Annotated in this window: 44 protein-coding genes, 2 tRNA genes and 2 pseudogenes (1 of these 48 running past the window's edge); 10 read left to right on the top strand and 38 right to left on the bottom strand. The window is 63.4% G+C overall.

The features are described 5' to 3' along the window. The 3 genes from BG22_RS00300 to BG22_RS00290 all read right to left on the bottom strand — a co-directional run. Window positions 1–19: the beginning of an ABC transporter permease gene (locus tag BG22_RS00300; protein WP_140491989.1), read on the bottom strand. It extends 2,741 nt beyond the left edge of the window; 19 of the gene's 2,760 nt are visible here — the first part of the coding sequence; its start codon is at window positions 17–19; its stop codon lies beyond the left edge, outside the window. A gap of 17 nt (window positions 20–36) precedes the next feature. Beyond that, complete coding sequence (locus BG22_RS00295) at window positions 37–1,032, bottom strand: ABC transporter ATP-binding protein (RefSeq protein ID WP_181163316.1); 996 nt, start codon at window positions 1,030–1,032, stop codon at window positions 37–39. A gap of 657 nt (window positions 1,033–1,689) precedes the next feature. Beyond that, window positions 1,690–3,006 carry an O-acetylhomoserine aminocarboxypropyltransferase/cysteine synthase family protein gene (locus tag BG22_RS00290; RefSeq protein WP_140491979.1) on the bottom strand — a complete coding sequence of 439 codons (1,317 nt, stop codon included), beginning with the start codon at window positions 3,004–3,006 and terminating at the stop codon, window positions 1,690–1,692. A 418-nt stretch (window positions 3,007–3,424) separates the two neighbouring features. On the opposite strand from BG22_RS00290, the gene BG22_RS00285 reads away from it, so the two are divergent. After that, complete coding sequence (locus BG22_RS00285; RefSeq protein ID WP_094668300.1) at window positions 3,425–4,297, top strand: pyridoxamine kinase; 873 nt, start codon at window positions 3,425–3,427, stop codon at window positions 4,295–4,297. A 98-nt stretch (window positions 4,298–4,395) separates the two neighbouring features. Here BG22_RS00285 and BG22_RS00280 read toward each other — a convergent pair whose 3' ends face one another. From BG22_RS00280 to BG22_RS00260, 5 genes are all read right to left on the bottom strand, one after another. Continuing rightward, window positions 4,396–5,568, bottom strand: coding sequence for a hypothetical protein (locus BG22_RS00280; protein WP_094668299.1), 1,173 nt, complete (start codon window positions 5,566–5,568; stop codon window positions 4,396–4,398). Continuing rightward, window positions 5,549–6,379 carry an ATP-binding cassette domain-containing protein gene (locus BG22_RS00275; protein WP_233428254.1) on the bottom strand — a complete coding sequence of 277 codons (831 nt, stop codon included), beginning with the start codon at window positions 6,377–6,379 and terminating at the stop codon, window positions 5,549–5,551. Before BG22_RS00275 ends, BG22_RS00280 begins: the two co-directional genes overlap by 20 nt. 1 nt (window position 6,380) lies before the next feature. Then, window positions 6,381–7,661 carry a hypothetical protein gene (locus tag BG22_RS00270; protein ID WP_140491976.1) on the bottom strand — a complete coding sequence of 427 codons (1,281 nt, stop codon included), beginning with the start codon at window positions 7,659–7,661 and terminating at the stop codon, window positions 6,381–6,383. A gap of 172 nt (window positions 7,662–7,833) precedes the next feature. Then, a complete protein-coding gene (locus BG22_RS00265) occupies window positions 7,834–8,595 on the bottom strand; it encodes a hypothetical protein (protein WP_140491973.1) in 762 nt (253 codons plus the stop codon). Between the two features lie 237 nt (window positions 8,596–8,832). After that, window positions 8,833–9,588 carry a hypothetical protein gene (locus tag BG22_RS00260; RefSeq protein ID WP_140491970.1) on the bottom strand — a complete coding sequence of 252 codons (756 nt, stop codon included), beginning with the start codon at window positions 9,586–9,588 and terminating at the stop codon, window positions 8,833–8,835. A 608-nt stretch (window positions 9,589–10,196) separates the two neighbouring features. On the opposite strand from BG22_RS00260, the gene BG22_RS00255 reads away from it, so the two are divergent. Continuing rightward, window positions 10,197–10,871, top strand: coding sequence for a hypothetical protein (locus tag BG22_RS00255; protein WP_140491967.1), 675 nt, complete (start codon window positions 10,197–10,199; stop codon window positions 10,869–10,871). 488 nt (window positions 10,872–11,359) lie between these two features. Here BG22_RS00255 and BG22_RS00250 read toward each other — a convergent pair whose 3' ends face one another. The 4 genes from BG22_RS00250 to BG22_RS00235 form a co-directional block, all read right to left on the bottom strand. Further along, the gene (locus BG22_RS00250; RefSeq protein ID WP_140491964.1) at window positions 11,360–11,905 is read right to left on the bottom strand and encodes a hypothetical protein; all 546 of its coding nucleotides are present in this window, start codon (window positions 11,903–11,905) and stop codon (window positions 11,360–11,362) included. A gap of 313 nt (window positions 11,906–12,218) precedes the next feature. Further along, window positions 12,219–12,734: a hypothetical protein gene (locus BG22_RS00245; RefSeq protein ID WP_140491961.1), complete on the bottom strand. Its 516-nt coding sequence runs from the start codon at window positions 12,732–12,734 to the stop codon at window positions 12,219–12,221. Further along, a complete protein-coding gene (locus BG22_RS00240; protein ID WP_140491958.1) occupies window positions 12,731–14,407 on the bottom strand; it encodes a hypothetical protein in 1,677 nt (558 codons plus the stop codon). The genes BG22_RS00245 and BG22_RS00240 overlap by 4 nt, the downstream gene beginning before the upstream one ends. A 176-nt stretch (window positions 14,408–14,583) precedes the next feature. Then, window positions 14,584–15,429 carry a response regulator transcription factor gene (locus BG22_RS00235; RefSeq protein ID WP_140491953.1) on the bottom strand — a complete coding sequence of 282 codons (846 nt, stop codon included), beginning with the start codon at window positions 15,427–15,429 and terminating at the stop codon, window positions 14,584–14,586. A gap of 452 nt (window positions 15,430–15,881) precedes the next feature. On the opposite strand from BG22_RS00235, the gene BG22_RS00230 reads away from it, so the two are divergent. The 7 genes and pseudogenes from BG22_RS00230 (at window position 15,882) to BG22_RS00205 (ending at window position 24,219) form a co-directional block, all read left to right on the top strand. Continuing rightward, window positions 15,882–16,313, top strand: a complete 432-nt coding sequence (locus BG22_RS00230; protein WP_140492104.1) for a YraN family protein — start codon at window positions 15,882–15,884, stop codon at window positions 16,311–16,313. 122 nt (window positions 16,314–16,435) lie between these two features. Then, entirely contained in the window at window positions 16,436–17,971 is a 1,536-nt protein-coding gene (locus BG22_RS00225) for a YifB family Mg chelatase-like AAA ATPase (protein WP_140491950.1), read from the top strand. 233 nt (window positions 17,972–18,204) lie between these two features. After that, window positions 18,205–19,965 (top strand): DNA-processing protein DprA, encoded by a 1,761-nt coding sequence (locus tag BG22_RS11015; RefSeq protein WP_308810451.1) that lies wholly within the window; start codon window positions 18,205–18,207, stop codon window positions 19,963–19,965. 46 nt (window positions 19,966–20,011) lie between these two features. After that, window positions 20,012–21,754, top strand: a pseudogene (locus BG22_RS00215) (FAD-binding protein); the annotation flags it as partial. A 78-nt stretch (window positions 21,755–21,832) separates the two neighbouring features. Further along, complete coding sequence (locus tag BG22_RS11380) at window positions 21,833–22,234, top strand: hypothetical protein (protein ID WP_375137674.1); 402 nt, start codon at window positions 21,833–21,835, stop codon at window positions 22,232–22,234. Window positions 22,235–22,372: 138 nt separating this feature from the next. Beyond that, window positions 22,373–23,419 carry a succinate dehydrogenase/fumarate reductase iron-sulfur subunit gene (locus tag BG22_RS00210; protein ID WP_140492101.1) on the top strand — a complete coding sequence of 349 codons (1,047 nt, stop codon included), beginning with the start codon at window positions 22,373–22,375 and terminating at the stop codon, window positions 23,417–23,419. A gap of 134 nt (window positions 23,420–23,553) precedes the next feature. Then, window positions 23,554–24,219, top strand: coding sequence for an O-methyltransferase (locus tag BG22_RS00205; protein ID WP_140491944.1), 666 nt, complete (start codon window positions 23,554–23,556; stop codon window positions 24,217–24,219). Window positions 24,220–24,386: 167 nt separating this feature from the next. On the opposite strand, the gene BG22_RS00200 is transcribed toward BG22_RS00205, so the two are convergent. The 26 genes and pseudogenes from BG22_RS00200 to BG22_RS00070 form a co-directional block, all read right to left on the bottom strand. Then, complete coding sequence (locus BG22_RS00200) at window positions 24,387–25,307, bottom strand: TIGR00730 family Rossman fold protein (RefSeq protein ID WP_258186138.1); 921 nt, start codon at window positions 25,305–25,307, stop codon at window positions 24,387–24,389. 230 nt (window positions 25,308–25,537) lie between these two features. Continuing rightward, window positions 25,538–26,932, bottom strand: a pseudogene (locus tag BG22_RS00195) (Na+/H+ antiporter NhaA); the annotation flags it as partial. 426 nt (window positions 26,933–27,358) lie between these two features. After that, a complete protein-coding gene (locus BG22_RS00190) occupies window positions 27,359–28,567 on the bottom strand; it encodes a MalY/PatB family protein (RefSeq protein WP_140491938.1) in 1,209 nt (402 codons plus the stop codon). Between the two features lie 378 nt (window positions 28,568–28,945). Further along, window positions 28,946–29,179: a hypothetical protein gene (locus BG22_RS00185; RefSeq protein ID WP_140491935.1), complete on the bottom strand. Its 234-nt coding sequence runs from the start codon at window positions 29,177–29,179 to the stop codon at window positions 28,946–28,948. A 57-nt stretch (window positions 29,180–29,236) separates the two neighbouring features. Then, window positions 29,237–29,623: a type II toxin-antitoxin system YafQ family toxin gene (locus BG22_RS00180; RefSeq protein WP_140491932.1), complete on the bottom strand. Its 387-nt coding sequence runs from the start codon at window positions 29,621–29,623 to the stop codon at window positions 29,237–29,239. 393 nt (window positions 29,624–30,016) lie between these two features. After that, a tRNA-Arg gene (locus BG22_RS00175) sits at window positions 30,017–30,090 on the bottom strand. Window positions 30,091–30,119: 29 nt separating this feature from the next. Continuing rightward, window positions 30,120–30,193: transfer RNA gene (locus tag BG22_RS00170), tRNA-Arg, on the bottom strand. An 86-nt stretch (window positions 30,194–30,279) separates the two neighbouring features. Further along, the gene (clpX, locus tag BG22_RS00165) at window positions 30,280–31,785 is read right to left on the bottom strand and encodes an ATP-dependent Clp protease ATP-binding subunit ClpX (protein WP_258186131.1); all 1,506 of its coding nucleotides are present in this window, start codon (window positions 31,783–31,785) and stop codon (window positions 30,280–30,282) included. A gap of 297 nt (window positions 31,786–32,082) precedes the next feature. Then, window positions 32,083–32,790 carry an ATP-dependent Clp protease proteolytic subunit gene (locus BG22_RS00155; RefSeq protein ID WP_140491930.1) on the bottom strand — a complete coding sequence of 236 codons (708 nt, stop codon included), beginning with the start codon at window positions 32,788–32,790 and terminating at the stop codon, window positions 32,083–32,085. A 5-nt stretch (window positions 32,791–32,795) separates the two neighbouring features. Continuing rightward, window positions 32,796–33,422 (bottom strand): ATP-dependent Clp protease proteolytic subunit, encoded by a 627-nt coding sequence (locus BG22_RS00150; RefSeq protein WP_094668284.1) that lies wholly within the window; start codon window positions 33,420–33,422, stop codon window positions 32,796–32,798. Between the two features lie 223 nt (window positions 33,423–33,645). Beyond that, a complete protein-coding gene (locus tag BG22_RS00145) occupies window positions 33,646–34,029 on the bottom strand; it encodes a transcriptional regulator (RefSeq protein WP_094668283.1) in 384 nt (127 codons plus the stop codon). A 154-nt stretch (window positions 34,030–34,183) separates the two neighbouring features. Then, the gene (gene solA / locus BG22_RS00140) at window positions 34,184–35,305 is read right to left on the bottom strand and encodes an N-methyl-L-tryptophan oxidase (RefSeq protein ID WP_140491927.1); all 1,122 of its coding nucleotides are present in this window, start codon (window positions 35,303–35,305) and stop codon (window positions 34,184–34,186) included. A gap of 241 nt (window positions 35,306–35,546) precedes the next feature. Beyond that, on the bottom strand, window positions 35,547–37,082 hold the full coding sequence (locus BG22_RS00135; protein WP_140491924.1) for a chloride channel protein: 1,536 nt from the start codon (window positions 37,080–37,082) through the stop codon (window positions 35,547–35,549). Window positions 37,083–37,476: 394 nt separating this feature from the next. Continuing rightward, entirely contained in the window at window positions 37,477–38,862 is a 1,386-nt protein-coding gene (gene tig, locus BG22_RS00130) for a trigger factor (RefSeq protein WP_140491921.1), read from the bottom strand. A 53-nt stretch (window positions 38,863–38,915) separates the two neighbouring features. After that, window positions 38,916–40,223 (bottom strand): HRDC domain-containing protein, encoded by a 1,308-nt coding sequence (locus tag BG22_RS00125; protein WP_140491918.1) that lies wholly within the window; start codon window positions 40,221–40,223, stop codon window positions 38,916–38,918. Further along, window positions 40,220–40,981 carry a DUF3000 family protein gene (locus BG22_RS00120; protein WP_140491915.1) on the bottom strand — a complete coding sequence of 254 codons (762 nt, stop codon included), beginning with the start codon at window positions 40,979–40,981 and terminating at the stop codon, window positions 40,220–40,222. Before BG22_RS00120 ends, BG22_RS00125 begins: the two co-directional genes overlap by 4 nt. 364 nt (window positions 40,982–41,345) lie before the next feature. Next, window positions 41,346–42,224 (bottom strand): pyruvate formate-lyase-activating protein, encoded by an 879-nt coding sequence (gene pflA / locus BG22_RS00115; RefSeq protein WP_140491910.1) that lies wholly within the window; start codon window positions 42,222–42,224, stop codon window positions 41,346–41,348. Between the two features lie 126 nt (window positions 42,225–42,350). After that, window positions 42,351–44,726, bottom strand: a complete 2,376-nt coding sequence (gene pflB / locus BG22_RS00110; RefSeq protein ID WP_094668269.1) for a formate C-acetyltransferase — start codon at window positions 44,724–44,726, stop codon at window positions 42,351–42,353. A 1,252-nt stretch (window positions 44,727–45,978) separates the two neighbouring features. Beyond that, entirely contained in the window at window positions 45,979–46,179 is a 201-nt protein-coding gene (locus BG22_RS00105; RefSeq protein WP_140491907.1) for a hypothetical protein, read from the bottom strand. Between the two features lie 207 nt (window positions 46,180–46,386). Continuing rightward, the gene (locus BG22_RS00100) at window positions 46,387–47,721 is read right to left on the bottom strand and encodes a M20 family metallopeptidase (RefSeq protein WP_140491904.1); all 1,335 of its coding nucleotides are present in this window, start codon (window positions 47,719–47,721) and stop codon (window positions 46,387–46,389) included. Window positions 47,722–48,178: 457 nt separating this feature from the next. After that, the gene (locus BG22_RS00095) at window positions 48,179–49,150 is read right to left on the bottom strand and encodes a MetQ/NlpA family ABC transporter substrate-binding protein (protein ID WP_140491901.1); all 972 of its coding nucleotides are present in this window, start codon (window positions 49,148–49,150) and stop codon (window positions 48,179–48,181) included. Between the two features lie 220 nt (window positions 49,151–49,370). Then, a complete protein-coding gene (locus BG22_RS00090) occupies window positions 49,371–51,068 on the bottom strand; it encodes an NAD+ synthase (protein WP_140491898.1) in 1,698 nt (565 codons plus the stop codon). 253 nt (window positions 51,069–51,321) lie between these two features. Continuing rightward, the gene (locus BG22_RS00085; protein WP_140491894.1) at window positions 51,322–52,473 is read right to left on the bottom strand and encodes a M20 family metallopeptidase; all 1,152 of its coding nucleotides are present in this window, start codon (window positions 52,471–52,473) and stop codon (window positions 51,322–51,324) included. 271 nt (window positions 52,474–52,744) lie between these two features. Continuing rightward, on the bottom strand, window positions 52,745–53,431 hold the full coding sequence (locus tag BG22_RS00080; protein WP_140491891.1) for a methionine ABC transporter permease: 687 nt from the start codon (window positions 53,429–53,431) through the stop codon (window positions 52,745–52,747). Next, on the bottom strand, window positions 53,428–54,651 hold the full coding sequence (locus BG22_RS00075; protein ID WP_140491889.1) for a methionine ABC transporter ATP-binding protein: 1,224 nt from the start codon (window positions 54,649–54,651) through the stop codon (window positions 53,428–53,430). The genes BG22_RS00080 and BG22_RS00075 overlap by 4 nt, the downstream gene beginning before the upstream one ends. A 221-nt stretch (window positions 54,652–54,872) precedes the next feature. After that, entirely contained in the window at window positions 54,873–55,844 is a 972-nt protein-coding gene (locus BG22_RS00070) for a MetQ/NlpA family ABC transporter substrate-binding protein (RefSeq protein WP_094667603.1), read from the bottom strand. Between the two features lie 684 nt (window positions 55,845–56,528). Between BG22_RS00070 and BG22_RS00065 the strand changes: the two genes are divergently transcribed. After that, window positions 56,529–57,335, top strand: coding sequence for a Cof-type HAD-IIB family hydrolase (locus tag BG22_RS00065; RefSeq protein WP_140492095.1), 807 nt, complete (start codon window positions 56,529–56,531; stop codon window positions 57,333–57,335). Window positions 57,336–57,671: the final 336 nt, after the last annotated feature.

The raw sequence follows: 57,671 nt of genomic DNA, 5'->3' as shown, positions 1-57,671 counted from the left end.
TCAAGGTGATGTCGAACATGATTCGCGACTCCTCTCTCAAGCGGCGTGACGCGCGGTCGCAGCGGCGCGGCGGTGGCTTGAGTGACGCTTCGTGGAGGGTTCGGCGTCACTGTCGGCGAATACATCCGGCCTCACGAAACGGTCGTGCGTATCGGACGTCAGCACGGCGTCGGTGACGGGCAGCGTCACATCGCCGGCGACCCCGGCCAGACGGGCGAGCTTGTCCGCCGAAGTAGCGGTGACCGCGGCGCGTGTGGCCCGTTCGCGCTCGGCCATGAGCAGGCTGCTCATGACTTCGGCGGTGGGATGCGGCTCGTCGGCCACGATCCGCCCGTCCGCGAACACGATGGCGCGATCCGCGTAGGATGCGGCCACGGCGTCGTGCGTGACCATGACGATGGTCTGGCCGAGCTCGTTTACCGAACGCTTGAGGAAATCGAGCACTTCGGCGCTGGAGACGGAATCGAGGTTGCCGGTAGGCTCGTCGGCGAAGACGAGGCTGGGCTTGGTGATGAGGGCCCTTGCGATGGCCACGCGCTGCTGCTGTCCGCCGGACAGCTCATTGGGGCGGTGGTTCAGTCGCTGCCTAAGCCCCAGGGTCTCCACCAACAGGTCGAACCATTCCCGGTCGGCTTTGGCACCGGCAAGGGTCAACGGCATGAGGATGTTCTGCTCGGCGCTGAACATGGGCAGCAGGTTGAAGCTCTGGAAGATGAACCCGATCTTGTTGCGGCGCAGCATGGTGAGCTGCTTGTCATTCATACGGGTCAGATCCTTGCCCTCGAACAGAATGTGCCCGGAGGTGGCGGAATCGAGGCCCGCCAACGTGTGCATGAGCGTGGATTTTCCGGAGCCGGAAGGCCCCATGATGGCGGTGAACCGGCCTCGTTCGAAGCTCACGTTCACGCCGCGCAGCGCGTGAACGGCGTTGGAGCCGGTGCCATAGTCCTTGACCAGATCGATGGCCTGGATGGCGGTTGCCGCGTCGGATGCGCCGGTCGCGCCCTGGGCCGGGATATTCTGCTGATTCATCATCGTCTCTTCCTGAAAGTCCGGGCCCGATGCCCGGATGATGCTTCCAACTTAGAAAAAGACGACGTTGCCTCCCATCGTGCGTGAGGCTGAATCCTCCGCCTTCCCAGCGAGGCGATCCTCATCCTCAAGGATGACGAAGAAGACAAGGATGACGATGAGCCGATAACGATGCGCCGATGACGGAGGGCTCGGCGCGTACCCGAAAGCCCCGCTGTATAAGGCCTTTATAAGCGGCTTCGTATGGGACAGACTCAGGTACATTCATCGTTTCTTAGGTAAGCCCCAAAGAACAACAGAACAGGACAGCACAACAACGCAGGCATACATGCAAGGCGACGATGAATATGTGCCTAAGCAATGAAAACGCATGGCCCCTACACGCCAAAATCGGAAGAGCCCCTTTGCTTCCCGCATCCCGGCCATTCCTACACATGCACGAAAAACCAGTTGCTCTTGGATACCGCGGGCCTTGCGGTGATGGTTGCGGCGAATCCCCGTGAGGCATGGAAAGCCCGCACTGCATGACGTCAGTGCGGGCTTTCCTATCCCTTGAGTCAAGTAATGGCTGAGAAGGACCCCCTTCGGTTCCGCTCCCCTACGGCGCACCCCATAAACGCCGTTCCCCTTCGGGCCGGAACCGTATCCTTCCCGGTGTTACTTGGCCAGGCCGGAGGCGCGGACGGCCTCGAAGCCGCCCTTGAGGTCGTCGAGGATGTCCTCGATGTTCTCGGTGCCGATGGACAGGCGGATGGTGCCCTGATGGATGCCCTGGTCCTCGAGCTCCTCCAGCGTCTCCTGGGAGTGCGTGGTGGAGGCCGGGTGGATGACGAGGGGCTTCACGTCGGCCACGTTGGCGAGCAGCGAGAACAGGTGCAGGTTGTCGATGAAGACGCGGGCCGCATCCTTACCGCCCTTGATGTCGAAGGTGAAGATGGAGCCGGCGCCGTTCGGGAAGTACTTCTTGTACAGCTCGTGGTCGCGGCGGCCTTCGATGGACGGGTGGGAGACGGACTCGACTTCCGGCACGGTCTGCAGGTACTCGACGACCTTCAGCGCGTTCTGGACGTGACGCTCGACGCGCAGGGACAGGGTCTCGGTGCCCTGCAGCAGCAGGAAGGCGGCGAACGGGGACAGGGTGGCGCCGGTGTCGCGCAGCAGGATGGCGCGGATGCGGGTCACGAAGGCGGCGCCGCCCAGAGCCTCGTAGAAGTTGAGGCCGTGGTAGGACGGGTCCGGCTCGGTGAGGGTCGGGAACTTGCCCGGCACCTCGGCCCAGTTGAAGTTGCCGCCCTCGACGACCACGCCGCCCAGCGTGGTGCCGTGGCCGCCGATGAACTTGGTGGCGGATTCGACCACGACGTCGGCGCCGTGCTCGAGCGGACGGAACAGGTACGGGGTGGCGAAGGTGTTGTCCACAATCACCGGCAGATGATGCTTATGGGCGATTGCGGAGATGGCCTCGAAGTCCGGCAGGTCGGCGTTCGGGTTGCCGAAGGTCTCGAAGTAGACGAGCTTGGTGTTCTCCTGGATGGCGTCCTCGAAGTTCTGCGGGACCTCCGGGTCCACGAAGGTGGTGGTGATGCCGTCGCGCGGCAGGGTGTGCTTGAGCAGGTTGAAGGTGCCGCCGTAGATGTTCTTGGAGGAGACGATGTGGTCGCCGGACTGGGTGATGTTGCGCACGGCGTACTCGACGGCGGCCGCGCCGGAGGCGACGGCGATGCCGGCGGTGCCACCCTCGAGGGCGGCGATGCGGTCCTCGAAGACGCCCTGGGTGGAGTTGGTCAGACGGCCGTAGATGTTGCCCGGGTCAGCGAGGCCGAAGCGGGCCTCGGCGTGGTCGAAGTTGTGGAAGACGTAGGAGGTGGTCGCGTAGATCGGCACCGCACGGGAGTCGGTGGCCGGGTCGGCCTGCTCCTGGCCTACGTGCAGCTGCAGGGTTTCAAAACGGTACTTCTTGTTGTTCTCGGCCATGATGTGCTCCTTGTAGTGGTCGCGAGGTTTTTCCTTGCCACCCGCCTGCCGTGTTCGGCGGTTGGCGAGGTGTTGGTTATGAAGGTACGCGCGGCGTGCAGCGCGGCGCAAGCCGGACGTTATCGGGGTTGCCTATAGACCCTTATAAGCCGTTGGAATCATTGGGCTCGCGGGTTCCGTACGACGTTGAATTCATCGTCGGAACCGCCGCGACACGCCGGCGGCGGCGATACGGTTCGGCGTCACGCGGATGCGGCGAGGACGAGGCGCAGGTACGGCGCGGACATGCCATGGACCATGGCCGCACCATGATATGAACACGATTCGCCTCCCGACCCATGGATTGGCTACGCTCTCGAATGTGATGCCGGCGTTTCTGCCGGCCATGGCATCCGTTGCGATTCGATTGGAGCTATTTATGACTGACGTCACCCTATATGACCGTGATCCGCACTACATCCCGCGCGTGGCCGCCGTGCACGACATGTGCGGCTACGGCAAGTGCTCGCTGACCGCCGCGATTCCGATTCTCTCGGCCGCCGGCTGCGATGTGTGCCCGGTGCCGACCGCGCTGTTCTCCGCGCACACCCGCTATGCGGTGTTCACCTTCCACGACACCACCGATATCCTCTCCGGCTATCTCGACGCCTGGCGCAAGGAGAACGTGGACCTCGACGGCGTGTATTCCGGTTTCCTCGGCTCCCCCGATCAGGTGGCCATCATCCAGCGTCTGTACCGCGAGTACCCGAAGGCGCTGCGTCTGGTGGACCCGGTCATGGGCGACGCGGGCAAGATGTACCCCACGTACACGCCGGAGCTGTGCGAGGCGATGGGCGCGCTGGCCGACGGCGCGGACGTGCTCATGCCGAACCTCACCGAGGCGTCGATCCTCACCAAGCGCGACTACCCGGGTCAGGATCTGGATGATGCCGCGGTGACCGACCTGCTCGACGCGCTGCTGAAGCTCGGCGCCAAGAACGTGGTCCTCAAGGGCATCGACCACGGCGACGGCAAGATCGTCAACTACGTCGCCAGCGCCTCCACTGGTGCCGAAGCCAAGGTGGAGCTCGCCCATGACAAGCTGCCTTACATGATTCACGGCACGGGTGACGCCTTCGCCTCCGCACTGTGCGGCGCCGTGCTGGCAGGCCGCGGTCTGGCCGAATCGGCCGAGATCGCCGGCGAGTTCGTGCGCCACGCGATGGAGAGCACCCGCTACCAGCCGAACTTCGAGGAGCGCGGCGTGAGCTTCGAGCTCAACCTCGGAGAGCTTACCGGTCTGGTGAAGTGAATCAGCGCTGAATCGCCCGGCTCCCCTCTCTGAGGGGAGCTGTCAGCGCAGCTGACTGAGGGGAGCCGACGAGCCGATGGGAGCCCACACGGAAAACGCTACCGGTTCTTGAAATACCTGAGCAGGTGGCTTTCGCGGGTCAGCAATACGGCGACCCCCGACCCCACCAGCAAGCCCACGACCGCGGCGACCGGCACCCGAAGCAGCGTGTCGGCGAGCGCCGCGGATTCCGCATCCGCGTTGCCCATCCACACCCATGCGAGCAGCGGACTCGCCAGCAGCACCCCGGACACGGCCCACGCGCCCGTCTCCAGCATGACCTGCGTGATCAGCGCCGTTTTCGGCACACCGCAGTGCAGGGCGGACGCCATCTCCAGCTTGCGGGTCCGGGTGACGATGAATCCCAACGCCAAAGCAGCCACAAGCGCGATCCACGGCACATAGGCGGTCAGCCGCGCGCCGAACAGCGCCGCGCTGTCCCATGTGCTGCCCTTGGACATGTTGAGCTTGGCGATCTGTGGCCTCTCCTGCGTACTCTCCATGCCGGAGCCGACGCCCGCCAGACGCAGCAGCGACTCGATGTCCTTGGTCTCGGGCCATGTACGCACCCAACACTGGCTGAACGTCTCATCGGAGTCCGTGGGCACCGGAGTCAGGGCCGCGTATGAGAAGCCGGATTTGCGCCCGTCGTCGGGCCAGTCAAACACGCCGGCTACCTGCACCTCGCGCCCGTCGCGCAACGTCAGCAGGCTGCCGGCCGACGCCTTGAACGGTTTGGCCGCCTCGGCGGAGAGCATCACGCCTTCCGGATACAAGGTCACGGCATCGGTCTCCCCCATCCCGGCCCGCGTACCGGCGGTGCTCAGCGCGAACACCTCGCGCGCGCCCGGCGTAATCTCCACGACGGGTACGCCGGTGGACGGCAGCGCCGCGAACACCATCTTCCGGTCGGTCTGTCGCACCGCGCCAGCCGCTTCGACACCGTCCAGCGAGGCGAGGCGGTCGCACGCCGCCCCGTCGATGTGATTGTTGTACTCCATCACCCATGTGGAGCCTCCGGCGGCAACGTAGTCGTCGGTCTGCCGCTGGATGCCGGCGATGGTCAGCCAGTCGGCCCCTGCCAGCAGCACGATGAGGCAGGCCAGCCCGACGGCCAGCGCGCAGGCGTGGCTGGTGCCGGTCGCCAGATCGCGCCACGCCTCCCCCAGCATGCCGCCCAATCGCATGCGAGGCGCACCGGAAGACATATCGTCACGCCGTCGCCAGATCATGACGCACCTCCTCGCTTTGCCAGTCGCGCAGGTCGATGAGGTCGGTGCAGGCGTCCCTCGTGCGCGGATCGTGCGTGGCCACGACGACGATCGCGCCGCTCATCGACAGGTTGTGCAGGTGTTCGTTGACCGTGGCCGCCGTATTGAGGTCGAGCTGCGCGGTCGGCTCGTCCACCAGCAGCAGGCCGGCGTGCGAGGCCACGCCGCGCGCGAGCATGAGTCGTTGCGCCTCACCGCCGGACAGATCGCGGAAAGGCTTCAAAGCCAACGTTGTCAACCCGAAGGCGTCCAGCAGTTCCATGGCGTGCGCTTCGGCGTTCCGCCGCCGCTCGCCGCGCGCGATGAACGGCAGTGCCACATGGTCGAGCGCGGTACGACGGGCCACGCCGTGAGGGTTCTGCAGCACCCAGCACACGCGCCCGCAGTCGATGCGCTCCACCGTGCCCGTCACCGGCTCCACCCATCCGGCGATGATGGACAGCAGCGTGGATTTGCCCGATCCGGACGGCCCGGTGAGCGCGTAGACGTGCTTGGGCAGCAGCGTCATGGTCAGATGGCGGAACAGCATGTCCTCGCCGGTGCGGTCGAAGCTGTGGCCCACATCGGTCAGGATCACACGCCGCGTATCCCGGCGTACGTTCTGCTGTGTGTCACGGCGCGCGGCAGAACATCCGTCATGCTGCACGGCACGCCGTCCGTCCCGCTGCACATCCAGCCGCGCATCCTGACGCGCATCCTGACGCACATCCCGCCGCACGTCATCCCGCGCGCCCCTTCGCGGGCCGTCCTCCCTCACCTCATTGCCGCCCATCTCACTGCCCGCCTTGGCCCTGGGCCGCATCAGATGAGGATTGGGCCGTGGTATCGTCCGATGCCCCGCCTGATGACGCCCCGGCAGCAGACGCAGTGGATGCGGATTCGCCCCCGGCCCGGCAGTGCGCGGTGGTGCGCGGCGTCACATCCACATGGTCGAAGGACGTATCGCCACTCGTGGAGACCATCGTCTTGCCCAGCTGCGAGGCGACGATGGAGACGGGCACCGGCTTGGCGTCCACGCTCACGCATCCGAGTCCACCCGAGGCGTCGTAGATTGCGGAAGGCGGCACGGTGAGCGCGGTCAGCGGCTGAGCGAGCCTCCAATCATAAGACACGCTGAGTGTGCCGCCGCCCGTCCCGGACGTTCCCGCCGCACCAGTGCCCGCTCCCCCGGAGCCACCCGCCGTCACACCGCCGGAATCCCCGCTCATCGACGCCAGACGGAAGGCCACGGAGCCGCCGATCGCCGCGAGCAGCGCGGGATCGGTGAGCTCGACGGTTCCTGCCGGCACGGCGAACGTCTGCTCGCCGATGACGAGCGTGCGGTCGCCGGCCACCAGATCGGTGGCGGATGTCGGCAACGTCGCCTTGAGCGGGATCGCGGCCGTGGTGAATAGGTCCGCGCCCGCAGTGATCTGCCGTCCCACGGCGATCGAGGATTGCTTGACCGTCACCGAGTCGGCGGGTAGCCAGACGAACGATTCCGGCCCGATGGACCAGCCTGAGTCGGCGGTGATGCGGGCCGCGCCCTCGCTGTCGGCGAGCGCGTTGTAGGCGGCGATGGTGTCCCACGTCATCCAATCGGAGTCGGGCGCGCCATAGCCGAGGCGACGCAGCGCGGCGTTGAGCCCGGCCGCATCGGGTCCGCGAGTGCCACTGGACAGCGTGCGGTACAACGGCACGTCGGTGTGCAGTGCGAGGACGGGCTTGGCATCCACATCGAACACCGTGCCGCCGGAGTCGATGACGGCGCCCGCGCCGGCGGAGGTGCCGGTGATGGTGCCCGACACCGGCGAGGTGACGGTGGATGATTCGCCGAGGGAGACGGCCAGCGTTACGGACCGCGCGTCGTCGAATTGGGCGGAGGACACCTTCACCGTCGTGGCCTCGGTACTGGAGACCAGGGACGGTGGGATCTTGGAGCGGGTGAGGAGGAACCCGCCGCCAAGACCCACCGCGAACATCACCAAGGCGAGCAGCACCACGATGGAGGCCGCCACCCCATTGCGCGCGGCCCGCAGTTCCTTACGATTCCTTGCTGCGCTTTCCCGCTTCATGTCGGCCTCCTTGCCTTATGCCCCACGCTTTGCGCCTCATGTCTTGCGCCATCTTTCTCCGTCTTTCGCCCGGAAGAGCAAGCCATGTGCATGCCTTGGTTGATTTCAGCGTATTACCGGTTCCGACGGCTTCCCAATACCGTTGTCGTCCGCAAGACGACAGTTCCGACCGCTACTGATGCAGCGGGTCCTGTCCGCACGCCCAGAACTGCCGGCCCTGTGGTGAATTCTGATCGTATTTGTAGTTCGGATCGGGTTGGCCGTCGAAGGTGGTGCTCATGTACTCGATGAAGAACTCGTGCCAACGCCGGAGATTGGCCTCGAACTGGCTTTTGTCGGTCACGTTCGCGGTGTTCATCGTGCTCATGTACTCGTCTTCGCTGATGGGGCTCGGCAGCAGATCGTGCTTGGCATAGCATTGGTAGATCTTGCGTGCCATGGCCTCCTGATCGACGTTGTCAGGGTTCATGTTCATCGTCGCGTACAAGCTGGAGATGTCGCCCGAGCCGGTCTTGGCATGGCACTCGTCCATGACCTTGAACTGCTCGTCGTCGGACATCGACCCACGATACTGGCCGACCCCCTCGCCCCGGTCCAATGTCCAAGTGGCCTGCAGCCCATAGGGTTCGAGGCACTTGTTGTAGTCGTCGTAGACCTCCTGCACCTCGGCTTCGGTGATCTTGCCGTCCTTGAGGATGTTCCTGACCAGATCGGTGGGCGCCTGGTCATATTGCTTCTTGAATTCCGCGGCGTACGGTCCGGAGAAAGTCGGTTCGCCGCCGGTGCCGGATGTGTCGGCCGTCTTGGACGTCCCGTTGACGTCCGCGACCTGTCCGCATCCGGCGAACATCACGCATGCCAGCGTCGCCGCCCCGATCAGCACGATCGCGTGACGCAGCCGTTGACGAATCGTCGTTGCCGCATTTCCCTGCATGATGGCCTCCCTGCCTTATGGATTTGTATATGTTCTCGTATGTGTGCTGTGTGTTACGTGTTGCGCGCTGCGCCGATCTTGCATCGGCCCGTGCATCAGCCGTGTGCCTCACGGCCGCGTACCGGCCGCTTTGCGGCATCGGCCATGTGCCGGCGCCGACAGACTGTGCACCGACGGCGCAACAGCCGGGCATCGTAACGATGGTTCAAGCCCCGAATCGCACGACTGACGCTGTGCCTACTGCTGATTCAGCGCATCGGTTTGGCATTCCCAGAACTGTTTCGCCTTGGCGGCGTCGTAGTCGGGGTTCGGACTGCCGTCATCGTTGCGCTCCATGTAGGCGCGGTAGAACTCGTTCCACTTCCGCGTCTTTTCGACGATCTGCTCCTCGCTCAGACCCTCCGCGCCGGTGACCTCCATATCGAGGAACTCCTGCTCGGTGATGGGCTTGGGCAGCAGGTCGCGCTGCTTGAGACACTGGTATATCGCACGCTGCCGGGCACCGGCGTCAATGTTGTCCGGATTGCTTTGCAGCGCGTCATACATGGACTCGACGTTCCACAGGTCGGTCTCGGCGGCACATTCGGCGTTCTTCTGGTTCATCTCATCCTCGCTCAGACCGCTCACCCGCACCTGGGAGAGCTGCCCTTTGGTGGAAACCAGACCGTACGGCGCAAGGCACTGGTTCTGCGCGTCGAAGACCTCCGTAAGCTCCGCGTCAGTGACCCGGCAGTCCTCGAGGATGCGTTTGCCCAGTTCGGTCTTGGATTGCTCCCAATTGAGCTTGAATTCGGCCGCATACGGGCCTTGGAAATCGGGCGCTTTGCAGACGGTCGCCGCAGCGTTCGACGGTGTCTTGCCGTCAGCGTTCGCCGCGCCGCCACCCTGACCCGAACCGGAACAGGCCGCCATCGCCAAGTACAACGGCACCAGCACGCCGGCCGCGATCATCCGCCGCGCGACGCCGCCATATCCGTTCGTGTTCATCGTCATCCCCACCAATCATCGTGGACTTCCTCGTCATGATTCAGCTTAGGTCCGCTTCCTGCGTGGACCGCAATCGCCGTGTAGTCGGTGAGGTTACAAGCGGTGAGGTTACAAGGATCGGCCATTCAGACCGTTCTGGCTGGTCCGCCAGCGTCTTTTGCCGTGGAAGCTGTTGAAAAGGGACTGTATGTACGCGACATTACGAAACAGACGCGTACATACAGTCCCTCTCGCCATCATGACAGACGGTAAGTACGCGCGATCACGAGATACCCGCGTACATACAGTCCCTTATGCCCACAAAACAGACGGTAAGTACGCGGGACCTTCGTCGAGACGCGTACTTACCGTCTGTTTTCATCATCGGACACCGTCAGATGGAGCCGGAGAAGTCATGGGCATCCGCCCATTCCGAGATCATCCGATGTCTGTCATCCCCCGGCTTACGCGGGTTCTCGCGTGACGGTCCCATCTGTCATACCTTGGATTTACGGACAACGAGGTCACCGAAACACTGCGCGAACGGCTGAACGGCATCCGTGACATTCACCCGCCGCGCCAAAACCAAAGGCCCAAGACCACAGACCCAAGGCCCAGACCAAAGGACGGCACTGATGAAACGCAGTACAACCTACGCAATCCCCCTGTCCATCATGTCTCTCACGCTGATGTTGACGCTGGCCGGCTGCGGAGACGTGCCGGGTACCGATGCCGCGCCTCAAGCCGCCGAACCCACTTTCTCCGGTCCATGGGCCGAGGATTTCCAGCGGAATTACGATGACGCGGGCCGGCAGGGCAACACGTTCGCGCAGGACGTGCTGCGTGATGGGCGGATCACCGAGGCCGAGGCTACCGAGGCGGTCAACCAGTATGCGTCGTGCATGAAGGACGCCGGGTTCGCGCTCGATTACGTCAATCCGGACGGCAGCAGCCAGATGTCGGGCGAAATGACCGACGCCGAGAATGCACGATACGGTGAGGCGGACGGCGCCTGCGATGCATCATCGGGCTCCCGGTGGATCACGGCGCTGTACAACGCGGTCGCCGGCGATCCGAACGGCGATCTGCGCAATCGCAGCGACGAAGAGGCTCGTCAGGATCTGGCCGACTGTCTCAAACGCAAGGGAGTAGTCAGCGATGAGTTCACCGCCGAGGACATTCCCGAAGTCAATGCGAGCGGCGACGAGAATTGGGAGTTCAATCGCCAATTCGTCGAACCGGGTGGCCGGTACTACAGCGAGCGTAGCACCGACATACTCACCCAATGCAACATGGATCCGAGGCAGTAAGGCAACCATTCGTCCCGCCGGCGATGCCACTAGGGTGAAGCAGTCTCCCCGATGCATGGACGCCAGCGTCAACGTCAATGGCGTGGCCCCTTTTCCCGAGCGGCCCCGGACGCATGGACGCCAGGATGGCGTAGTAGATGTGCTGGTCCGCGCCGGCCGGGCGGCCCGGACGCATGACGCCAGGATGCCATGCCGTACTTGCTGACGGATTCGCTGCCCCTTAGACCCATCGGGCCAACCTCCCGACAAGGGACGATATTTGGCGCAGGACGCCAGCCCACCGTGTAGGGATTGGCCCACCGTGTAGGGAACTTCCCACGGTGTAGGGAGCGGATTTTCGGTTTTCCCGGAATTCCGCCATTTCTCATCCCTACACGGTGGGCCAATCCCTACACGGTGGGTAGTTCCCTACACCATGGGAACGTTCCCTACACCATGTGGCCCCCTGCAGGCAGCCAGCGGCCCGGCATGCTCAGGCCACCATTCAGTCACCCGCATGCCTCGACCTTCTGCCGGAAGCCCGCATCGGCGCGCTTGCCGGCATCGAACGGCCCAGCGCCCGCACGACTGTCACGCTCGTAGTCGTCAATCGAATACGATTCGCTCACCAACCCCTGCTTCACATAGCAATCGATGATGATCTGCCTCGCATCCTTGCCGTCATTGTCCGGATTGATCTCGGCAGCGCTGGCCAGCTGCCATATGGTCTGCGCCCCGTCGCGCGTCGAGCAGGTCTTCACATCCTGATTGAACGTGCCACCCCACGCCGCCGACTCCGCCTGGGATGCCCCGCTGGGCGGCCGCGCGCTTATCTCCCCCAGCTCCCCCATCGTGATCGAATCCGTGTCGTGCCCCAGATCGCCCAGACATTGGAGCACGTGATCGTTGAGCTCGGCGAGCTCGGATTGCGTAATCACGCCGTCTTCGAGAATCCCCACCGCGAAGTCGGCGCCATCGTCCTGCAACGTCCGACGGGCTTGCCTCAGCTCAGCGGCATAGTGCGCGTTGAGGTCATATCCGCCAGCCGTCTCCATAGTTCCTTCAGTTCCTTCGGAGTCCGGATTGCCGGACGACGGGCCAGCGCACGCAGTCAGCGTGCATAGCATTACAGCGCCCACGCACGCCGCCGTCAGCCATGCATGCCCCACACCGGAAGCTCCGGGAGTATTGGAAGCGCCCGGAATCCCGAATGAACACGAATCATGCATGTCAGCTCCTTCGCCGTCGGAACGGCATCATCACGCCGTTGCCGCCATGGTATGCAATCGTTCGCGGAACGTCATGCCCATGCGTAATCCCATGGACGACGCGATTTCGCGGTAAGCCGGCGTCACACCGCAACCGGTCTCACAAGCCCGGCATCTCGACGCTGAGCGAGGGATGGCCGCCGTCCTTGGACGCCACGTCGCGCAGCGTCACGTAATCGGATTCGACGCCACATTGACGGATGATCTCGTTCTTCTCCTGACTGCCAATCGAACCCCGAACCGTAACGATCACCTCGCCTTCGCCGCCGTCGACCGGCTGCGCCTGAAGCCCGTACACGGACAGGCATTCGTTATACGCCGTGCGCACCTCCGCAAGTTCGTCGTCGGCCACCACGCCATCCTCGAGCACTTCGCGGCCAAGCCCGGTATGCAGGTTGTTCCATGCGTTGAGCAGGTCGTACTTGTCCGGCCCCGTGAATTCCGGGTGCTCACTTCCGGACGGCGACTGCGCGCCCGTGCCGTTCGTCGCGTTGTATGGCACGTCGCGCCATGGTTCGGGCAGCAGCATGGCCCAGATGATGGCGCCGACCGCAACGATCACCAGCAACGCAGCGGAGACAATCGCGACGGCCCGTCGCCGCATGTCGGCATTCATGATGGGCTCCCATCGTCACGCTCCAACCATGCGGGGATACGCCGATCAGAGTGCAAGGCGCCGTTCCGCTCTGTGGCCGTCCCCGAATCCGAACGACCGGGCGCATCCCCGGCTGGGCGCGTGGGGATACGCGCGTACAGCACCCAATCGCCGTCCTCGGCGCTGTCGTTGAGCACGCCACCGAGTCCGGAGATGATGCGACGGTGCATCATGAGCCCGCTGCCGTGCGCGGGGACGCCGGCGCTGAAATCAACGTTGGCATCGGAAACGGCCATCCCCTCGCGACCATCGGGTTCGCCGCCAATATCGGAGCCCACGCCGGCGACGTCAGTGCTTGCGCGGTTCTCGCCACGCCCCCTCGCCTCGCCGTCATCATGTTCGGCGTCGCGCGGCTGCCGCAACGGGTTGGTCTCCATGATTTCGATGGCCGAGCGGCCCAACGTCACCACGCAGCAGTAGTCGCCGACGGCCGGATCGAGATGACGGCTGATGTTCGCCGCAATCTCGCCGATGAGATTGGCAGCCTCCTGGGCCGATTCGGCGGCGCAATCATCCGGAAGCTCGCCACGTATCTCGAAGGTGCCATGGAATCCGAGGCGGGCCAGACGCTCCCTGCCCGTGTCAACGGCCCGCGCGATCGCCGCGCCGCCCGCAGTATGGCCCGGCATGCCGCCCGACGCATCCGTCGCGTCTCCCGTTATGCTCACTCGCCCACGCGACTGGCGCGCTGATTCCCTGACGACTCTCGGTTGCCGCGGTCCCGGTGATTCCGCTGATTCCGGAACCCGTACCGATGCCATCGACTCAGCCGGCCCCGCCGATGCCGTCATTCCCGACGCCATAGCCGAATCCGTCGTCTCACCCGCACGCACCAACCGCTCCGGTCCTGCGGATTCCGCCGAACCGGTCGTGCCCGTCAACTGCTCGGGCGCCACCTCCTCGAGCAGGTCGATGACGTGATGGATCTCGTCGAGCACATCAAGCGCCTGTGCGTTGACGAATTCCCAGTCCCGCCGCTCAGTGGCGTGGGTGGGGTCGTCGGGCGTCCGCCGCAGCTGTCGTTGCGCGGTCAAGGCGATGTACGACAGTCCGCCGCTGGCTGAATCGTGGATGCGTGACGCCAGCCGCGTGTTGCGCTTGAGCATATCGGCCTGCCATTGACGACGCTCCAACGCCATCGCATGGTCGCGCATCTCGTCGCGCTGTCTGCGCCATCGGAAGGACATGCCGCCCATGGTGGCGAGGGTGAACATGCCGATGTAGTTGACCATGCCCACCCATGTGGCGGACACCGCGTTGAACGTGTTGAGCGCCACCGGCACGCATTCAGCGAGCGACACGGTCAGCAACGCGCCGATCGCCACCGGAATCGCACTGTCATATCCGATGATCGCAAGCGCCAGATATGCGGCCCACAGCGGATTCGGGCCGGACAGGTCGAGCACGAACAGCCGCCCCAGCACCGTGGCGATGATCATCCATCCAGACGTCCGCGGCAGGAACGGCGAGAGGACGATGCCCACCACCGATGCCCCGGAGAACACGAAGTTCAGCGGGTACACCGGTGGGATCGCCGCCCATTCGATAAGCGTGGCCGCAAGGATGAACAGCGCCATGACCACGCGGAACCAGTGCGCGCGCAACCATCGCAACGCGAACGTCGCACCCCTCATGACGCGGCTTCCGTCAGTGCGACGATTGTCGATTCCGTCATGGCCCGCGCCACGGACCGTAGCCCCGGCACGGTCTCCGCCCACTTCCCACGCCCCGGGCATGCCATCGATTCCGTCGCGATTCCCGCCACGGAATCCATCATGATTCCCGTGCGCCGCGTATCCGGACGCGCCGTTCATCGCTCGTCCTCCGCGGCTCCGGTCCACAGCGCCACGGCTTGGCCGCGCGAGGTGACGCCCAGCTTGTGGATGGCGCGGGTGAGATAGGTTTTGGCCGTGGAGACGCTCACCTGCATCTCGCCGGCGATCTGCTCGGTGCCCAGTCCACGCGAGCACAGGTTCATGGCCTCGGCCTCCCGGTCGGAGAGCAGGAACTGCCGGGGTACGCGCCGTCCGCCGAGTCGAGCGTGGGCGGCAGCCGCGGTGTCGAACCCCTCTCCCCATGTGCCGCCCGCAGCCACGGTGCGTATGGCCCGGATGATCGGCGATTCCACGGATTTGGGCACGATGCCCTGGGCTCCGGCCTCCGCCGCCTTGCCGGCGTATACCGCCAGCGAGAAGGATGTGACGGCCAGGATCGCCACGCGCGCGGTCTGGATGCGGATGGTGCGGGCGACCACCAGTCCGGACAGTTCGTCCATCGACATGTCGGTGAGCAGCACGTTGGGGCTTTGGGCCGTATCCAGGCACCGCGCCACCGCGTCCCGTCCGGAGGTGGTCTTCCATATGACGCGCGCCTCGGGCATGAGTTCGCCGATCGACCGTTCCAGAAAGGCGAGCGAAAATTCGTCGTTGTCCAGCAGTCCGATGGTGACGATGGGACGAATCATGCGCGATTGGCCGGCGGTTTCCTGTGCCTTCGGCTGGTTCACGGATTGTTGATTCACGGATTGCTGGTCCACGGATTGCTGGCCTGTAGGCTGTTGGTCCACAGGCCGCTGGCCCGCGTGCCCATCACGTCCGTTCGCGGAGTCGGGCCATTCCGCATCGCGCGATTGCAGTCCATCGTTCCCGGTCATCATACGTCCCCTCCATGCGGCGACTATGCCACTTATCTTTCACCGTAGCATTGCTGCACCACGCCGCGCGAGACATGTTGTCATCCGTCGGACGACAACATGTCAACGTTCCTAACAAACGGTGGATAACCGGGATTCCGTCCACACGTTATCCACAACACGTCAAGCCGCGTCATACTCTCCACATTCGCCGTTCGAGCTTGTGTTCGAACGGCGCCGACCCACACAGTGGAGTCATGACTACTTCAACAGCCGCACACCGCATCGATTCCGCCTCCTCCGTCTCCTCCGCTCCCACCGAATTCATCGCCCCCAGCGCCTTCCCCGGTCCCGTCGAATCCTCCGATTTCATCAAGTCCGCCACCGACATCCATCCGGACATCACCCGCCCGGACTGCATCCACGAACCTGCCGGATACGACGCCGGCGCCGTCCCCGATCTTCCCTTCCAACCCATGCTGGACGCCCCCGACCCGGCGACGATGGCTCCCTTGGACCAACTCGCCGTCGTAATGGGCGACCGGACCCTGACCCCGAAACGATTCGGCCTGTTCGGCGAGCAATACGCCGCCCGTTGGCTGGAATCACAGGGATGGACCGTACTGTCGCGCAATTGGCACACACGGTATGGCGAACTGGACGTCGTGGCGCTCGCGCCGGGCCGCGTCATCGTGTTCGTGGAGGTCAAGGCGCGTCGCAACGCCCGTTACGGGCCACCGCAGGAGGCGGTGACGCCCACCAAGCAACGCAATCTCCGGCGTGCGGCGTGCGACTGGCTGATCGACCGACGCAATCGCATGCCGCACGCGGGCATCCGGTTCGACGTCATCACCATCGTGATGCACGCGGGACGTCCGCAGGTGCTTCACATCCCCAATGCCTTCTGACCTTCCCCGAAGCGGTTTCGACTCGTCTTCCGTCTCTGTCTTCCCCGCCGTTACGACTCATTACGCCAACCCATTCCAAACCCATTCCACTCCGTTTCCAAACGTTCCGAAAGGAGACATCCATGGCCATCGGCAGCACGCTTTCGATTGGTCTGATAGGACTGCGGGCCTTCATCGTGCAGGTGCAGGCCTTCATCAGCCCGGGACTGCCCTACTTCACCATCATCGGCCTGCCCGATGCCAGCCTGTCCGAGGCGAGGGAACGGGTGAAATCCGCCTGTCACGCCTCCGGCTTCGCCTGGCCGCAGACGCGCGTCACCGTGAACATGAGTCCGGCCGCCACGCCCAAACGAGGGTCCTCGCACGATCTGGCCATCGCGGCGAGCGTGCTGTGCGCGGCCGGCGCCATCGGGCACGACTGTCTCGAGGACACCATCATGCTCGGCGAGGTGAACCTCGACGGTTCCGTGCTGCCCATACACGGATTGCTGCCAATCATGCTGCACGCCGAGGAACGCGGCATCCGCAAGATGATCATCCCCTACCGCAACCTCGAGGAGTCGGCCATGGTGGATGGCCTCGACGTAGTGGGCGTACGACATGTGGGCGAGCTCATCGAACTCATGGGCGGCAAGGCCTCATATACCATTCCCGATCTGGTCGTCACCGACAACGAAAGCGCCGACCAGCAGATTCCCGCCGATCCACACACCTGCGGAGACATGAACGAGGTGCTAGGGCAGGAATACGCCAAATGGGCGTTGCAGGTCGCCGCGGCGGGCGGTCACAATCTCATCATGACCGGACCTCCCGGCGCCGGCAAGACCATGCTTGCCTCCCGGCTGCCGGGCATCATGAGCCCGCTGACCGAATCCGAACAGCTGGAGGTGGCCTCGATCCGGTCGCTGTGCGGCACCCTGCCGCAATACGGCATCACGGATGTGCCACCGTTCGAGGCGCCACACCACACCGCCACCACGGCGGCTCTGGTCGGCGGCGGCAGCGGCATCGCCACGCCGGGCGCCATCACCCGTGCGCATCGCGGCATCCTGTTTCTGGACGAGGCGCCGGAGTTCTCCGCAAGGGCGTTGCAGACGTTGCGCGAACCGCTGGAGTCGGGGTATGTGGCGTTGTCGCGGTCCAAGGGAAGCACCTACTATCCGGCACGGTTCCAGCTCATCATGGCCGCGAATCCATGCCCGTGCGGCTACTACTATGGCACCGGCGAGCGCTGCACCTGCCGGGAGAAGGACCGGATGCGGTACTTCTCCCGTCTCGCCGGCCCGGTGCTGGACCGCGTGGACATCCAGCTTGCCGTGCCGCCGGTCTCGCGCATCGCGGCGAGCAACGAACCGTTGGGCGAATCGAGCGCAACGATCCGGGCACGGGTGCTTGAGGCCCGTACTGCGGCACGGCAACGGTTTCGGGAATACGGATGGACCTGCAACGCCCAGGCCTCGGGCAACTGGCTGCACACGCACACCTCGCTCAAGGCGATGGAACTGGTGAACCGGGCCTTGTCCGATCACCGGCTCACACTGCGCGGCGCCGACCGCGCGATGCGATTGGCGTGGACGCTCGCGGACCTGCGAGGCCGCGTCTCCCCCACCGAACAGGATGTCCATCAGGGCATCGAACTGAGAACGAGGATGTCATGACCGGTTCCAACACCAGCAGCAGCGTCACCACCAGCACTACAAGCACCACCAGCAGCACTGGCAATACCAGCAGCATCGACGCACATGCCGATACCAGCACACATGCCGTCACCGGCGCAAATGCCAGCGTTCCCGTCCAACATTCCTCGCCACGCCCCGCCGCGATTCCGGTTCCCACCATCGAGGCGCTCTACCGTGCGGCGCTCACCTTCTGCTTGGATGGCACCGATGTGATGATGTATGCCACGCTCAAGGGCGCGCCCAGCGCGGAAAGCCTGTGGCATGCCTTGGCGCAATCGCATCCAAGCAATCCCGACAACGTCTCCGGCCCCGCCTTGGGCCGTGTCGACCGCATGTTCGTCAACGGCATCACCCGATGGGGCCGTAGCGTTTCGGCGGATATGATGTCGTCCTTCCGCACGTCGCTGGCCTCCTGGCACAACCGTATGCGGGACCTGCCCTCGCAGGACATAATGCAGCTGGCGAACTGGTTCACCGTGGACGGCACGATGTGGCTCATCGGCCCCGACCACCCCTGTTGGCCCCACCAGCTGGCCGATCTGGCCATCCGCTCGGACTGGGCGCCGCCGCTGTGCCTGTGGATACGCGGGGACCCGCGAGCGCTGACCAGCTGTCCCAACCCCATCGGCATCGTCGGCTCGCGGGACGTCAACGAATACGGACGCTACGTCGCACACACCATGGCCGAACAGGCCGCGACGGCCGGGCATCTGGTGGTCTCCGGTGGCGCGATGGGCACGGACGCCGCCGCGCATTGGGGCGCGTTGAACGCGCTGCACGGCCGCAATCCCGCCAATGTGGGCAAGACCGTGGCCGTGTTCGCCGGCGGGCTCAACCATATGGGACCGATGCGCAACCGAACCCTTTTCGAGCGCATTGAGGCGCAGGGCGGCGCGCTCATCAGCGAGCATTGCCCGAACACCATCCCCGAGGCCAGACGTTTCCTGCTGCGCAACCGCATCATCGCCGCACTCTCCTCCACACTGGTGGTGGCGCAGGCCAGACTCCGCTCCGGAGCGCTTAACACCGCCGGCTGGGCATGCGAGCTCATGCGCGAAGTGTATGCGGTGCCGGGAGACATCAACCAGCCCGGCAATGCCGGATGCAACAAGATGATCAGCGACCATCGTGCGATTCTGCTGTGCGCCGCCACATCCACCGAGGACATCTGCCATGAACGTCATCGACCCATCATGACCGCGTACGCCGGTCCGCCGGGAACGCTGTTGAAGGCCGGTTCCGCGAGTCAGCCCATACACGAGACGGCACAATCCGCGGCTTCCAGCGGCGCATCCTTGCCCGCCGAAGAGGAGACCGCAACCGGAACAGCCGCCGAAGGCGCCGCATCCCCGACCTCTCCGACTCGAGCCGCGGACCATCGCCCAAGCCGTTCCGCACCTCCCGGTCGGCCGTCCAATACCCGCGCCATGAAACCGGCGTCCGGCGGCATGCCCTCATCGGCGAGGCAACGCATGCCGGACATGCCGGACATCGCACCGCATGGATCCCGCACCGCCTCCGACGCATCCGAGGCACGTCGCTCCCCGACCGATGGCAACCAACCGACGCTGATGCAGACAACGTTGGTGCAGACGACGCTCCAATCGAATCCGATCAGCCGGTACGATGACGGCCCAGTTGGCGACCATTGCCATCAGGACACCCATGCCGGCGCCTCAACACGACGCATGCCCGACCTGCGCGCTCCATCCGAGTCGCAGGAGGACGCGGAGCCGCGCATCGACCCGAACACGTTGCCGGAACCGCAGCGGGAGATGGTAGGGCTTATCCGCGAATGTCGCAGAAGGCATCTCATCGTCACCCCGGACGCCCTGCTGCGCGTGGCGCGAGAACTGCATAACGACGAGATCCCGAATATCGGCACCGTGCTTGAGCTGCTCGGCGCCCTTGAACTCAAGGGGGTGGTCACACGACAGGCGGACGGCGTGATGCTGAGCGACCGCGTGAGGTGATGGCAGACACGTCGCACTGACCGGCGGGTGTGCGAGAATCAACACCATGAGTCCGAAACGTTTGGAAGATATGTACGATGCGGTGATTGTGGGCGCCGGGGCGGCCGGCTTGTCGGCGGCGGTGGGATTGCTGCGATCCCCTGAAATCGGCGACCTCAGCGAGCAGGGCGTGGACCCGAAGATCCTGGTGGTCTCCAAGCTGCAGCCGCTGCGCTCGCACACCGGCTCCGCGGAGGGCGGCATCGCGGCGAGCCTGGGCAATGTGGAATCCGACGACTGGCATTGGCATTACTACGACACCATCAAGGGCGGCGACTGGCTCGTCGATCAGGATGCGGCCAAGCTGCTCGCCGAATACGCGCCGGAGACCGTGATCAATCTGGAGCGGCAGGGCGTGGCGTTCTCCCGTACCGAGGACGGTCATATCGCCCAACGTCGGTTCGGTGGCCATACCCGTGATTTCGGCGGCGAACCGGTCAAGCGCGCAGCCTATGCGGCCGACCGTATCGGCCATCAGATTCTGCACACCTTATGGCAGCAGTGCGTGGCGCAGGGCGTCGAATTCGCCGAGGAGTGGTACGTGACCGATCTGGTGCTGGCGAACGAGGCCGACTCGGCCGCCGACCCTTACCGATTCGTCGCGAACGGCACTGACAACGCAGGCAACTCGGAAGACGCTGGCAACGGCGCGCCCGCCTCAAATCAAGCTGCGCCGCTTCACGCGGACGGTCGGGGCGGTCGTGTGGCCGGCATCGTGGCGATGGACACCCATACCGGCAAAATCCAGGCCATTCATGCACGCAACGTGCTTATCGCCACTGGCGGCGCGGGCCGGTTGTTCCATACTACGTCCAACTCGTGGGACCTGACCGGTGACGGCATGGCGCTGGCCTTGGCGTCCGGGTTGCAGCTCGAGGACATCGAGTTCGTGCAGTTCCATCCCACCGGTTTGGCCCATACCGGCATCCTGCTCTCCGAAGCGGCCCGTGCCGAGAGCGGCATTCTGAGGAACGCCGACGGTGAGGCGTTCATGGAGCGCTATGCTCCGGAACACCGGGATCTAGCGGCACGAGACGTGGTATCCCGCTCCATCATGGCGGAAATCGATGCGGGCCGCGGCGTCGCCGATCCGAAGGATCCGGAGGGTCCGAAGGACTGCGTCTGGCTTGATATGACCGGCATCGAAACGCAGCATATGCGTGAGACGCTGCCTCAGGTGGTGGAGACCATCGAACAATATGCGAATCTCGACCCGGCCAAGGACTGGGTGCCGATCAAGCCCACCGCGCATTACACGATGGGCGGCATCCCCGTCACCACGGAGGGAGAGGTGTACCGGTGGGCCACGCAGAACGGGCAGAGCCCGACGACAACCGGCCCGGAACACACCAGCCCGGAGCACACCAGCAACGGCGATACCGGTAGCAGCAATACCGACAACAATGGAGCCGACGACGTAATTGCCCCCGCCCAGACCACCGGTCGTCGCGTGATCGTCGAAGGACTGTTCGCCGCCGGCGAATGCTCCTGCGTCTCCGTGCATGGCGCGAACCGTCTCGGTGGCAACTCGCTGCTTGACGCATGCCTGTTCGGCACGCGAGCTGGCCATGCCCTGGCCGCGCGCATCGCGGAGAATCCGGTGGACTCCCCCATGGCCAACGAATCCACCGAGGAAGCCGACGAACCACTGATCGCCGCCGTGGACAGGGCCGCAAGCGACCGTACGTCCGAGCTGAACGCCCTGCTTGCAGGCCCCGATGCGGCCATCGACGACGAGCCGGCCCCGGACGAGGCCGAAACACCGTCGGACGGGAATTCCGGCACCTCGGCAGCGACCGGGGAGGCACTCGATAACCCCTACGCGCTCATGGCCCGACTGGGCACGATCATGGACCGTGCGCTGGCCGTGCGCTGCAGCCGTGACACCATTGAAACGGCGAAGCAGCAGATCGCGGAAGTCATCGCACCGGCTGCGGCGGCCCTGCGCGCGCACGACAAGACCGCCGCGTTCAATCAGGAGGTCACCGCAATCTGGGAGGCACGGCATCTCCTGCTTCTCGCAGAGGCCATGCTCGATGCCAGCAATGCCCGCGAGGAATCCCGCGGCTCCCTGCAGAGGCTGGACCACCCCCGACGCAACGACGAGCGGTTCCTGGCGCACTCCATGACCCGGATCGCCCCATCGAACGGCGCCGATGCGGCATCCGCCAGCCAGACGTGGCAACCGGTGCATATCGCCGATTACCCGCCTCAGAGCCGCGCATACTGAATCCCGCAATCAGGCGATTGCCCGGACCTACGGTGGTCTTTCCGGAGTCTCCCCAATCGAAGACCGACTTATTGTGCCGCACGCCTAGGGCTTGTGGCACAATAAGTTGGCTGAATATCGACGTCATGGAGGCAGATGATGGCTGAGGCGAACTACACGACCGTCACGTTGCAGGTGCATCGTTTCACGCCGCGCGCCGAGCGTGCGGAACGTGCTCGCGGAGGTAGCCCGTTCGCCCGGAAAAGCTCACCATTCGGCGGCGGAGCCGATGCCTCGGCACGTCGTCGTCCGCGCGGCAAGCAGTGGGTGCAGGAGTACATCATTCCCGCCCGCCCCGAAGATACGGTTCTGGATTGTCTGATGACCATCAAGCGCATGGTGGATCCCACGCTGGCGTTCCGTTACTCGTGCGGCCATGGCATGTGCGGCTCCGACGCCGTATCCATCAACGGCACGCCGACCCTGCTGTGCACCGCCTCCGTCCGCGACTGGGCGAAGCAGCCCAGCGCCCTGCCACAGGTCGATAACGAGGGCTTCCGCCATATCGGCTCCGAACGGGCCGTTCCCGCCGAATCTGAAGCGACGGCTGCAGGCACGCTCTCCATCGACGGTGCCGACCGTACTGATGCCAATGCCACGGACGCCACCGATGCCCCCGACACCGCCGCCGCGACCAGTGCCGTGTCGAACACCCAAGCGGCCTCCGGCTCCCTCGGCGTCATCGAGCTCGCTCCCCTGCCCGGCTTCCCGCCGCAGCGCGACCTCATTGCGGACATCGACCCGATGCTGAATCAGATCAGAAAGCTCACCCCCTACCTGCAGGCCGATGGCGTGCTCGCCACCACGTCCGAAGGCAAGGTGGATGTGTTCGAATACCTGCAGCATCCGGACCAGCTGGCCAAGTATGAGACGCTGAGCAACTGCATCGCGTGCGGCGTGTGCGAAGGCTCCTGCCCAGTGTTCGCCGGCGGCGACGCGTTCATCGGTCCGGCCGCGCTGGTCTGGTCCTCCCGCTTCATCAACGATTCGCGCGACACCAAGGCCATGGCCCGCATGGATGCCATCGACACCACGGACGGCGTGGCGGCCTGCCAGTCCGTACGCGCCTGCTCCCGTCACTGCCCGCGCGGCATCGATGTCGGCGAGGAGATGTGGCAGATCGTGGCCAAGGTACGCGAACGCTGAACGCCGCCGCGGACGCAGACGGCAAAACAGCCGGATGACAGCACGCATCGCGGCACACGCATACGGACGGCACGGCACACGCGCCCAGACCTGAGACGAAGTCGGCTGGACGATACGAGAAGGAATCGAAGATCATGGACAAGACGCAATACACGAATCTCGCCAAGGCTTGGGAGTTCACGGAGGAGCATGCCCGGGAGCTCGAGCCGGACGCCATCGCCGACGCCCGCGCCGCAGCCGATCAGGCCGGGCAGCTTCAAGGACCGGCCGCCCAGGCGCGACTGCTGGGTCTTCTGGTACAGCTCACCGGCGCGTCGTCGGTGATTGCGGTGGGCACCGGCTCTTTGGTGGAGACGCTGCAGCTGATGCATGCGCTGAACGGCGCCGGTCAGCTGACGGCCGTGGATTCCTCCGCGCAGGGAATCATGCTGATTCGCAAGGCGTTCGCGGCCTTGCAGGACGTCACCGACACCTCACTGCGAGCGGTGAACGCGCCGACCAGCGTGTTTCTGCCGCGACTGAACGCCCATGACTACGATCTCATCGTCGTGGCGGGCGACCCGGAGAACTACGCCTCCACATTCGCCCAGGCGTCGCGTTTGCTGCGTGAGCATGGCGCCATCGTCTTCACCGATGTGCTGGCGCTGGCCTCCGAACAGGGAGGCGTGCTCAATGCGGCCGACCGCAGCGACAAGACGGTGGCCATGCGCGAGCTCATCGCCACCGTTGAGCAGGACGAGGGCTTCACCTCCACCCTCACGCCGGACGGCACCGGCATGCTGATCGCCGTCAAACAGTGATTGGGCTGCGATCTAATAATCTGAGATCGCAGCCCGACAACGGCCGAGCTGCCAGCCATAACAGACCGACGACACACGCGAAATCTGGTCTTGCACACGAAAAAACGCCGGTCCAGTTTGTTGCGGAATAGTTGCGGAATAACCGCGCCGATGAGATCAGAGCGAGGTCAGAGTCCCTTGGTGACGAGCTTCACGGCCTCGTCGGGATCGTCGGTCAGCGTGACCAGATGCGGGTCGATGGCGGAGATCATGCCATGATCCGAGACCGGGCCGTTAAGCCAGTCAAACAGGCCCTGCCAATACTCTTCGCCATACAAAACAACCGGCATGTTGGCCACCTTATGGGTCTGCACGAGGGTCAATACTTCAAACATCTCGTCCAGCGTGCCGAAGCCTCCCGGGCATACGATCACACCGGAGGCGTACTTGACGAACATGGTCTTGCGGACGAAGAAGTACCGGAAGCTCATGCCAAGATTCACCCACTGGTTGAGTCCCTGCTCATGCGGCAGCTCGATACCGAGTCCCACCGACTTGCCGCCCGCGAGCGCCGCTCCCCTGTTCGCGGCCTCCATAACGCCCGGCCCGCCGCCGGTGATTACGGCAATGTTGCGCTTGGCGATCTGACTGCCCATACGACGGGCGGCCTTGTACACGGGGTCGGTACGCGGGGTGCGTGCCGAACCGAAGATCGCGACCGCAGGACCGAGCTCGGCAAGCGCGCCGAACCCGTCCACGAACTCCGATTGGATGCGCAGCACACGCCACGGATCCATGTGCAGCCAGTCGGTATCCGCGTCGGGCTTCAGGAGGTTGGCTGTGGTGTTGTCCTTGGGGATCATCTGACCGCGCAGAATCACCGGGCCGCGATGATAGGTGTCGCCGAGCGGCGAGGCGTCCTCCAAATCGACCGGCTCCACAGGCGCGGTCACCGCATTCAAAGCATCCGCGGCATCTGAAGCATCCACGGCCACCGCACCATCCGCAGCCACCGAAGCATCACCCTGCGTATCCGCCCCGTCAGCGTCAGCCTCGTCACCAGTCGCATCAGCCGCCTCAGCCGTCATCGCTTCCGCCTCAGCCGTCATCGCTTCCGCCGCCGCGGACACGGCCGGCTCCCCGTCATGCTTGTGCTTCTTCGGATGCTTCCGCGCCGTCGGCTCGTTCGTCTCGTTCAGTGCCTCTTCGGCGTCCTTCCCGGCTTCGGCTTTCTTGGCCTTCTTCTGCTTCTTGGCCATCTGATTATCTCCTTGATCGTATTGGATGCGCGTCCGCTCTCCTCGGCCTGCTGCTGGCGCTTGGCCCGCATTTCGGCGATCTCCTCGGGGGTGAACGCATCCATGGTCACGCTCTGTGTGCCATCGGCCAGCGTACCAGCATGCTCCTCGATCACATGACCGGTATCCGTCTCATGGTCCGGTCCTTGGCCATGAACCATCTTGGCGGATGCCTCCAGAGTGAACCGCTTCGACTGGCGGCTCAGCAGGATACCGGCAATCAACGCGGAAATCAGCGATCCGACCAGCACGCCGAACCGGGCCTCCGCCGAAAGCTCCGCGTTGCTGTACGCCAGCGATGCGATGAGGAAGGACACGGTGAAGCCGATGCCGCAGGCGCACGCGGTGGGGATCATGTCGCGCACCTTCAGTCCCTTCGGCATGTTGAGTCCACCCAGATGGGTCGCCACCCAAGCGGTGGCGATGATGCCGAACGGCTTGCCGACGACCAACGCCACGATGAGTGCGATGACCACCGGCGAAAGCATGAGTTCGGGCGTCAACTCGGCGAAGTGCACACCGGTGGCGAACAGGGCGAAAATCGGCAGCGCGAGCAGCGCGGAGAACGGCTGCAGCTTGGAAGCGTACCGTTCGGCGCGCGGCGTGGCCTCGCCATGCATCTCGCGGGAGGGGGTGAACAGGCCGACCAGCACACCGGCGAGCGTGGGATGCACGCCGGCCTCGAACATCATCACCCACGCAAGGATGCCGACGACGCCCACCGCGATCCAGGGCACACGCTTCATCCGCACCAGCACCGTCCAGACGGCCGTGCACGCCGCGATGCCCAGGAACCAGTACCAATCGTTGAGGGAGGAGAAGAACACGGCGATCAGAATGATGGCCAGCAGATCGTCCACGGTGGCGAGGGTCATGAGGAACGCGCGGATCGAGCCGGGCAGTCCTTTGGCGAACAAGGCGAGTACGGCCAGCGAGAACGCGATGTCCGTGGCCGTGGGCACCGCCCAGCCATGGGCCATCTCACCAAACGGGACTATGCTTCTCGTGCTGGGAAGCACCACATTGCCCACGCCTCCCGGACCGTATTGCGAGAACAGCGCGGCCACGATCACGAACAGTATCGGAGGCATGAGCATGCCGCCCGCCGCGCACAGCATCGGCACGGCCGCCGCCTTGGGATTGGCCAATGAACCGGTGGTGAGCTCTTGTTTGAGCTCAAGTCCGACGGTCAGGAAGAAGATGGTGAGCAGGCCGTCCTGCGCCCAATGCCCAATCGGCAGATCGATGTTGGTGTAGGGGATGCCGATCTGCGTCTCCGCGATGGACTCGAAGAGGTGGTAGGTCAGCGGCAGGTTAGCCGCCACCAATCCGACCAATGCGAACCCAAGCATGATCAGACCCGACACACGGTCGGATGCGGCAAGTCTGCGAATTGCGGCCCATGGCCCTTGCTTCACCACGCTGTTCGCCATCATCCGCTCCTTGTCTCTCGGGTCTCCCGATGCCTGCTGCTCTTTCTATCGGACGATTCCGTCATCGACCGCGTATATGGTCCGTCGTCTGTGCAATCTCACCTCTCGCGACGCGCACCCATAACCGGAGTCGGACCGTCACGTACCGTCCATACTACGAAATATCCACGGACGTTCCGCCCCGGGCGGAGCCGGCGATGCCGCAGGCGCGCCTTATCCAGTGTCCTGTGACAATTCGTTGATTTTCTTTTGGCGCCCTCGTCAGAGGAGCTGGCCAGCAAAAGCGGAACTGAGGGGTGGTCACTTTCGCCGACGAATTTCTGACGTAGAACACTGGGTGGCATCAGCGAGCTTCCGGCAAAGATACCGGATCGTCCACGTTCCCAGTAGCCGTTCGCGGAACCGGGGCAATCGTCCAGTGCCCGCGAGTCAACGCCGGGATGCCAGCGCCTGCTCCAGACGGGTCAGGACACGTTCGAGCAGTGCTGTCGGACACGCCAGATTGACGCGCTCGAAGTAGTCGCCGGAATGGCCGAACAGGGAGCCTTCATCGAACCAGACGCGGCCCTTCTCGCGCAGGAACGTGCGCAATGCCTCCGGCGAGGCGAACCCGAGCCCCCTGCAATCGATCCACGCCAGATACGTGCCCTCGGGCTCGATCAGGCGAATGCCGTCCGTGTGTTCGGCGAACTCGCGGACGAGTCCGAGGTTGCGTTCCAATACGGTCATCAGTTCATCCAACCATCCTGCGGCATGGTTGTACGCGGCTTGGCAGGCCACCAGCCCAAAGTGGCTCACGGTCAGTCCGCCGATGTTCTCGGCCGCGATGTCGAAGCGGCGCTTGAGATCGGAGTTGGGGATGATGACGTTGGAGCACAGCAGACCGGCCAGATTGAAGGTCTTGGTCGGCGCGGTGAATTCGAATACGTTGGCGGCGTACTCCTCCCCCAACGCGGAGAACATCGTGACCTGATGGCCGGGGTAGGCGAAATCAGCGTGGATTTCGTCACATAGGACGATCACACCGTGCTTCAGACAGATGTCGCCGATGCGCCGCAACTCGTCGGCGGTCCAGACACGGCCGACCGGATTGTGCGGATTGCACAGGATCATCGCGGTCGTGCGCGGGTCGGAGGCTTTGGCCTCCAAGTCGTCGAAATCGATGGTGTATCGGCCGGCCGCCTCGTCCAGGACCAGTTCATTGTCGAGGATGGTCAGGCCGTTGCGTTCGGCGGCGAACGTGAACGGGTAGTAGACGGGCCGCTGGATGATGACCTTGTCGCCGGGGTGCGTGACGGCGCGCAGGGCCGTGTTGATGGCCGGCATGACGCCGTCGGACAGGCTCACCCAGGACGGGTCCACGTCGAAACCGTGACGACGCGACATCCAACCGGTGAGGGCCGCGAAATAGTCGTCGGTGGCGTAGTCGTAGCCGAACACATCGTTGGCGGCGGACGCGACCAAGGCCTCGACGATTTCGGGCGCGGGCTTGAACTCCATGTCCGCCACGGACAGAGGCACAACGTCGCGACTATCGGGGCCCATCTCCTCCTCGATTTCATGCCATTTGATGGACGTCGAACCGTGCCGTTCCAGAATGGAATCGAAATCGTATCGGGTCTGCTGCGCCTGCGTCATCACGTTCCTTTCACTCCCAGAGAAACAACCCGAACCATCGTAATGGCGGATTGTGACGAATGACGGCGAATTTCCGTGACGAATAACGATGAATCTCTCTCCCCACCCGTCTTTCGACGGGATTTCCCGCATCAGAGGGAGCTATAACCGCTGGACCGCCAGACGCAATTTGGTCTATACCCCACGATTTATCCCATGATTCGTCTCAGTCTGCCTCTTCCCATCCCCTTACCGTCTTTCTCCACCACTCCAGAGTACATATTTCGAGCTATGAGCCCATATTTCAGGGAAGGGGACGTTAATAATTTGAACCGCTCGAATTCGATAACCTCATTGGTTAAGCCACGCACAGCCTTGGCTTTTTTCAACCAAGCGGCCTCAATCATCAAGCCCCATTCCGCGCGCGAACGCATCCCAATCCGCATCAGTACACAGGACGGTATCGGTGGGCAAAGCATGCAACGTTTTACTCACGGCCTCAGCCTCAACCGGCAATCCTGCCGACGCATACCCGGCCAAGTAAGCGTTAATCATGCTAATCAGATTATCGCCTCTGCTTTTCGCCACAGCTTCGGCCGAAGCGTAGGCGGGCAGACTTTCCACAACAGTCATATCACACCACCTTTCACTAGTAGTTCTCCGAAAACCGCTCAACCCAGACAGCTGCGACTATGCCAAAATCCCGGCTCTCACCTGAGATTCGGTTAAGCCATGCGCTCTAATCTCCTCGGCCTCGTCCTTCGGGTCAGGCCAACGAGAAGAATCAAACACGCATTTATACAACTCCCAATGAGTACAGACACGCACCAACAACACATGCCCGTGAAGCACCCGATATATCACAAGCACGTCAGGCTCGGCATGACATTCCATATAACCGGAAAGACAGCCGCGATCATGCCCCAACGGGTGCGGGTCACACGATTCAGGCACGCCACCATACTCAAGAAGATGATAATCAAGCAAGTCGTACACCGATTCAGCCCAATCATGCGAATACCTACGCAACCGCTCGATATCACCGTAAAACCAATCGGTAGCGTTATACTCAATCATTCGGCGTCAACCTTATCCATGACGCTACGAATACTGGATAACAGCTCATTCTTGGAACGATAACGACGAATACCGGTAGGCAATTCATCACCGAGATGGGAAGCCTCATTCATCTGGGCTACACGGCGGAGCCGAGCCGACGCTATCCGCTTGGCCCTACGTTCCATAACCATTGTTACCATGTCTGACACCTCGCTTTCAATTGGTTTCAGCGTATCCCAGTGATGTTAGGACACGCTATGAGGGTTCACGGCCCTTTACTATCAACTCATACGACGCGGGGCAATGCCATGCCGGATACCGTGTCGCCTTGACGGATCGCATGCGCACATTGAAAAGCACTGACCAACATTGAAAAAAGCCTCGGAAGCATTTCGCTACCGAGGCTTATCGTGCGCCAGACAGGATTCGAACCTGCGACCTGCTGATCCGTAGTCAGCTGCTCTAATCCGCTGGGCTACTGGCGCATACCACTGTTATCCCCGTGGTTCGGGAGTGCGCCAGACAGGATTCGAACCTGCGACCTGCTGATCCGTAGTCAGCTGCTCTAATCCGCTGGGCTACTGGCGCATGTTGTCGTTCAAACAACTCGATATATAATACACGCACGAACCGACTATGCAACTTGAGTTACCATTCGGCGTGTCTCGTTGGAATCATGCGGTTTTTCGCTGTTCGCCGTATGACTCATACGTCGGCTCACGCAGTAATTTCGGGCTACTGGTCCCCTCCACGGATGCGCGATCCACGATCACCTGCCGCACATCGTCGAGACTGGGCAGCTGGAACATGGTGTTCTGCAGGGTGCGTTCGATGATCGAGCGCAGTCCGCGTGCCCCAATGCCCTGAGAGATGGCCGTATCGGCGATGGCCCGTATGGCCTGTTCGGTGAACTGAAGATCGACGCCGTCTACGGCGAACAGCTTGCGGTACTGCTTGACCAACGCGTTGGCCGGCTGCGTCAGAATCGCGCTCAGATCGTCCACGGTCAACTCCTTCAGGACGCTGATGACGGGCAGACGTCCGATGAATTCGGGCAGCAAACCGAATTCGGCTAGATCGTCCGCATTGACATGCTCCAGCAGTTCGTCGTCCTTGAGATCGGCGTCATGCCAGTTCACGCCGAACCCGCTTTCCCGTCGTCCAAGTCGCCGACGCACAATGTCGGTAAGCCCCACGAACGCCCCACCGCACACGAACAGAATGTCGCGCGTGTCCATCTGCACGGTCTCCTGCTCCTTGTGCTTGCGGGTGCCCTCCAGAGGCACGGCGGCGATGGTCCCCTCAAGAATCTTCAGCAGCGCCTGTTGCACGCCCTCGCCGGACACGTCGCGGGTGATGGAGGTGTTTTCGCCGGATTTGCGCGCGATCTTGTCTATCTCGTCGATGTAAACGATGCCGTGTTGGGCGCGCGCGACATCACCGTCGGCGGCCTGCAGAAGCCGTTGGAGCACGGTTTCCACGTCGTCGCCCACGTATCCCGCCTCGGTGAGGGTGGTGGCGTCCGTGATAACGAATGGCACGTTCATCACGCGGGCCAGCGACTGGGCGAGATAGGTCTTGCCCACGCCGGTGGGCCCGAGCAGCAGGATGTTCGACTTGGCGACCTCGACGTCGGCCAGGGAGTCGTTCCGCCGACGCGAGGTCGCGCGTGCACGCCGATGCCGCGAGACGGTGCTTTGGCCATAGGAGGACGGCCCGGATGACGGAACGCCATCGGATTCGTCGCTGATACCGCCAACGAATCCGTCAAGTCCGCCGCCGGCTCCGCCCGCTTCCCCGAAAATCTCCTGATCTGCGGGCAACATGGCGTCGCCGCCCGCACGCCGACCGTCCTCCAGACGCTCGGCGCCCTCGCGCAGCTCCATGTTGACTCGTTTGTAATGGTTGTACACGGCCACGGACAGGGCTCGCTTGGCGTCCTCCTGCCCGACCACGTACCGGTTGAGATACTCGAAGATCTGAACGGGCTTGGGCAGCACGAGCGTATTGACTTCGGCGTCCTTGACCCGTTCTTCGGAGATGATCTCGACGCACAGCTGAATGCATTCGTCGCAGATGGAGGCGTTGGGACCGGCCACCAGCTTCTTCACCTGACGTTCGGTCTTGTTGCAGAACGTGCAACGGGGAATCTCCTCGTTGTAGCTGACCACCCGTCCCATGGCATCTCCTTTGCCTGTTGCCTCGCTGCGCGACCGTCTTCCGATGCATCCGTCCTGCCGAACATTGCCGGAATGGATGCATTCGGCCAATCCGATGAATCGCCGGTTCCGCAGAATCGCCGAATCGCCTATTCCCCTACCAGCCGTAAACAACGAACCACCGGCAGACAGGGAGCCCGGAAAAGACCTTTAGATGACACCATACCCCCGGTCGACGTCGGCCGAGGGTATTGCGATGATGAACAGGGAAGCCCGTCGCACACTTGGTGAGTCGCTACCGACGCGTCCCCGCCGGACTCACTGACGGTGCTCGAGCACCTCGTCCACGATGCCGTATTCCTTGGCTTCGGGCGCGGTCAGGAAGGTGTCCACCTCGATGTCGCGGCGAATCTTCTCCACGTCCTGACCGGTGTGCTTGGCGAGCGTGTTCTCGAGCCACTCGCGCATGCGCAGCATCTCGCGAGCCTGAATCTCGATCTCGGTGGCCTTGCCGAAGCCCTGGTCGATGGCCGGCTGGTGGATGAGCACACGGGCGTTCGGCAACATGAGACGCTTGCCCTTGGCACCGGAGGCCAGCAGGATGGCTGCCGCGGAGGCCGCCTGGCCGAGGCAGACGGTCTGCACGTCCGGCTTGATGTATTGCATGGTGTCGTAGATGGCGGTCATGGCCGTCATCGAACCGCCGGGCGAGTTGATGTACATCATCACGTCGCGGTTCGGGTCCTGCGATTCGAGGACCAGCAGCTGGGCCATCACATCGTCGGCGGAGGCGTCGTCCACCTGCACACCGAGGAAGATGATGCGATCCTCGAACAGACGGGAGTAGGCGTCCTGGGTCTTCATGCCATACGGGGTCTTCTCCACGAACTGCGGCATAACGTAACGGTTGGTCGGCATCGCCGCATCGCGCGCGGCGCGGGCCGCCGCCGGCACGAATCCGGCCACGCAACGGGCGCCGGCCAGACGGTCGGCGCGGGCCGCGAACTTCGCTTCTTCACTTGCCATGATGCTCACTCCCCCTGCTTGGTGTCGTTGCCGATGGTGTCCGGCGTGGTCACGAGCTTGTCGACGAAGCCGTAGTCCAGCGCCTCCTTGGCGGTGAACCAGTGGTCGTACTCGTTGTCGCGGTAGATCTCCTCGACCGTGTGGCCGGTCTGCTCGGCGGTCAGCTCGGCCATGGTCTTCTTCATGTCCATGATGAGCTCGGCGTTGATGCGCACATCGGTGGTGGTGCCGCCGATGCCGCCGGACGGCTGGTGCATGAGCACACGGGCGTGCGAGGTCAGGTAGCGCTTGCCCTTGGTGCCAGAGCTCAGCAGGAACTGGCCCATGGAGGCGCACATGCCCAGACCCACGGTGGCCACGTCCGGCTCGATGAGCTGCATGGTGTCGTAGATGGCCATGCCGGCGGTGATGGAGCCGCCCGGGGAGTTGATGTACAGCCAGATGTCCTTCTTCGGGTCCTCGGCGGCCAGCATCAGCAGCTGGGCGCAGATGCGGTTGGCCATATCGTCCTTGACCTCCTCACCCATCCAGATGATGCGGTCCTTCAGCAGACGGTTGAAAATCGGGTCGACGGGGCCGGCCGGGACGTCATCGCCCGCCATGACCGGCAAGGTCGCAAAGGTATTGCTCACCTTGGTTCTCCTTAACTCAAAACTCGAACATTGTTCAGACTACCGCCTTGAAGCGACCGACAACAGCTTTCATCCCGATTTCGGCGCCCAGCGTAGGCGACCGCGGCCAGCGTACGCGACCGCAGCCACGGTACGCGACCGCGACCGTTCACCGCCAGTCGCAACAAACCGCCAGTCGCACAGACCGCCAGCCATACAGGCATCCGCAGACTCCGGCATCCGGCTACTCCAACGTGTCGAGCACGTCGTCAATGAGAAGCCGCTCCTGTGTACGGGCGCCGTCATTCTTGAGCCGCGGGAACCGTCGTTCGGCGTTGGCCGGGCTGGCGCCGGCCGCGCGGGCGACGTTCGACTTGCTGGAGCCGTGCGCCACGGCCTTCTCCGCGAGCCGGTCGACCAGCGAGTCGGAGACCTGCCGCATCCGCTCGGCCACCCACAACTGGGCCATGTCCTGACTCAGTCCGTAATCCTCGGCGAGTTCGCTGGAAGCCTCCTGGATGGCCGCCCACAGCACCATGAACGGCTTGCGGTAATAGGCGATCTGCTCGTTCAGCGGCTCGCCATCGATCGCCGCCAAAGCCTTGCGGTCCTCGGTGTTTTCGGACATATACCGCTCATCGCCTCCCAAACCAATTCAATCGACAATCTCAATCCGCGCTTCCCCACAACTACGTGTCTGCCCTGACTTTACGGATTGACTTCAGTGGTGGGAAGCGTCACCACGGCACTTCCCACCACGTCGCATGACGTTGCCATCCACTCTAGAAGCGATTCAGCCTGAACGGCGACAAATCGAACGGGATGTCTTTCCCGGCCGCCTCGCCCGCCAGAATCTCGCCGAGCACGCTGGCGAATTTGAATCCGTGACCGCTCAGACCAGTCACAATCGTGACGTTACTGTAGCCCGGAGCCTGGTCGATGATGAAATCGCCATCCGGTGACATGTCATACGTGCACGAAGCGCCATATGCCAGCGCGCCAACGCCCCGCAGGAAATGCTCCGTAATCGGCGCCACTTCACGGTCGTCTCCCTCAATTTCACCGAACGGCACCCGATCACCCGGCTTGCCGATCAGCTGCCCGTCTTGATGCCGTCCAATCTTGATCGTGCCGTTCGTGGCGGGGAAACCATAAAACTGCGTCCCGTCGCGGTCTTCGATGATATACGCCGGGAAACCGTTCTCGGCGGCCAGTTCCGGCGCCGCTTCAAACCACGCGAAGACCTTGCGGGTCGGTTGTACCGGCAGGTCCGGAACCAGCGCCTTCACCCAGGTACCGACGGTTACCACCGCTCGACGACCAACGAAAGTACCTTGTTCCGTCGTCACGACGACATTGTCCGCCGCATCCGAGCCGATCTTCAGCACCCGATTGTCGAACGACTGGTCGGCGCCGGACCGTTTCGCCAGTTCGATATACGTCGCAATGGCGTTTTCCGAGAACAGGACCCCTGCGTCGCGCTCGACCAGCACCTGATAGTCCGCCGGCAACTGCCATGCCGGCCATAGTTCACGGACCGTCGTCCCATCGTATTCGTCGACCGCCAACTGATAATGGTCAGCCGTCTCCCTGACCGTGCGTAGAAATTCCGAATCAATCGGGCCCGCGTTCAGCACACCTGTCCGTTCGAAGATGGGCCTGTCCGTCAGCGTCGCCAGTTCATTCCATAATTCCTGCGCCCGCAGCACCATCGGGACATACGCCCCGCCCTCACCATACGCATGACGAATGATGCGCGTCTCGCCGTGATGTGACCCTTCGGTATGCGGCGGCGTGTGCGCATCGATTTCCAAGACGTCCAGCCCCTGCTTCGCGGCATAGTAACCGGTGGCGGCACCGACCGAGCCGGTTCCGACGATAATCAGATCATATACGTGTGCCATAGAGTCATCTCCCCTTGTCTGTGAAATCATTCCCCAATGATTTCCCGATAGCATATCATGTTCGCCGCTCTGCTCGGCCTATGGAATCGTGAGGTGGAGTTCTCATCAATGGTGTTAATAGGTCACAGAGGTCATGAATGTGCTCACACAAGCGGAACCGGCCGTTCGTGCCGGACATGTTGAATCCGCCCGCCTGCGTTGCCAGATATCTTTGGTCTCACCCTTCTTGGATACGACACAATCATGAGCGACTTTCGCCCAACGTTTCCCGGCGTTTCATGCCGTCCAGCACCCACTTGGAGACCAACGCGGAGGAGGCCACGGCCAGGCCGACCGGCACGAAGAACGTGATCGGCGCTTCGGTCAGCTCCATCACGAGGCACATGGCCATGAGCGGAGCCTGCTGGGATGCGGAGAGCAGGGCGGCCGCGCCGATCAGCGCGCAGGCGGTGACCGAATCGGCTGGGAAGGCGAACATCCAGACAAGCCCCAGCATCGCGCCGAGCGTCGATCCCAGTGCGATGCCCGGCTGCAGCACGCCGCCGGACGCGCCGGAGCGGATGGTCATCAGCGTGATCAGTGCTTTGGCCACGAACGTCAGGGCCAGCACGGCCAGAATCATCCCGACATGGGAGAGCGTCAGCACCGTGCCGGCGTTGGGGGCAAGCCCGGAGCCGAAATCGAGCCACGAGCCGGTACCCGTGCCAGTGACGGACGTGCCCGAAGCCGCAACGGTACCGGACGCATCGGCGGACGCACTGGCACCGGCGACGACGCCACTCCCCCCGCTCAGCAGCGTCCACGGCGACGCGGCTGCCGATGCCGGCGACTGCACGGCGCCCGAAGTGCCGGCGACCTCGGGGATGAACGTGCTGAATCCGAGCTGCGCGGCGGCACGGCCGTTGCCCATCACCTGCGGCACGAACACCGCCACCAGACCGGTCACTAGACCGACGAGCGGCATCTGCCATAGAATCGCCCGATCCGCGGGCTTGTGCGCCTCCGCCCACGAGGAGCCCTTGCGGAACAGCGCACCCACCGCGCCGCATGCCGCGCCGCACAGCAGGGCGAACAGCATCAGCGTCGGCGTGGAGGAGGGCTGCATCGCGGTGATGTCATAGAACGTGTGATGGCCTTTGATGGAGGCCGCCACGAACGCCGCCACCGCCGACATGCCCAGACCGAACGCCACCTTCTCGATGGTCACGTCCACCAGCAGAATCTCCACGGCGAAGAACATGCCCGCCAGCGGCGCGTTGTAGACGCCGCCGAGTCCGGCACCCGCAGCGACCGCCACCACCATACGGCGGTCGATCCCACTATCGCCCTCGATATGGAACAAATCGCAGAATCGCTGGGCGAGCATTGCGCCGAGTTCGCGCGGGGCGACCTCCCGGCCGATCGACGCGCCGGAGCCCACGATGAAGATCTGCAGCACCACATGCAGCACGGTCTGCCATACCGGCATTCGCTCCCCTGCCACGGCTTTCTTGACCGAGGGCACCTTGGTGGTTTTGTGGCGCAGCAGATACCAGATCACGCCGGCGACCGTCATGCCGAGCGTCACCGAGATCACACGGCGGACCGCCGGAACGCCGAACGGTCCGGGCAGTTCCGAACCTTCGATGTAGCCGAGCATCACATGTTCGACACCGTACAACAGCAGCGTCAGCAGTCCGGCACCCGCGCCGATGACCGCGCCCAGCGCCAGCACGGCGAGGATGATCCAGCCGAGGCGTTTTCCATCGAGTTGTGCGTTCGTCTGTGTATGTGTCATTGCGCCAACTCCTCATGCTTTGTCTTGTTTGCCGTCTGACTCTATAGTTCTCGTTCCGAAAGCGGCCCGTGAAGGGTAGGAGCGTACAGGGGCTTCCGTAGGAACGGAATCGTCATGTGCTCCATCGCAAGACTACCCCCTCAGTCGGCTTCGCCGACAGCTCCCCCTGATAGGGGGCGCCGAATATGGGGACCAAGCATTGCCGATAGCTCCCCTGGTAGGGGGAACCGAGACGTGGGGGCGAACTATTGCCGACAGGCAGGGGAACCGGTTGCGGACCACATTGGGACAAATCACACCTGCCAACCCGATACGGGGAGCCGAATATAACAAAGCCCGGAACCTTGGGCGGGTTCCGGGCTCGAACGATCACGCTAGCGCGCGAAAGTCATGCTCACTCGGCGTCGGCCGGCTTGTCCTCGTCGGACTTGGACAGCTCGTCGGCCACGGCGGCAGCGGCGGAGGCGGCCTCGACGGACTCGGACTCCTCATCCTCGGCGGCCTCGCCCAGGAAGGCGGAAAGGTCCACGACCTCGCCGTCGGCGGTGAACTTCACGGCGCGCATACCGGCGAGCAGGCCCTTGGAGCGGCCCACTTCCTGCACGGCGGAACCGAGCTGGCCGTTCTTGATGATGGCCTGGATGAAGGCGTTCGGATCCATGCCGTACTGCTGGGCGATGGAGGCGAGGAAGTTGAACACGTCGGCCTGGGAGACCTTGACGTCCAGCTTCTGGGCCAGGGCGTCCAGAACCATCTGGTCGCGCAGATCCTTCTCAACGTTCTTCTCGGCCTCGGCCTTCTGCTCGTCGGTGGCCTTCTCCGGGTCCGGGGTCATGCCCTTGAGCTGCTCCTCGACCATCTTGGCCTTGACGCCCTTCGGCACCGGGATCTCCAGACCCTCCTGCAGCTTGGCGATGAAGGCGTCGCGGGCCTCGGTGGCCTGACGGCCTTCGGCATCCTGGCCGGCGGCCTTGCGGATGTCGGCCTTGAGCTCGTCCAGAGTGTCGAACTCGGAAGCCTCGGAAGCGAACTCATCGTTCAGCTCCGGCAGCTCCTCGGCCTTGACAGAGTTGACCTTGACCTTGACCTGGGCCTTCTCACCCTCGTGCTCGCCGGCTTCCAGCGTGCCCTCGAAGGTGGTCTCCTCGCCGGCGGACAGGCCGTCAAGGGCCTCATCCAGACCGTCGAGCATGGTGTTGGAGCCGAGCTCGTAGCTCACGCCCTCCTGGGAATCGACGACTTCGCCGTTGATCTCGGCGCTCAGGTCGATGTTGGCGAAGTCACCCTTGGTGGCCGGGCGATCCACGCCGACCAAGGTGCCGAAGCGCTGGCGCAGGGCCTCAAGACGCTTCTCCACGTCCTCGTCCTTGACCTCCGGCTTGGCGATGGCGATCTCCATGCCGTCGATCTCCGGCAGCTCGAAGTCCGGGCGACGCTCCACGGTGGCGGTGAACTTCAGCTTGGTCTCATCCTTGGCGGACTGCGGAACCTCCTGCACGTCGAACTCCGGCTGGTCCATCGGGTGGATCTGCTTCTCCTCCAGAGCCTTGGAGTACAGCTCCGGCACGGCGTCGTTCACGGCCTCGCCGGCGACGGCGGCAAAGCCGATGCGCTGGTCGATGATCTTGCCGGGCACGTGGCCCTTACGGAAGCCGGGAACGTTCACCTGCTTGGCGATTTCCTTGCGAGCCTTGTCCAGGAACGGGTCAAGCTCTTCCGGGTCGACGGTGATGGTGAGCTTCACCTTGGTGGGCTCGAGGTTACGAACGCTGATCTTCACGCTAATGACTCCTCAAAAGTCGTTTTTCTTAACAATCTGCCGTAAGGCAACCTCTATATGATAGCGCTAGTTACGGACGGTGCGATAAGCCGCACCTGCCAGTTTCTCGCTCCCTGTTCGGCGAGGAATTCCTCCACGTCCAGATCGGAGACGTTTTCGCTCCAGCACAGGTTGCGCAGAATCTGCGGCTTGATGACGATTTCGGGCGGCGTGCGGGTGTCCTCGGCGATCTGGTTGACCACCCGACGCACGCGCTGCAGCCGTTCGTACCGGTCGGGATGACGCTGCTGCCACAGCTTCATCGACCGCGGCGCGTTGACCACCATGCCGTTCTCATCCTGCTCGGGAGAGGGCATCGTGGGCCATTCGCTGGGTTTCAGGGCCAGGGCGCGGTCGATGGCGACCTTCCACACCTTCGGTTTTACTTCACGCTGAATGGGCGCGTAACGCTCGAACATCTTGTCCTGTTCGGTGCCGGTGCGGATGCGCACGCGCTCGTTGAGCGAACGCAGGGCGCGGAACTGCGCCGCGTTGCGCGGCTTGGCCGTGGCCGCCTCGATGATCGAGGCGTCCGCGAGCAACAGGGTCGGAGCGATGTCGTACCGCTTGGCAAGACGATCGCGCTCCTCCCACAGCGATTTGGCGATGGCCAGCCCCTTGGGGTCACGGCTCAGCTGGGTGATGTGCGAAATCCTCAGCCATGGAATCGGATGATGCGACCGGTGCGGCCCCAGTCCCTCGGCCAAGGCATGGGAGAACTCCTCGGCGGCCCATTCGTCCTTGCCGTGCGATTTCAGGTCCTTGCGCATGAGCTCCTCGAGCTCGATGAGCACCTCCACGTCGAGCGCCGCATAATTACGCCAGTCGCGGGGCAGCGGACGATATGACCAGTCGGCGGCGGAATGCTCCTTGGCAAGCGTGATGCCGAGATAGTGCTCGGTCACGGCCGCCAGGCCGAATCGGTGCAGGCCGAGCAGTCGGGCGGCGATCTCCGTGTCGAACAGGGCTTTCGGCTTCAGTCCGATGTCGGCGAAACCGGGCAGGTCCATCAGCGAATCATGCAGAATCCATACTGCGTCGCCCACCGCATCGTTGAATTCGTCCCAGTCCGCCCCGGCGGCGGTCAATGCGACCGGGTCCAGCAGTGCGATGCCGGCGCCTTCGCGCTTGAACTGGATGAGCCAGTCCTCATGGCCGTACCTGAATCCCGATGCCCGCTCAGCATCCGCGGCCAGGGGGCCGTCCGCCTCGGCCAAGGCCTCGCAGTACCGGTGATAGTCGGCGAGCGTGGAGGTGACATCTGGCACTCCCCCGCGTGGTTCCTTGAGTAACCGTGGTTCGGTCTCACGGACGTCGCTCAACTGCAGTCATCCTCCTCCGGGCGAACTGTCGATCTGATGAAAGCGGCCCACGAGTTGATTTGTGCGCCGGCGTCCATCGTACCGTCTGGACCGGTCCCGTCAAGCGGCGTCCAGGATACGCGGATCTCCGCTCCGGCGCTGGGGGCTTCGGACAGCGCGCCGAACACGGTGTTGCGGGTGACGGTCACCGTGCCGGCCATCGAGTCCGGTTCGATGTATTCCACGTAGTCGCACATGGCGTCCCAGTACATGCCCGGGGCCAGCGGATCATCCTCGGATTCCTCCAACGGCAGGCGCGCGAACGCCACGCAACGCCAGCTGGAATCCCAGCCGGCACGCGGCGTGCGGGCGTAAAGCATCATCAGCCAGCCGGTGGCGTGGTGGGGTTGCATGTCGGCATCGGTCCTAAAACCGGCACCCATACCCGTGCCAGCGCCCGCGCCGGTATCGGCACTGGCACCGGCGCCGATACCATTCGAGGCGCCGGAACCAACACCGGTACCGGAAAAAGCGAGCTCTGCATCCTCGTCGTCCGCCTCAAGTTCCACGCCGATGCCGAAATCGGCCAATGTGGAGGACACCGGAATCTCCCGGTATCGTACGCCGTGGAGTCGCGGCATCAGGTCCACGGATTCTACGGCCGCCCATACGTCATCCGGCACCCCTCTGGGGCGCGTAAGGCGCTGCTGCTTGCCGGCGTCATCGCCAGGCCTCGTCGCGGCAGGAGCGCCCGCCGGAAAAGCGAAGATCTCAGCCATATCATCAGGGTAAGGCAGCGACGCCCGTTTGCCGGTATCGGCACGCTTTGCCGCCGAACATCTCTTCACCGGGCGACGGTTGCCCGCTCACACCCGCACCTGCCCGCTCATTCCGGGAATCTTGGTTATTTCCGGTTATTCCGCTCGTTATTTCGGACATTCTGGGCATATGCCCACCATCTGGAGGAACCCAAAATCGGTTCTGGGCATACACGTACCAGTTATCGGCGTTTTCGCGCCCCTTGTGGTACGTACATGCCCAGAACCGTTTATTTGTCACGGTTATGCCCAGAATAACCGGCCGGTAGATGCTGTCCGGTAGATGCCCAGAACTTGGTTTCGCGAAGTCTTGTGCGCCTTGTGCTTAGTACACGGTGAAACCGTGGTCCTGGAACTGCTTGGTGACACGCTCGCGCGTGGCGGCGTTCGGGCCTTTCTGGTTCTCAAGCGGGTACGGGATGCGCAGCTCGTGCCACTTCGGGCGGCCGAGCTGGTGGAAGCCGAGCACATCGATATGCTCCACGGCATCGCCGAAGGTCTCGCAGATGCGGGCCACGTTCTCGACGTTCTCCTCGGAATCGGTCAGACCGGGCACGAGCACGAAACGCACCCAGATCTTCTTGCCGGCCTTGGCGAGGCGTTGTCCGAAGTCGATGGTGGGCTGGAGCGTGCCGCCGGTGACCTTGCGGTAGGTCTCCTCGTCGCCCGACTTGACGTCGAGCAGGCACAGGTCGATGTCCTCGAGCATCTCGTCCGTGTAGTTGGTGTTGAGGAAGCCGGAGGTGTCGAGGCAGGTGTGGACGCCCATCTCCTTGGCGGCGTGGAACACGCGCGAGACGAACGCCGGCTGCATCATCGATTCGCCGCCGGAGAACGTGATGCCTCCATGCGTGGCCTTGAAGAGGTCCTTGTAACGGTCCACCTTCTTGACCATGGCGTCCAGATATACGGGCTTGCCGTCACGCATCTTCCATGTGTCCGGGTTCTGGCAGTACTGGCAGCGCAGCGGGCATCCGGACATGAACACGGTCATGCGCGTGCCCGGCCCGTCGACCGAGGTGTTGATGTCCCATGAGTGGACGAAGCCGATATCGCCGGACTTCAGCGCGGCGAGTCGGTCGCGGCGGTCGAGACCGATGGGCGATTCAAAGCCGGACAGACCGCCCATGAGGGTCTGCGAGGCATACGTCTTGGATTCGCGCAGCATATGGCGCGTGGTGGTGCGGAACTGGTTACCGGGCATCGTTGTCCTCCTGTTCCTGAATACGATTGTCCGAAAAGTGGGTTGGACCGGGCAAACGGAAGGGGCGGGACGAATCCCACCCCTTCATCGTTCTACCGTTTCACACGGTCGCGGTCATTCGACGAATCAGTCGGTGACGGCGCCCTGGTGGAAGGTACGGGAAATCACGTCGAGCTGCTGCTCCTTGGTGAGCTTGACGAAGTTCACCGCGTAGCCGGAGACGCGCACGGTCAGGTGCGGGTACTTCTCCGGGTGCTCGACGGCGTCCTCCATGGTCTCCTTGCGCAGCACGTTGATGTTGGCGTGGTAGAGGCCATGGCCGTTGCCGGCGTCCAGGATGCCGACCAGGTTGCCGATGCGCTCGTCCTCGTCGCGGCCAAGGCCATCGGGGGTGATGGTGTTGGTCAGCGAGATGCCGTCAAGAGCGTCGTTGTAGTCGATCTTGCCGACGGAGAACATGGACGGCAGCATGCCGTGGGAGTCCATGCCGTTCTCCGGGTTGGCGCCCGGGGCGTACGGGGTGCCCTTCTTGTGGCCGGACGGGAAGGAACCGGTGTTCTTGCCGTACTCCACGTTGGAGGTGATGGTCAGGATGGACTGGGTCGGGACGGCGCCACGGTAGACGGGCAGGCGCTTGACCTGGCCCATCACGGTGGAGACGACCCACTTGGCGATGTCGTCGGCGCGGTCGTCGTCGTTGCCGTAGATCGGGAACTCGCCGTCGGTGCGGTAGCCCACGACCAGATCGTCATCGGCACCCTCGACGTACTCGTACTCGTGGCCCTCGAGGTTCTTGGCCTCGGCGTTGGTGATCGGGTACACCTTGGCGTACTTGATGGCGGCCAGGGAGTCGGCGGCGATGGACAGGCCGGACATACCGCAACCGAGGGTGCGGTACACCTCCTTGTCGTGCAGGGCCATCTCGATGGACTCGTAGGCGTACTTATCGTGCATGTAGTGGATGATGTTCAGGGCCATGACGTAGGTCTCGGACAGCCATTCGAGAGCCTTCTCGTAGTTGGCCTTGACCTTCTCGTAGTCCAGGGAGCCATCGGCCTCGGGGGCGATCGGCTCGATCACGCCCTTGTCGATGACCTGCATGCCGGTCATCTCGTCACGGCCGCCGTTGATGGCGTACAGCAGGGCCTTGGCGGAGTTCACGCGGGCGGCGAAGAACTGCATCTGCTTGCCCACACGCATCGGGGAGACGCAGCAGGCGATGGCGGCGTCGTCGCCCCAGTGGGAGCGGATCTCCTTGTCGGACTCGTACTGGATGGCCGAGGTGTCGATGGAGATCTTGGCGCAGAAGCGCTTGTAGCCCTCCGGCAGCTTCGGGTCCCAGAAGATGGTGATGTTCGGCTCGGGGCCGGGTCCAAGGTGCTCAAGGGTCAGGGTGTTGAGCAGACGGAAGGAGGTCTTGGTGACCAGCGGACGGCCGTCGTCGCCGAAGCCGGCGTCGGACCAGGTCGCCCAGTACGGGTCGCCGGAGAAGATGTTGTCGTAGTCCTTGGTACGCAGGAAGCGCACGATGCGCAGCTTCATGACGATGTTGTCGATGAGCTCCTGGGCGTCGGTCTCGGTGATCTTGCCGGCCTTGAGGTCGCGCTCGATGAAGCAGTCGAGGAAGGCGGAGTTGCGGCCGAAGGACATGGCGGCGCCGTCCTGGGACTTGATGGAGGCCAGGTAGCCCATGTAGGTCCACTGCACGGCTTCCTGCGCGGTCTGGGCCGGGCGGGACAGGTCGAGGCCGTACTCGTTGCCGAGGTTGATGAGCTTCTTCAGGGCCTTGATCTGCTCGTCGTGCTCCTCACGGAAGCGGATCCAGTGCTCGATCTCCGGCTCGGTGAAGTCGTTGCGGTACGGCACGGAGTCCTTGTCGCGCTTCTTGAAGGCAATCAGCTTGTTGACGCCGTACAGGGCCACGCGGCGGTAGTCGCCGATGATGCGGCCACGGCCGTAGGCATCCGGCAGGCCGGTGAGGATCTTGTTGTGGCGGGCGACCTTGATCTGCTTGGTGTAGACGCCGAAGACACCGTCGTTGTGGGTCTTACGGTACTTGGTGAAGATCTTCTTGATCTCCGGGTCCGGCTCCTTGCCAGCCTCGCGGATGGCCTGCTCGACCATGCGCCAGCCGCCGTTCGGCATCATGGCGCGCTTGCACGGCACGTCGGTCTGCAGGCCGACGATCACGTTGTCGACCTCCGGGGAGTCGATGTAGCCGGCCGGGAAGGCGTCGATGTCGGCCGGGGTGTGGGTGTCCACGTCGTAGACGCGCTGCTTGCGCTCGACGGCCAGGTAGTTGTCGTCGAGGTACTTCCACAGGTGCTTGGTCTTTTCGGTCGCCGGAGCCAGGAAGGACTCGTCACCCTCGTACGGGGTGTAGTTCTTCTGGATGAAGTCGCGGACATCAATGTCCTTCTGCCAGTTGCCCTCGGCGAAGCCTTCCCAAGCCTTGGCTTCAAGCTCCTCCTGGGAGACAGCTGCATTCTCTACTGCGGTCATGTCACTCCTTTAATGGGGTTGCGGTTCCGCATCTTCACGGAACCATTGAGACCAAGTGTAGTTTGCACAGCCTTGGGAAAAGCTGAAATCACGAGTGAGCTATATCACATTCAAGTGTGAGCGTTATCATTCCAACGGTTTCAAGCCTGTTGTGTACCGCAATGATTTGAATTTCGAAGTGAAAACCGCTCAGGCCACTATGTAAGAATGAGCGGTTTCCCACTATGCGGACGCACTATGGACATGGTATAGCCACGTTGCGGGCATGCGCGGACGCAATTGTCACCACAGTAGCGGTATCCACTGAAGCCGGCACGTTGCGGGCAGGTGCGGCCGCATACGACCTCGTCGCGGGACGCCACGCATTAAGATGCGACGAACCACACCGACGCGTGCCAGACGAGAACCGCGAGGCATCCGCATGGAATCGGAAATCGCAAACCCACGGAATCGCAAACGAAACGGCTCGCGGCAAGAGATCCACCTAGCGGTCCGTCTCACAAATAATTGAGCACTGCATCTCCTGTCTCTCTCCCAGTCAGCTTCGCTGCCAGCCCGTCCTGTCATTAAGGACGCACTGCGTGCGCGGCATGCTGGCTCGCCTGTCGGCTCGCACGCTGCCTGCAAACAGCTCCGCTGTTTGCTTCACGGCAACGTCCCGCCAGAGAGGGCCGATACCGCTCAACCAATTGCGAGACAGACCACTAGGGCCCGCACGACTAGCACAACCCCGACCACCGGGGCCCGCCAACATGGTAAATGGGTATCTCGGTTGTGAGGGGTACTTTGGCGCGTGTGCGGTTATGTATCTGCTTTGCGAGGGGTACATGATTGTCGGATCGGCGACTATGAGGGTTGAAATTGCAAGGATGATACTCGGGGTATTGCTGGTTGGGTACCCCTTGCAAAGCAGATACGTGACCGCAGATGATCCGATGTACCCCTTGCAAAGCAGATAGCGCAAAGTGCGCAACTGCTAGTGACCCTCATCAACAATTCATTGATGAATTCACTACCTCTCAGACCCACTTCGCCGCCGGCCAGCTCGTCCTGCAATTACGGACGCACTTCGCGCAACCCGCTGGCTCACCTGTCGGCTCGCACGTTGCCTGCAAACAGCTCCGCTGTTTGCTTCGCGGCAACGTCCCGCCAGAGGGGACCAACATCACTCAGACAATTACGAGATTGACCACTATCCGTCGGTTACACCCGACCGGCGAATCCTCGTTCCGTCACATCCCGCCCCTCATGGTCAGCGACGGTAGCCCTGACCGTTCCACTGGCGGTCCTGCTCCTCCCACTTGGCGTTGCGGTCGGTCACGATGTCCCAGGCGTGCTCGGCGTCCTCCTTGGTCTTGTACGGGCCCATGCGCTGTTCGATCGGCGAGATCGGGCCGAGCTCGGCCTTGCCCTTGACCATGTTGAAGTACCACTGCTTGTCGCTGTCGCTCATATTCCTGCGCCTTTCCGCGAGACCGGCCGGCCCACCGGCCACCGGGAGCATACGCCCCAACGGGATTAGGTAGGTCCCGTGGGCCGGGTTCCGGAACCGGATGGGACCGGTGCCCGGAGGCGTCTCCCCCCATCCATTATTCACCTGCATCGTGGCGCACAGGCGGGACAGCACTGGAATAGCCGGCCTATCCCTTCGCATCCAAGGTCAGACCGCCGCGGCCACATCCTCCTCCTGAGTCCTGACGCGAGCCGCATGCTGTTCCTTGATGCGGGCTAGCAATGCGGGGTCGGTGAGGATGTCGAGCGCGGTGAAGGCGAGCGCCTTGGAGGACCAGCGGATCGATTCGAGTCCGAACGGGCTGGCCGCGGCCGCCGCGACCTGCTCGTTGTGGCCGCCCAGATTCTCCGGGGAGATGGAGAACCACGGTTGGATGGTGGGCACGACCTGGGAGACGTTGCCCACGTCGCTGGAGCCGAACACCACCTTGTCCTGTTCGGTGGCCTCGACGGTCTGCCCCAGAGCCTCGGCGTTCCTCTTCCAGACCGCGTCGAACAGCGGGGTGGGAATCATGTTGTCCACCTGGTTCTGGTACGGGGTCAGACTTCCTTTGGCCCCGGTGGCGAGCGCCGCGCCGGCCACGATGTTCTCGACCTTCTTACGCAGCGCCAGCAGCCCCGGCACGGATGCGGAACGCAGGTAGAACTTGGCCTTGGCGTAGTCGGGCACCACGTTGGGCTGCACGCCGCCGTCCACGATGACGCCGTGGATGCGCACGTCCTTGGGCAGGTGCTGGCGCAGGGCGTTGATGGAGTTGAAGGTTTGAATCACGCCGTCAAGCGCGTTGATGCCGCGCTCGGGGCTGGCGGCGGCGTGCGACGCCTTGCCATGGAACTCGATGTCCACCGGCTGGCAGGCGAGGTTGCGCGAGGACAGGCCGTTGCCTCCGGCGTGCGGGTGGGCGCACAGCGCGATGTCCACATCGTCGAAGAAACCGTCCTTGACGAAGCTGCCCTTGGCACTGCCGTTCTCGCCGCCCTCCTCGCCGGGGGTGCCGTAGACCCGCAGCTCGCCGCCGAACTCGTCGATGACGCGCTTGAGCGAGGCGGCCGCCAGCGAGGAGTTCGGGCCGAACACGCTGTGGCCGCAGCCGTGGCCGACGCCGGGCAGGGCGTCGTATTCGGCGAGGAAGACCACCACCGGGCCGGGCTTGCCCGTGCGGTATACGGCGGAGAAGCCGGTGCGGTGGTCGGCCACGCCGAGGGTAACGTCGAAGCCCTCCTGCTTCAGCCTGTCGGAAAGCGTCTGGGAGGCGAAGAACTCATAGTTGCTCACTTCGGGTTTGTCGTGGATGGCCAGCGAGATCTTCTGGTATTCGGGCAGCACCTCGTCCACGTAGGCCGAGATACGGCGCTTGGCATCGGCGACGCGGGCCAGGGTCTCGGCATCCGGTCCCGGCTGTGCGACTGCGCCCGCGGTCTTGGGCGTGGTTTCGGTCGCGGTTGCGGTCGGATTGGTGTGCTGCTGTTCCTGTTCACTCATGAGTTCGTCACTCCAGACATGTCCGACGGCCCGTGATGGGCGGGCCGTCGGATGGGTTGTTGATGGATGGTTGGATTGCTGATTGGCTACCAGCGACCTATGTCGGCAATTCGTTGACAAAATAGCTACTTCTCAGTCCCGCTTCGCGGGCCGGCTCCCCTGACAAGGGAAGCCAAAACATAATCAACGAACTTGCGACGCGGACTACTGTTTTGCCGATTGCCAGCCGGGTTAATAGCTGATACGGCAGCTATCTCGCGCTCGATGGACGCGGGACTTTCATCCGATCGAGCGTGGAATGGCTACGTCCACGTCGGACACCTGGTAGGCGCATTGCCTTTCAACCGACCGGACACGGGATGGCTGCCGATATACCGATGTCCTGTCCTTTTACTTGGACACTGACATGGACACTGCTCAGTCCCTGCTCAGGCCTTACTTGAACCTTGCTCGGACCTTACTTGGATGACAGATCGGATTCGATCTCCTTCAAGAAGCTCTGCAGCTCCTCGGCGCTGTAGTCGGTAGCAAGCACCGAAGTGCCCTTGGAATCCTCCTGCACCGCATCGGTCACGGCCTTGGTCTTGTAGACCTCCACAAGCTTCTTGTAGACCGGGTTGTTCACATCCGCCTTGCGGGACACGAAGGCGTTGATGTACGGCTTGGCGGAGTCGGCGCTCGGGTCGTCCTGGAAGATGGCGTCCTTCGGGTTAAGACCGGCGTCCTTGATGTAGCTGTTGTTGATGATGCCGGCGGTGAGCTGCGGGTCGTTGAGCGAGTTGGCCACCTTCTCGGCGCCAAGCGGAACGACCTTGACCTTGGATGCCGCCTCATCGATGTCGGCCGGCGAGGTCACGGCGGTCCACTTGTTCTTGAGCTGGACCAGTCCGGCCTTCTGGAGCACGCCGATGGCGCGGGCCTGATTGGTCTCGTCGTTCGGGATGGCGATGGAATCGCCCTGCTTGATCTCGTCCACGCTCTTGACCTTGGTGGAGTACAGGCCGAGCGGCACGACCACGGTGCCGCCGATGGGCTGGAGGTCCTTGCCGTTCTTGACGTTGTAGTTGGCGAGGTAGAGCAGGTGCTGGAACTCGTTCAGGTCGAGGTCGCCGGAGTCGAGGGCCGGGTTCTCGGACGTGTAGTCCTGGAAGTCCACGATCTTGACGTGGATGCCCTGCTTCTCGGCCTCCTGGGTGAAGACCTGCCACTGCTTGTCGGTGGCGCCCACCACGCCGATCTTGACCGGGTTCTCGGCCGAGCCCTTCTCGGCGCCCGTCTTGCCGGCCGCGTAGGCGTTGTAGCCGAAGAAGCCGCCGGCCAGAACGATGATGGCCACGACCACGGCGATGATGATGTTGCGCACGGTGTGGTTGACGCGCACCGGTTCCTGCGGGTTGGCGGGCGAGGCGCCCTGCGTTGCTGCTGACATGTGATTTCCCCTCTCGTGTCGATGTCGAGGTCGTTGCCTCGATGACATGGACCACGATAGGGGCTTGCGGCCGGCCAAGAGGCCGTGCGGCTATATGCACTGGCTATGACCGGTTACGAGGCCGTGCGCCGTCGCCCGCTGATAACATGCTATCAGCGGGCATTTGTCTCACTATGCGGACAAACGGCGCGTATATCGACCTCTTGTCAGCTCATTGCGACTACTCGCGGAAGGCGTTGGTGACCGGCAGACGGCGGTCACGCCCGAAGGCGAGGGCGGTGACCTTGGGGCCGAGCGGGTATTGGCGGCGCTTCCATTCGGCGCGGTCCACCAGACGCATCACGGTGTCGACCGTGGCCTCGTCGAAGCCGTCGGCCAACAGGTCGGCGCGGCCGTGCGCATGCTCGATGTACGCGGCGAGCACCTTGTCGAGCAGGGCGTATTCAGGCAGCGAGTCGGAATCCTTCTGACCGGGGCGCAGCTCGGCGGACGGGGCTTTTTCGATGGAGGCGACCGGAATCATCACGCCGTTCTTCAGCGGCACGCCGGCGTCGCCGTCCTCGTTGCCCACGATCTTCAGGCCGCCGATGCCCACGCCGGCCGCCGCGGCGCGGTTGCGCCAACGGCTGACCTCCCACACACGGGTCTTCAGGAGGTCCTTGATGGGCGCATAACCGCCGACCGCATCGCCGTAGATGGTGGAGTAGCCGCAGGCGAGCTCGGATTTGTTGCCGGTGGCCACGGCGAGCAGGCCACGCGAGTTGGAGCTGGCCATCACGATCACGCCGCGGATGCGGGCCTGAAGGTTCTCGGCGGACACGCCCTCGAGATGCAGCTGCTGCTGATAGGCGTTGAACAGCGGTTCGATGGGCTGGACCTCATAGTGGGCGCCGATGTTGGCGGCCAGATCGGCGGCGTCATCCTTGGAGCCGTCCGAGGAGTACATCGAGGGCATGGAGATACCCCACACGTTCTCGCCGCCGCAGGCGTCCGCGGCCATCGCCGCCACCAGCGCTGAGTCGATGCCGCCGGAAAGGCCGAGCGTGACGCCGGTGAAGTGGTTCTTGGCCATGTAATCCTTGAGGCCGAGCACGCAGGCGGTGTAGATCTCCTCGTCCGGGTCGGGCAGGTCGGCGATGGCGGCCTTGCCCTGATGCGCGGCTGCTGGATCGAAGTCCCAGAAGGTGAGGTCCTCCATGAACATCGGGCTGCGTTCGAGCAGCGTGCCGTCGGCGTCCACCACGAAACTGCCGCCGTCGAACACGAGATCGTCCTGGCCGCCGACCTGGTTGAGGTAGATGACCGGCGCCTTGACCTCCGCTGCGCGGCGCTGCGCGAGTTCGAGACGGGTGTGGGTCTTGCCCTCCTCGTATGGCGAACCGTTGATGGTGAGCAGCAGATCGATGCCCTTGCCGGCCAGGTCGGCCACCGGACCGCCGTCCTGCCAGATGTCTTCGCAGATGGCCACACCGATGGTGGCGCCGTCCACGTCCAGAGTGACCGAGCGGTCGCCCGACGAGAAGATGCGGAATTCGTCGAACACGCCATAGTTGGGCAGGAAATGCTTGTCGTAGCCGGCCCAGACCACACCCTCATGCAGCACCACGAGACGGTTGCGCGGCTTGCTGGTGGCGCGATCGGTGCCCACAGTGCCGACGACGACGAACAGCTCGCCCAGACCTTCCTGAGCGAGCTGGGCGGCAAGGTCGTTGGCCTTGTCCCATGCGGCCTGACGGAACGTGCGACGCAAAGCCAGATCCTCGATCGGGTATCCGGTGAGCGTCATTTCGGGGAATACGGCCACCTGGGCGTGACCGGCGGCGGCCTTGCGGGAATATTCGAGCACCTTGGCGGCGTTGGCGTCGAGCGCGCCGACGCAGGTGTCGATCTGGGCGAGAGCGAAACGAAGCTGTGTCATGGTTTCCCAGTGTAGCGCCCGCATGGCCGCCCACGCGGGGCGCATTACGGCACCGCGACCACCCGCACAATCGCCCACCGTGTAGGGAAGTTCCCACCGTGTAGGGACACAGAATGCACACATTGGCGGAATTCCGCCATTTCGCATCACTACACCGTGGGGATTTCCCTACACGGTGGGAACTTCCCTACACGGTGGGCCAATCCCCTGCTGCGCGGGACCAGCGACGTCCCCCGGCCCGGCGCGGCGCGGCTCAGCGCAGCTCGTCGATCACGCGCAGGGCGGCGTTGACGTAGAAGTTCACGAACGTCGGAATCGCGGCATCCAAGCCGATGAAGTGAGGGCTGTGCCAGTCGGCGCACCCCTCCTGGCCATTCGAGCCCACGAAGGCGAAGACCAGACGGGTCACCTTGCCGAACTCGCAGAAGTCCTCCCCCGCCATGGACTGGCGGATCGGCTCGAGCTGGGCGTAGTCGTGCACGTCGGCGGCGACCGATTTCGCCAGGTCGGGGTCGGAGACGAGCGGATCCTGGAAGTCGTCCCAGTCCACGTCGGCCGTGATGTCGTAGGCCTCGGCGGTGTGCTTGACGATCTCCTTGAACCGGCGGCCCACCAGCTCGCCGTCCTCCTTATGGAAGTAGCGGACCGTGCCTTGGAAGCCGGCCTCGGCGGGCACCACGTTCCACACGTCGCCGCCGTGCACCGCGGTGACGGAGAGCACCAGCGGATGGAACGGCGTCACATTGCGGCTCACGATGGTCTGCAGGCTCAGAATCATGCTGGCGAGCGCCTCAAGCGGGCCTGTGCCCTTGTACGGGTAGCCGGCGTGGGTGCCCTGCGCGTGCAGGTCCACATGGAATTTCACGCAGCCGGCCATCATCGGCTCCACGCCGACTGCGAGCTGGCCGGGCGCGTAGTTCGGGTTGTTGTGCGTGCCGATGATGGCATCCACATCATCCACGAGGCCGGCATCGATCACCGCACGGGCGCCACGGCCGGTCTCCTCGCTGGGCTGGAACACAATCTTGATTGAACCGGTGAACCGGTCGCGGTGCTCGGCGAGCCAGAAGGCCGCTCCGAGCAACCCGGTCATATGCAGGTCGTGGCCGCAGGCGTGCATGACGCCCTCGTTGACCGAGGCGAAGTCCAGTCCGGACTCCTCCGTGACCGGCAGACCGTCGATGTCCGCACGCAACGCGACGCGCGGGCCCGGTCCGCCTTCGCCGCGGATGAGTCCCACGACGCCGGTTTCCATCGGGTTGTCGAGGACTTCGATGCCGTGGGCCTTGAGCTGGTCGGCCAGATAGATGGAGGTGTCGTATTCCTTGAAGCCGAGCTCGGGATGCGCGTGCAGGTAATGACGGATGGTGATGAGTTCAGGATCGATCTCAATATGTTCAGTCATGGTTGCCGATTTCTTGTTGTGTAATTCCGGTAATTCCTCAATGGTGATCTGGTGATGCGGTTTCGCGACAAAGTCTCGCTGACGAACGGTAAACGATACATTGTCGCGAACCATGGCATAATTTCGCGACAATGTAACGCTGAAGACGAGTCAACGATACATTGTCGCGAAATCGGGAAAGACTGCCGCTGGTCTACGCGCCAGCCTCACGACAGCCTCACGACAGACTGCGCCAAGCTACAGCGAACCGCGTCAGGCCACCGTTCTCCCACTACTGCTGGCGCTTGAGCAGTCTCTTTGCGATGGCGTTGGCGATGCCCTGGACCACTTGGACGAGGATGATCATGATGATCACGGCCGTCCAGGTGACGGTCTGGTCGAACTTCTGGTATCCGTAGGCGATGGCGAAGTTACCCAGACCGCCGCCGCCGATGTATCCGGCCATCGCGGACATGTCAAGCACGCCGATGAACAGGAAGGCGTAGGCCAGAATGAGCGGGGCGAGCGCCTCGGGAATGAGCACCGTGCGGATGATGGTGAACTTCGAGGCACCCATCGAGCGGGCCGCCTCGATCATGCCGGGATCGACCGGCACCAGATTCTGCTCCACCAGACGCGAGGTGGCGAAGGTGCACATCACCACCATCGGAAAGATGGCGGCCACCGTGCCGATGGACGTGCCGACCACCACGATGGTGAGCGGCTGCATGGCGGCGAGGAAGATGATGAACGGGATGGGCCGCACGATGTTGACGATGACGTCGAGGATGCGGTAGACCACGGCGTTCTCGAACAGGTTGCCGGGGCGGGTGCCGTAGAGCACCACGCCGAGGATGAGCCCGAGGAAGCCGCCCACCACGAGGGTGATGAGCACCATGGTGAGGGTCTGTCCGATGGACTGGATCAGCAGGGGCTTCAGAACGTTCCAGTCGCTGTTGGAATTGGCGAGGGTGATCATGCTTGTGCTCCTTCCGCCGTTACGGACGCCGTGGATACCGTGGACGCCTCGGTCGCCGCAGTTGCCGATGATGCCGCGGCGATGCCGGACTTGGCCGGTGACTCGGGCGCGTAGCCGGCCACGGCATCGGCGTAGGCCACGGGTCGGGCCGCGGTGCCGAAATCGATGACGTCGCTGTTGAGGGCGAGCTCGGCGAGGAAGTCGTTGACCTCGCGCTCCCCTCCCTTGAATTCGTAGGTGATGGCGCCGATGGCGGACCCGCGCACGGTGTCGATGCCGCCGTACAGCAGACTCGACTCGATGCCGTGCTTGGCGATGAGCCCGGAGATGTTCTGGCCGGAGGCGGCGATCGTACGGCCGCTGCCCTCGTCGGCCACGTCCTTCTGACGGATGAGCACGGTGACGATGCGACCGGACCATTCGGTGTGGAGTCGGTCGACCCGGCTTTCCTCGGGCAGGCCGGACAGGGCGGTCGCGATGAACCGCTTGGTGACCGGTTGCTGCGGGGCGGCGAACACGTCGTACACGTCGCCGGATTCGACCACGCGGCCGGAGCTCATCACGGCCACCCGGTCCGCAATCTGCTGGACCACGTTCATCTGATGGGTGATGAGCACAATGGTGATGCCGAACTCCTCGTTGACGCGCTTGAGCAGCGCGAGCACCTCGGTGGTGGTCTCGGGGTCGAGGGCACTGGTGGCCTCGTCGGCGAGCAGAATCTCCGGGTTGGTGGCAAGGGCACGGGCGATGCCGACGCGCTGCTTCTGGCCGCCGGAAAGCTGCGAGGGGTACTTCTCGGCATGTTCGGACAGACCCACGAATTCAAGAAGCTCCGCCACGCGACGGTCCTGATAGTCCTTGCGCCAGTGGTCAAGCTGCAACGGGTAGGCGATGTTCTGGGCCACGGTTTTGGTGGAGAACAGGTTGAACTGCTGGAAGATCATGCCTATCTTCTGGCGGATGGGCCGCAGCTTCGATTCGCTCAGGCCCGTGATGTCGGTGCCGAGCACGGTCACCGTGCCGCTGGTGGGCCGCTCGAGGGCGTTGATCAGACGGACCAGCGTGGATTTGCCGGCGCCCGAATAGCCGATGATGCCGAAGATGTCGCCTCGGTTGATGGTCAGACTCACGTCGTCCACGGCACGGGCCACGCCGGCCTTGCGGCCACGCACCTTGAATTCCTTGACCACGTGATCGAACGTGATGATGGGGTCGCTCATAGTGCTCCCTGATTGTTGTACTGGATGCGAATGCCCTGTGGCATGGTGACGGGCGGGCGGAACCATCATGTCCCGTCCCGCCCGTGGGATCTGCCGCTGGTAACGGCTGACCATGGTACCCGACCGGCGGATAATCGCCAACGGACAAGCCGCAGATGTGATGGCTTATCGGACCGGTCGCGCGTTTATTGGTGGCCTTGGATCATGGCCTTACTGGGCCCTCACTGGGCCTTGGCGTCCTTTTCGATGTCGGCGAGGAAGCCCTGCAGCTCCTCGGCGCTGAACTTGTCGGCGAAGACCGCGGTGCCGCCGGACTTCTCCTGCAGCGCGTCGAGCACATCCTGCTCGTGGAAGATGTCAACGAGCTTCTTGTAGGTCTCGTTGTTCACGTCCGCCTTGCGGGACACCCACACGTTGATGTACGGACGGGCCTCCTCGGATTCGGCGTCGTCCTGATAGATGGCGTCCTTCGGGTCGAGGCCGGCGTCGGCCACGTAGTCGTTGTTGATCACGCCGGCGGCGATGGTCGGGTCCTTGAGCGTGGTGGCGACCTGTTCGGCCTTGAGCGGGGTCACCTTGACCTTGCTCTTGGCCTCGTCGATGTCGGCCGGGGTGGAGAACGCGGTCCAGTCGCCCTTGAGGGTCACGAGACCGGCGGCCTTGAGCACGCCGATGGCACGGGCCTGGTTGGTCTCGTCGTTCGGGATGGTGACGGTGTCGCCCTGCTTGATGTCGTCGATGCTCTTGACCTTGGTGGAGTAGACGCCAAGCGGGTAGATGGCGGTGCCGCCGATGGGCTGGAGGTCCTTGTTGTTGCTCACGTTGTAGTTGGCGAGGTAGAGCAGGTGCTGGAACTCGTTGAGGTCAAGCTCGCCGGAGTCGAGGGCCGGGTTCTCGGAGGTGTAGTCCTGGAAGTCCACGATATCGACGTAGATGCCGGCCTTCTCGGCCTTCTGCTTGAAGAGGACCCACTCGGGGTCGGTGGCGCCCACCACGCCGATCTTGACCGGGTTGTCCTTGCTGCCCTTGGCGGCGGACTCGCCGGCACCGGCGAAGGCGCGGTAGCCGAAGAACGCGGCCACGGCGACGATGGCCACGACCACGATGGTGATGATGATGTTGCGGGCGGTGTGGTTCACACGCACCGGCTCGTTGTTGTTGGCCGGGGATGCCGGCTGGGTTGCTGCTGTCATTGGTTCCCTCTCTGTTGTCTTCTCACGGCTGCGGGCTGTCGGCGCACGTCCCGGTGATGGCATTGCGTGATTCACGCGCTGCGTGATTACCGGTCGGAGATAGAGCCTCTCAGCTCCCCTACATGGGTGCTTGCCGCATGACGGTTTCCAACCATAGCGCCTGAAACGCCGGATAATGGCGGAAAATAGCCATTTTACGTATAGGCGCTAGTTATGACAGGTATATAAGCGCTGTGAATACTTGGGTTGATAGCGGGTCATAAGAGTTCGTTCGCGTGGTTTTTCAGACCTGTTGTCCACGATGCGAACGGCATGATGGACAAAAACGAGCGGTATCGGACGGCGACGGATGACATCGGAGGATATCGGAAGCCAACGGAGGCTATCGGACGTCTGAGCGAGCATATCTCTGAAGGTCACCGACCATTGCATGTTGCCGGAGGCCACCGGACGTCTGGGAGAGCAAGGAGAATTGGGACCATGAGCAACATGGGCAACAGCGCTATCATCCGTCGCAATGGCACAGCCGCCGGCATCACAGACACCGGATTCGAAAGCACCGATATCAGGGGCACAGAAGTCACAGGGGCTGGAATCCCGGGAACTGGAATCAATGAAACCGGAATCAATGAAACCGACATCAAAGGAACCGACATCAAAGGAACCGACATCAAAGGAACCGACATCAACGGAACCGACATCAAAGCCGTGTTCTTCGATATCGACGGCACCCTCACCAGCTTCACCACGCACGTCGTCCCCGATTCGACGGTGGAGGCGATCCACCGTCTTCAGGCACTTGGCATCAAGGTGCTCATCTGCACCGGCCGCGCCCCGTCGCAGATGGGTGTGGTCCTGGATACCATGCCGGTGCGGTTCGACGGCATCGTGGCGTTCAACGGCCAGTACTGCTTCGACGACTCGGGGTATTTCGAGGCCCAGCCATTGGGCTCCGCCGACATCCGGGTGATTCTTGATTGGCTGGACCGCAACCCGGACGTGGTGTGCAATTTCGGTGAGAAGGACTACGTGTACTTCAACCACGCCAACGACAAACTACGCGCCACATGGGCGAAGCTGGGCAAGACCGCGCCCACCACGCACTTCGACGATCCCCGCCTGCGCACGGCGACGCATGAGACCTTCCAGATCAGCCCGTTCATCGAACCCGATCAGGAGGCGGAGCTGGTGGCGCTGTGCCGCAATGTGCGCGGCGTGCGCTGGCACCCGGACTTCACCGACCTCATTCCGGCCGACGGCGGCAAGCCACGTGGCATCCAACGATTCATGGCGCATTACGGCATCGCGCGCGAACAGACGATGGCGTTCGGCGACGGCGGCAACGACACCGCCATGCTCGCCTACGCGGGCATCGGCGTGGCGATGGGCAACGCCACCGAAGAGCCCAAAGCCGCCGCCGACTACGTCACCGACGACGTGGACCATGACGGTGTGCTTCACGCCCTTCAACACTTCGGCGTGCTGGAATAACGTTCGGCATTGACGTCGGCCCGGCAACCCCTCGACATTGACATCAGCCCGGCAACCTCTCGGCGTTACATTGTCGCGAAACTCAACCACACTTCGCGACAATGTACCGCTAACACGACCTCAGCAAGACATTGTCGCGAAACAACACCAAATCTCACGACAATGTAACGCTGAAAGCCAATCCGAGTCGCCCGGCGATGTAATTCGGCGAGATACCCCACTCGATAAAGCAAGCGCCGGTTCCGAGATGATACGGCCGGGCCTAAGAACGGGCGAATCCTGAGTAAAACAACAAGGCCGGTGCGTTGTGCACCGGCCTTACTCTGTGGAGCTAAG

Source organism: Bifidobacterium sp. UTBIF-78 (genome assembly GCF_006408945.1).
Classification (GTDB): Bacteria; Actinomycetota; Actinomycetes; order Actinomycetales; family Bifidobacteriaceae; genus Bifidobacterium; species Bifidobacterium myosotis.
Note: the sequence above shows the minus strand (reverse complement) of the source record. Positions and strands in the feature narration are given on the sequence as shown.

Bases quoted from the DNA above. Each gene is read 5' to 3' on its own strand.
- BG22_RS00290 (WP_140491979.1), bottom strand. From the start codon at position 3,006: ATGGCCGAGAACAACAAGAAGTACCGTTTTGAAACCCTGCAGCTGCAC.
- BG22_RS00225 (WP_140491950.1), top strand. From the start codon at position 16,436: ATGGCCATCGGCAGCACGCTTTCGATTGGTCTGATAGGACTGCGGGCC.
- BG22_RS00270 (WP_140491976.1), bottom strand. From the start codon at position 7,661: ATGAAGCGGGAAAGCGCAGCAAGGAATCGTAAGGAACTGCGGGCCGCG.
- BG22_RS00265 (WP_140491973.1), bottom strand. From the start codon at position 8,595: ATGCAGGGAAATGCGGCAACGACGATTCGTCAACGGCTGCGTCACGCG.
- BG22_RS00075 (WP_140491889.1), bottom strand. From the start codon at position 54,651: ATGAGCGACCCCATCATCACGTTCGATCACGTGGTCAAGGAATTCAAG.
- BG22_RS00240 (WP_140491958.1), bottom strand. From the start codon at position 14,407: ATGAGGGGTGCGACGTTCGCGTTGCGATGGTTGCGCGCGCACTGGTTC.
- BG22_RS00090 (WP_140491898.1), bottom strand. From the start codon at position 51,068: ATGACACAGCTTCGTTTCGCTCTCGCCCAGATCGACACCTGCGTCGGC.
- BG22_RS00200 (WP_258186138.1), bottom strand. From the start codon at position 25,307: ATGACGGCTGAGGCGGAAGCGATGACGGCTGAGGCGGCTGATGCGACT.
- BG22_RS00100 (WP_140491904.1), bottom strand. From the start codon at position 47,721: ATGAGTGAACAGGAACAGCAGCACACCAATCCGACCGCAACCGCGACC.
- BG22_RS00255 (WP_140491967.1), top strand. From the start codon at position 10,197: ATGAAACGCAGTACAACCTACGCAATCCCCCTGTCCATCATGTCTCTC.
- BG22_RS00260 (WP_140491970.1), bottom strand. From the start codon at position 9,588: ATGACGATGAACACGAACGGATATGGCGGCGTCGCGCGGCGGATGATC.
- BG22_RS00135 (WP_140491924.1), bottom strand. From the start codon at position 37,082: ATGACACATACACAGACGAACGCACAACTCGATGGAAAACGCCTCGGC.
- BG22_RS00155 (WP_140491930.1), bottom strand. From the start codon at position 32,790: ATGGCAAGTGAAGAAGCGAAGTTCGCGGCCCGCGCCGACCGTCTGGCC.
- BG22_RS00070 (WP_094667603.1), bottom strand. From the start codon at position 55,844: ATGACAGCAGCAACCCAGCCGGCATCCCCGGCCAACAACAACGAGCCG.
- pflB (WP_094668269.1), bottom strand. From the start codon at position 44,726: ATGACCGCAGTAGAGAATGCAGCTGTCTCCCAGGAGGAGCTTGAAGCC.
- BG22_RS00230 (WP_140492104.1), top strand. From the start codon at position 15,882: ATGCTGGACGCCCCCGACCCGGCGACGATGGCTCCCTTGGACCAACTC.
- BG22_RS00285 (WP_094668300.1), top strand. From the start codon at position 3,425: ATGACTGACGTCACCCTATATGACCGTGATCCGCACTACATCCCGCGC.
- BG22_RS00275 (WP_233428254.1), bottom strand. From the start codon at position 6,379: ATGGGCGGCAATGAGGTGAGGGAGGACGGCCCGCGAAGGGGCGCGCGG.
- clpX (WP_258186131.1), bottom strand. From the start codon at position 31,785: ATGGGACGGGTGGTCAGCTACAACGAGGAGATTCCCCGTTGCACGTTC.
- BG22_RS11015 (WP_308810451.1), top strand. From the start codon at position 18,205: ATGATGTATGCCACGCTCAAGGGCGCGCCCAGCGCGGAAAGCCTGTGG.
- BG22_RS00120 (WP_140491915.1), bottom strand. From the start codon at position 40,981: ATGGCTGAGATCTTCGCTTTTCCGGCGGGCGCTCCTGCCGCGACGAGG.
- BG22_RS00145 (WP_094668283.1), bottom strand. From the start codon at position 34,029: ATGTCCGAAAACACCGAGGACCGCAAGGCTTTGGCGGCGATCGATGGC.
- BG22_RS00280 (WP_094668299.1), bottom strand. From the start codon at position 5,568: ATGATCTGGCGACGGCGTGACGATATGTCTTCCGGTGCGCCTCGCATG.
- BG22_RS00180 (WP_140491932.1), bottom strand. From the start codon at position 29,623: ATGATTGAGTATAACGCTACCGATTGGTTTTACGGTGATATCGAGCGG.
- BG22_RS00185 (WP_140491935.1), bottom strand. From the start codon at position 29,179: ATGACTGTTGTGGAAAGTCTGCCCGCCTACGCTTCGGCCGAAGCTGTG.
- solA (WP_140491927.1), bottom strand. From the start codon at position 35,305: ATGGCACACGTATATGATCTGATTATCGTCGGAACCGGCTCGGTCGGT.
- BG22_RS00210 (WP_140492101.1), top strand. From the start codon at position 22,373: ATGGCTGAGGCGAACTACACGACCGTCACGTTGCAGGTGCATCGTTTC.
- BG22_RS00250 (WP_140491964.1), bottom strand. From the start codon at position 11,905: ATGGAGACGGCTGGCGGATATGACCTCAACGCGCACTATGCCGCTGAG.
- BG22_RS00080 (WP_140491891.1), bottom strand. From the start codon at position 53,431: ATGATCACCCTCGCCAATTCCAACAGCGACTGGAACGTTCTGAAGCCC.
- BG22_RS00245 (WP_140491961.1), bottom strand. From the start codon at position 12,734: ATGAATGCCGACATGCGGCGACGGGCCGTCGCGATTGTCTCCGCTGCG.
- BG22_RS00085 (WP_140491894.1), bottom strand. From the start codon at position 52,473: ATGACTGAACATATTGAGATCGATCCTGAACTCATCACCATCCGTCAT.
- BG22_RS11380 (WP_375137674.1), top strand. From the start codon at position 21,833: ATGGCCCGACTGGGCACGATCATGGACCGTGCGCTGGCCGTGCGCTGC.
- BG22_RS00205 (WP_140491944.1), top strand. From the start codon at position 23,554: ATGGACAAGACGCAATACACGAATCTCGCCAAGGCTTGGGAGTTCACG.
- pflA (WP_140491910.1), bottom strand. From the start codon at position 42,224: ATGCCCGGTAACCAGTTCCGCACCACCACGCGCCATATGCTGCGCGAA.
- BG22_RS00235 (WP_140491953.1), bottom strand. From the start codon at position 15,429: ATGATGACCGGGAACGATGGACTGCAATCGCGCGATGCGGAATGGCCC.
- BG22_RS00295 (WP_181163316.1), bottom strand. From the start codon at position 1,032: ATGAATCAGCAGAATATCCCGGCCCAGGGCGCGACCGGCGCATCCGAC.
- BG22_RS00105 (WP_140491907.1), bottom strand. From the start codon at position 46,179: ATGAGCGACAGCGACAAGCAGTGGTACTTCAACATGGTCAAGGGCAAG.
- BG22_RS00095 (WP_140491901.1), bottom strand. From the start codon at position 49,150: ATGTCAGCAGCAACGCAGGGCGCCTCGCCCGCCAACCCGCAGGAACCG.
- BG22_RS00190 (WP_140491938.1), bottom strand. From the start codon at position 28,567: ATGACGCAGGCGCAGCAGACCCGATACGATTTCGATTCCATTCTGGAA.